The organism is Citrobacter sp. MGH106, from assembly GCF_001037495.1.
GTDB classification, from domain to species: Bacteria; Pseudomonadota; Gammaproteobacteria; order Enterobacterales; family Enterobacteriaceae; genus Citrobacter; species Citrobacter murliniae.
The window spans coordinates 519,043-576,713 of record NZ_KQ089822.1 but is presented as its reverse complement, the minus strand read 5'-3'; the positions used below and the strand labels follow the sequence as shown (position 1 = coordinate 576,713).

Below are 57,671 nucleotides of genomic sequence, written 5' to 3'. Positions count from 1 at the left end.
GATTAAAGCATCGGTATGTTCATCAGCAGAGAGCAGAAATGCCCCCTCACTGATCGTCTGCAAATGACCTCTCCCTTCATCAATAAAACGCAGCACGAATTTTTTCAGATCGATAGCCATAATCGTTCTTGTTACCCGCTTTGATGGGCGAATTGCGCCAGTTGATGTTCGCAAAGAAAACGAAACGTATTGCCAGGAAAGACCATAGGTAAACGCAGACGACAAACCGTAGAAGGATTCTTCATTTCATCGTTGAGCAATTGCATCACCACGCGATACGTGCGCTGTGCGGGTTGCCGCAGCTCGCTTTGTCGATACATTTCGGCCAGATAATAGTGGGCGGGCCAATATCCAGGCTCCTGATAGACGACCTGTTTGAACCATGCGATAGCCTGCTGTGTCTGGTGCTGCCACATCATTGCCAGGCCGAGCAGCATTTTGGCTTCCGCTGACCACTCATCCTGCGCGAGGATCTGTTGCGCATTACCAGCGGTCTGAGAAAACTCGCACTGTTCGAGGGCAATCACCCCCTGAATAATCAGCGCATCCTGATTACATGGATCATTACGCAATACGCAGGCAATACATTCCTCAGCCTCAGAAAAGCATTTTTCATCGAGGCAGACACGTGCCTTTTTCAGCCAGTCATCAGACTTAAGAGCCGTTGGCGCAGGTGGTTCGATAACAACAGGAGGTGCTGTAAGTGGCGTTCGTGCCGCAACCCTGGGCGTGGGTACGACCCGGAGAGATTCGCTATGGTGGCAAAAATAGAAGATACCGTCTTCTTGCTCCAACTTAAGGATGTCGAAATTGTTGGCCAGCGTTTCCGCATTACCAAAGAACAACGCTCCCCGTGGCTGCAGCATCTTCAGCAAATTACCGTGCAGTTCGCGGCGTGTTGGCGTGTCGAAGTAGATAGACACATTGCGCAGCAAAATGATGTCAATCTCTGGCAGGAATTGCTCTTTTATAATGTTAGCGCGGTGAAACGTGACTTTTTCACGGATCGCATCATGCAGACGATACTGATTGCCTGTACGGGTAAAGTAGCGCTGCTGGATAAGCGGTTCGACGCCACGAAACGAGTAGCTGGAATAATTGCCATTTCTGGCTTTGGTCAGGATCGCCGGGTCAATGTCACAACCGTAGATTTCGACCCGCCCCGCCATGTCATCGTGATATTTTTCATGCAACTTGATCGCCAGCGAGTAAGCTTCTTCCCCTGATGAACATCCTGCACTCAGGATGCGTACCGGTCCGCTACGTTGCTGCAGGAGACGAGGCACCCATTTGTCACAGATTAAATCCAGCGTATCGCTTTCGCGAAAAAAATAGGTTTCGTTAATCGTAATCAGCGTAATGAAACTATCGAACTCATCCTGAGAAAGGCGGAGTTGCTCATAGTATTCATAATAATTACTGATAGCCCGCTCAGCCATTCGTCGACTCAGCGCCGATTTCAGCAGTGCTTCCATCGCATTATCAAAGTGCAAACCAACCCGGTCCTTTATCAACCGGGCATAATCAGGGAGATTGGGTATCATGGCAATTGGCTCTCGAAATGCCCGTGAAAAGCCATCGACAGCAGGACCTTTGCGAGACCATCCAGCGGGATCGTGCGATGTATCAGTTGCTTGTCGATAGCGTTCTTGTTCATACCAAAAACAACAGAACTTTCTTCATCCTGCGCCAGCGTTCTGCCTCCACGCTGGAAAATGAGTTCAATGCCACGACAGCCGTCGCTCCCCATCCCGGTCATAATCAACCCGACAGCTTTTTCACCGAACACTTCTGCGACCGACTCCAGTAGCAGATTACAGCTCGGGTGATAAACATCACTGTCCTGTCGCGGGATCGCTGCCAGACGTTGATCGCTTTTAACAATCAAATGTTGCTCAGGCGGTAATACATACACATACCCCGCTTCCACCCGATCATCTTCCTGCGCCAGTCGCACCTTCAGATCGGTCACGCTGTCCAGCCAGTGCACCATATTTTTCGCAAAACCATCGGCAATATGTTGGGCAATGAGTACCGGACAGGGGAACGTACCGGGTAAATCCTGCAGTAGCTTGCTTAGCGCCTGCGGCCCTCCGGTCGAGCAGGCTATCGCCAGCACAAAGGGCCAGTCTGCTGTAGTCTTTATCGCATCCATCACCGGGTGAATGACCGGGATTATCGGCTCTGTAGGATGGCGTAATCCCTTGATATGACGGATCACTTTCACCCCCACCAGCAGTTCCACTTTGCGATGTAGCGCGTTTGTCGATAAAGGCGCATCGCTGCGTTGGTGCAATACCGCCAGCGCCCCGCGGGAAATGTAATCCTCATCCCCGTTATTTTCAGCCCCAAAGCGCATGACCAGTATGGGAATAGCTCTGGTCGCCATAATGGTCTCAACGACCTCGACGTTATCGGCGGTCGAGTTTTCCAGCGTCAGGATCAGCAGGTCAGGCATCAGTTGTTGCAACAGTCGAATCGCCTGTCGACGATGGGCGGATTGCCCCACGACCTTAATATGCAGGTGATCTTCCAGTTGCTTAACCAGGTCATTGCGCGAGACGCTGCCCAGGTCGAGGATCAGTACCCGAATGTTGTCGCTGTTCATGCATCCATATCCGTCAGGGTAAATGACGTCGAGGCCTCTTTCAGCGCCTTCGACAACTGCGTCATATCCTGACTTACGATCAGAATGTCTTTGATGGACTGCGAGGTATAGTTACTGGCGACGACAATTTCGCGTAGCGCCATCACCACTTGATTACTTGCCGTTTTCTGCTGCTGTGTTGACAGTGAAATTTGCAGCGCAGCCGTAGACGTTTGTTCTGCGGTAACAACGATATCGTTCAGATGTTCAGCGCTCACTTTACAGGCTCTGGCTCCTGCTTTGATGCTCTCACCGCCTTTTTCCGCATTCAGCACCAGGCGGTTGATCGCATTTTGTATTTCGCTGATCTTATTCTCGATCTCAACTGTCGACTCGGTTACCGAATCGGCCAGGCGACGGATCTCAGCTGCCACAACAGAAAAACGTTTTCCAGCTTCTCCGGCACTGGCCGCTTCCAGCGCCGCATTGAAGGCAATCAGTTTAGTTTGATCCGCGACGCTATTAATAATCACCATTACGCGACTGATTTCCGTCGACTTGTTGCCGAGCATCATGATTTCTCGCATGTTTTGCTGATTATCGTTGTCGATGTCCGTCATACGCATCAGCAATTGCGACATGGAATCTGAGCCTTTGTTGCAATCTTCCAGCGTCTGATTTGCAATATCGACGACCGCGCGCGAATGCTCGGCTATCTGGGTGGAGGAGGCTGACAGCTCCTCCATCGTAGAGGTGATTTCCGCTACCGAAGATGACGTCTCCACGCTGGTTGATGCCTGCCCATCTACAGCTTCAGTAATATGCAGCGATGCCTGATGTACCGAATTGGCGTGAGAGACCATATCCCCCACCAGCGAGTGCAGGCGCTGACGCATCATTTCTACCGCGCCAAGCAGTTCGCCAATCTCGTCGTGGTGGTCAACCTGGACATCAACTGTTAAATCACCTTCCGCGATGGTCTGGGCAATTCTCAGCACCCGATTTAAACGGCGTGAAATAAGGAAACGGCTGGCAACGGCAATAAGCAGTAAAATGACTGGCAACAGCAGAGCGGTAAACAGCAATAAACCATTGCGAACAAGGTTGCTGCTCCTGGCAACATCATCCACATAGCTGGTCGTGGCAATGATCCAATTGATCCCTTCAATATATTCATAGACAGCGACTTTGGTCTTGGGAGCAGCACCATAACCGCTCACCCAGTTGTAATAGGTGATCCCATTTTTATGTTCGAGGATATCGGCAAAGAGCTTATAACCATTGGCGTCAGTAATATTGATAGCCTGTTGGTTACTTAGCGAAGGATGCGCCAGCATAAGTCCCGGTTCGAATCCGGCATCCAGCACGTAAGCGTAACCATTTTTACCAATATGCACATCCAGCAGTTGCCTGATAATCGGTTGCAGGGTTTGTTTGACATCAAAACCCACCGCAACAGCGCCAACAACCTGACCGTACTTATCGGCAATCGGCTCATAGTGGCTAATAAACTGCTTTCCAAATAGCGTAACAACGCCAGAAAAAGGTTTGTTTTTCAGCAAGAGCGGTAATGCAGGGTTATCGTGTCCCAATGCTGTCGCCGTCGCCGTGTTACCAGAACTCGCCAGTAACGTACTGCTAACACGAACAAACTGTTCGCCTTGCAAAACAAAAGTACTGGCGAATACGCTGGTTAACTCGGTGAAATGCGCGTTGGTATTTGGGTTGCTCAGAACCGCTTTTAATTCAGCTGCATCCATATAGCGCAGCGGTTTTCCTGCGACGTTTTGGTAGTTGTTAATATAAACATTGCTGTAATGCTCAGCATCTCTGGTGACCCTCTGAAACTCATTAGAAATACTATTATGGAAAATGCGCGTATTGGTCTTAATCATTTCCAGCGCATTGACCTGCAATTCTTTGGACAGATAAGACGATAAAATAAAAGAGGCACCAATCAATAGCGTGGCGATGCACACAACCAGAATCATTCCGAGCTTCATCGCAACACCAGGATGAATATCGCGCAATGAGGATAATAAGCGTGTCCCCGGCCCACCTCGTGATACGGTAACCGAACGTTCTTTTACTTTAATAATGTCACTCATAATTTTTGTTCTCTACCTGAGAAGAAACTGCTCTTTTTTGAGTCATAATTGCGTTAGCGCTACGCTATTCCAGCGTGAGCAGCGGCGTCGGCTTGCCGATGTGATATCCCTGTAACCACCCCACATTCATTTTTTCCAGGCATGCCTGAATATTGGCGTTTTCAACAAACTCAGCCACCACCTGCATATTCTTCATTTCGGCGACGCGGCAGAATGACTCAACGATGTAGTAGCTGATTTCACTTTCAGTGATCCGTCGAATAAATGAGCCATCTATTTTCAAAATATCTGCTTCGATATTCATCAGACGTGCATGACTGGCGAACCCGGTACCGAAATCATCAATCGCTACGCGGCATCCCAGCTTGCGAATTAAACATAGCGTTTCAACGGTTTGTTCTTTATCTGACAGCGTATCGGCTTCGGTTATCTCAAAAATAACCCGCTGGGGATCCACCGCGTAATCCTGTAAGAGTTTTGTGATCTGCGAGACAATGTTTGAACGGCATACCGTCACCGGGGCCAGATTAATAGAGAAACAACGTTTGGGGTGGCTCGACATCGCTTTCAGAGTATTTTCTATTACCCATAAGTCGATTTCTGGTGCCAATCCAGCCTCATGCGCAACCGGCAGAAAACTATTTGGTGGAATAAATTCCCCCTTATCATTCAGCATGCGGATCAATATTTCATGATACGGATCTTCACCATTGGTACTGACTATTGGCTGAGCCATCAGTACAAATGCATTGTTATCCAGTGCATTTTGTAATGCCGTGCGAATATCCGTTTTATCGACAATGTGGTTACCGAGGATCCGACTATGCTGCGCTTCAAGATTTTCAGGTCGGCCATTGGTCAGCGATAAACCCGCAGCCATGCCCAGTTTGCCAACCAATTGATAGATGTCATCGCTAATATCATTAATCAGGCAATAACCCAGGCCACTACGAAACCCCAGCCGCTGGTTGTTATGAAAGAGGCGAAAACTGTTGGCGGCCTGATACAAATCGCATAATCGCTCGTACGTACAATTTTCAAGCCTGATCAGCAGATCATAACCGGCGTGATAATAAACTTTCTCACTTTCAACTAAATATCGCTGCAGATGTTCAGCCAGAATCTTCTGGTAGCGCGCGCGAAAATGAAAACCATAGCGGCGGGAAAAGAGTTCAAGCTCAGGCAACTGAATCAGGCAGACCGTTGCGTGATCGGTAGTAAATAACTCTGTCTTCAGCGCCCGTAAATTCGCCATCCCCGTCATCGGGTCAGTCAGCCCCAACAACAAGGCCTGGCTAAACCGCTGACGGGTAAATTTAGCCAATGCTCCCATGACAACAATAGTGAGAGAAAAGACAATGATAAGCGTTGAAACCAGCGCCTGATGCAGCATAAAACTTTCGTCGCTGGCGATATAAGTGTCGGTATGCTTACCTAAAATAATTAACACGATTGTCCACACCAGCATGGTAAACGAGTGGCCAATCTTTATGGCTCCCCACAGCATTAACGGGAACAGTAGAATCAGGCAATAGAACGAGAAAAAAATATTCGTAATATTCGGTGATGTTAAACATAACATCAGACAAACCAGCAGCGTCCACCATGTAATAACACCGTATGCGCTGACATCACTTTTACCCTGATAGCCAAGGGACTTCTTAAATGTAAACAGATACGACGGGCGACGCAGGATCCGAAAGACTTTGTAGAAAAAGGGAATTCCCGTCAGACAACCGCTGGTGATCCCCTGGATGCGCACCAGCATTTCCAGACTTAATACATGTAAATTAGCCACATCCGGGCGCAGGTTGTGAGGAAAAAATACGGCCAATATTTTACTTAAAACCAGGTACAGTAAAATATTGAAGCCACATAACCAGACTATGCGATTTAGGCTGATTTTGATGCGACCAAAGCTGGCGCGGCTACGCTTGCCCGTTATTTTGCGGTAAATTGCATAGCTCAATGTTGATGCCATCGTCAGGCATAGCGCATCCACCCGTCCATCTTGTGGACCAACCAGAAACATTACCGTCAAAAACAGAATAAATCCTGGTAGTCCCCGAAAACCAAAAAGTACCAACGCGGCGGAAAAAACGGCCAACTTGAGATCGTAAACTGTTAAAATATTATTATTGAAAATACAGTAACCGTTAAGATATTGTGCCAGCAGATAAAAAAGTCCAGGCAAGGCTAGTGGCAGGCACCATTCCTGAATACTTTTGACAGAATTTGTCTTTATTATTGCGTCCAAATCAATTTATCCGCTATACACCATGCTCTGGGTAATTCGAGTTGCAGGGCAAGAGTGGCTGCCGACGGGCTTACTGTAGTAAGTGATTCGGATGAATAAACGCAGCCAATGCTTATACAACTTAAAGTATGACGAGCATATACCAACAGGACTTTAATCTCGGCTTTAATGTTACAAACAAATCCATTTGAGTCATTCGATTAACTATCGTGAAGTTTTTAACATTGAACGCGCACTGAGAAAATAAAGTAAGGTTCTGTAATGAAGAAACTATCTTATTCAGTTCGAATCAGAAAATAAACCATCAGTTATAGATAAAAATGGACATTGCATGAGAGAAGAAATGCTCTTTAGCCTCATAAAAAGGCGCCTAATTCATTGACGCGCCTTAAGTTATAAGTTTCACGCACACTCATTCCCGGCACATCTTACCAGTGCGCGCAAATTTAATTCCCATACAGTATTAATGTCAACTTTAATATAATGAAGGAATGATGATAGAAAATGTATTTTAATGTACAGTTTTGCCTGTTGACGAAATGGACAGCGTTACCTATATTCGTAACCCGTTATTTTTTCATTACCCTATCTGATCACCTGTAAATCACTTGTGGTGACAGAGGGATTTCATACCTTTCATCTATTGTAAACGGTTGAATACGGTTAGCGCGTAACAACCGGAGCACACATGTAGCGCTGCGCAGTTTCAATATAGTAAGCGAAATAGCCTAATGAGACAGGCTCTGAGCAGTAAAAAGTCTATTCAGCATATATTAGTATTATCAGGAATTAACGAAATCCGTGGCAAAGTCTCTGTTTTCCCTTAAAGCAGTTAAGGGGTGGCAACATTCAATCACCGGCAAAATAACTCAGTTTTTGCTGGCGGGGATCATCATCGCTTTTAGCGCGGGGGCCTTTACCAGTTGGAGTTTGATAGACAACTTTTCCTATCAGCAGTGGGTGCAGAGAGCTGAGGCGAATGCCCAGATCATGACCTACATTATTCGCAGCGTATATACCAACGTTTCAGTTGAAACCAGCGACGCAGGGCAGATATCCCGTATCGTATCGGACAGGCAACTTGGTGATACTGACTCTATTCTCCAGACCGGTTATAACCCTGTAGATGTTCTGGCTCTGGCATCAGTACAAACACATAACCCTACCTGGCTGTTCCTCTATACGCCAGATAAGGGATTTGTAGGCATCAACAATAAATCAGAAGAGGGAGACGGGATAATCTCCTTCGCCGATCGTCGCCCCCATGACGTACTGGTCAATTACTATATCGGGTTCGCCCAAATTAACGGCGAAGAGTGCTTCATCAGTGCTGTGCCTATTCTGACGCCGTCAGGTGAAATCCTCGGTAGTCTGATCAGCAGCATCGGTAAGAAAAGCGATCTGTACGCTGCCTACGATGCGATGCTGAAAAAAAGCGGTGTCATTTTCGTATTAATTTTACTGGTGACGCTGGCGCTGGTAACAATGTTCATGCGTCGCTTATTCCGCCCGGTTCCGCTACTGATTAACTCCCTTACCCGCATTGCCAGGGAAGAAACCGACTGCGTAACCCCTTATCTCGATCAGGACGATGAGATTGGGCATCTGGCAGGCGCTATTGAAAAATTACGGGTTGCCATGAAAGAACGCGGCTATCTGCAGCGCATGCATGAAATGTCGCAAAAGATGGAACATATGGCCCATCATGACTCGCTGACTGGCTTACCAAACCGTGTCTCTTTTGGTCTGGCGCTGGATAAGCGTGTCAGTGAAATCCATCAGGAAGGAAAGCAGTTCAACCTGCTGTTGATTGACCTCGACAACTTCAAGCCAGTGAATGATACCTTCGGCCACAAAGCGGGCGATGAAGTGTTAGTCAGCGTTGCCCAGCGTCTGCAGTTACTGCTGGGACCGGATGATATGGCGGCCCGTCTGGGCGGCGATGAATTTGCTATTTTGCAACAGGTCAGCGATAACGCCGTCAAAGAAGCTAATCGCCTGTCAAAGCGCATCATCCGTGCGCTGAGCACACCATTTAGCTCAAGCTCCCACACCTTTTCTATTAGTTGCAGCATTGGCATCACCACCGCACCTTATCAGGGCAATAACACCTCGACATTGATGATCAACGCTGACCTTGCCATGTATGCGTCTAAACATCATGGCCGCGGTTGCTTCCATTTCTTCGAAGATGGCATGGTCATGAAGCAAACACACAGCCTGTTCATTAACCAGGAAATTATTGATGGAATTGATAACGAGGAGTTCGAACTGCACTATCAGCCCATCGTTAATCTGGAAGATGAAAGTATCTGCGGATATGAATCACTGATTCGCTGGAATCACCCGACCAAGGGACTGATTTATCCTGACTATTTTATCAATATTGCCGAAAGCTCTGGTCTGATTGTGCGTTTAGGCGAATGGATTATTCGCCAGTCCTGCGAAGCGGCCGCCAAATGGCCGGAACGAATCCGCATTGCTGTCAACGTATCAGCCTACCAGTTGCACAGCCCCGGGCTGGTCGACGTCATCAAAGATGCATTACGCACCAGCCATCTTTCGGCTGACCGCCTTGAAATAGAGATCACCGAATCCGAAAAACTGGATAAATCTATTGCGCTACCCGTTCTGCAAGAGATTCGCTCAATGGGGATCGACATCGCGATGGACGATCTGGGGACAGGATATGCGGCACTGGATTATTTGCTGATCTACCCTTTCACGCGGATCAAGATTGCCCGAACGCTTATCGATAAGCTCGAGCAGGATAATGCCAGTCAGTATTTGATTGTTATGCTGATCCAGTTTGCTCACAAATACAATATCTCAGTCACTGCGGAAGGCGTGGAAACACCGCTCCAGCGCGACATCCTGCGTGATATAAAGTGCAAAAATGTTCAGGGGTACTTCTTTAGCTATCCGCTTCGCGAACGCGAGGTACTGTCTGCTTTTGCCGATGTCCTTATCGAAGAAGAGCCAGCCCATGCCTGAGATATTACGTTTGACGAAGCAAATGCTGCTCGTCGTTTCTTTGTTAATCTCTCTCTCAGCGCACTGCGCAACGAGCCTTCCGCAGGGGGCGAACACACTTGAGCAGATTGCCAGTAAGAATACGATCAGCCTCGGTTACCAGGATGATGCGTTTCCGTTCTCTTATCTGGAGGGGAAATCTCCCACTGGCTATTCCATTGATATTTGCAAAAATATCGTCAGCGCACTCAAAACCAAGCTCCAGCTTAAAAATCTGAAAATTGAGTGGGTAAAAGCAAATTCGGCATCACAGTTTGTGCTGATTAAAAAACACATGGCAGATATCATGTGCATTCCTGCTTTTTATTCAAAAAGTCGACACAACCTCAGTGAGTTCTCACTGCCGTTTTACTTTTCCAGTACCCGCTATATGATGCGGAAAAATGAATACAACAACGCTCTGGAAGAACTGTCCGGACACAGCGTCCTGGTAAAAAGCGGAACGGTATACGTAGACCAATTACAAAAAATCAATGCGGCAAATGCCCTGAATATTAACATTGAACTTGATACCAACAACACTATCGCCTTCCATGAGATCCAGAGCGGTAAATATTCTGCGCTTATTTCCAGCACCGTATTACTTAAAGGTATGATTGCACAAGCTGAAAATCCTGAGGACTATAAGTTATCCAATATTGCGCTCAGCGATCCTCTTCCCGCAGGGCTACTAATCCCTTTACACGATAAAGAATTTAAAGAGTTTGTTGATAGCACACTATCCTCACTGATAACCAGCAATGAGTTCACCGTCCTCTACACTAAATGGTTTCAGTCTCCGATACCACCAAAAGCCATCAATTTAAACATCCCCATGTCAGACAATCTGAAAGCATTAACGGCGGCTAAAAAGAAGATCAGTTTTGATTATGAAAAGTATAATTAATAATGAGATGACAATGGTGAAACGCGCCATGCACTGGTTGATCTTACTGGTTGGCATTATCGTGTCCCCTGTACTGATGGCACAGCAGGATGCCTCGACGCTTGAGCATATTCAGAACAACAGCGTACTGAACGTCGGTTATCGTCAGCTCCCTCCCTTCTCCTTTACCGACCACAACGGTAAAGTTACAGGTTATACTATTGCGGTATGTAACATCATTGCGGATAAATTACGCCTGTATTTGAAGCTCGATACCTTGACCATTCATTATATTCCGGTGAATTTTTCTGAGCGATTTTCAGCGTTAAAAAATCGTAAAATAGATATGGACTGTAGTGTAAATGCTAATGCGCCAGAACGTATTTCCAGTGTTTCATTTTCTGTCGATTACTATATCGCAAAAATGCGCATCATCTCTTTACGTAGAAATAATATACATACGATTGAAGATCTAAAAGGAAGAACGGTAAGTCTGCCAGGCAGCTCGAAAGATTTACTGGAATTCAATAAGACCAACAGAGAGAGACATCTCAATATTTCAACGATGACTTCCACAACGATAAACGGTGCATTTAATAAAATGGCGCAGAATGAATCCGCGGCATTCTTTATTGATGATATCCTGGCCTATCCTTTGATTAATCATAGTGAACATCCTGAAATATTCAGTATATCCGCAGAAACAATCGGCACTGATATGCACTATGCGATTATGATGAGGAAAAACGACCCACGGTTTGTGGCGTTTGTAGACAGTACCCTGAAGACTATCTTTGCCTCACAGACAGACGTACAGTTGCGCAAAAAATGGCTGATGCCCTATTCCTGCCAAAATATGAAAAATCAGCCACCAATCGGTTGTCCACAGCGCAATTGAACATTATCAGCGTCTGTTCACTCCCTCGATTATTGCGCCTCTGGAAGCTTCCCGGGGCGCTATTACTGCTATTAGCGGTCAATTCGTTACGTGCTGCATGGGATTTCGCCACAATCATGCAGAAGACCGATGCACTCTATGGACCAGCCAATGCAGTCGCTCAACAGCGTATCAACGCCTGGCAACAGCTTTTAATTCAATTACGTAATGCAGACGAAAAAACGCAATTACGCGAGGTAAACCGGTTTTTTAATATTCAATTACGCTACGCCGAAGATAGCGACATCTGGCATAGCGTGGACTATTGGGCAACACCCGTGGAGTCCCTGCGCAAAGGTGAAGCGGACTGTGAAGACTACGCCATCGCGAAGTATTTCACTCTCCGACAGTTGGGCGTTGCTGACGATAAACTGCGCATCACCTACGTTAAAGCCCTGCGCTATAACAGGGCGCACATGGTGTTGACCTGGTATGCCACACCTGGCGCCATTCCTCTGGTACTCGATAGCCTGACAAACACCCTTTCACCTGCCACGCAGCGTATGGATTTATTACCTGTTTACTCCTTTAACGAGAGTGGTCTCTGGCTGCCTGGCAATCAGAACAATAAACGTATTGGGGACAGCAAGAGACTTTCTCGCTGGCAGCAAGTATTCACAAAAATGCGGGAAGAAGGCTTCCCAATGGATAAATAGGAATCGTCAGTGTCTCTTTTTAAACAGTTACTATTGGCAATCTCTCTCTTTATGATGATTGTGTTCAGCGGCAGCTTTATCGTGACGCTGGAGAGTTCTCGCAATCAGTACAGCAACCAGCTTCTTGCACATGCCCAGGACGCGGCAACGGCTCTGGGCGTTTCGCTCACACCAAACATCGACGATCCGGCAATGATTGAGCTGATGGTAAGCTCAATTTTTGATAGCGGCTATTACCAAAAAATCCGCATTGTTGATCTGACAAACGGAACAACGATGCTTGAGCGGCACGCTGCGGCGTCAATACCGAATGTTCCCGGCTGGTTTGTTGATCTGGTGGATGTGGCACCACAAACAGGCCACGCGACAATCATGCGGGGCTGGCAACAAGGCGCACGCGTAGACGTCACCAGCGATCCTATCTTTGCGGTTCAGCGTCTGTGGAGCAGCACATTAGGTAATCTTATCTGGATGCTTTCCTGCAGCCTCGCCTGCCTGCTCGCAGGCATTCTGCTGTTGCGTAAACTGCTGCGCCCGCTCAATTATCTGGCGAAACAATCGGAAGCCATTACACGTCGCGAATTTTTGACGTTGCAAGAACTGCCTAAAACACCGGAACTGAGGCGCGTCGTCGGAGCCATGAATTTGATGGCCACTAAACTCAAATCATTATTTGAAGAACAAGCCATCAACAGCGAGCGCCTGCACAATGAAGCTTATCTCGACAGCCAGACCGGTATTGCAAATCGTCGGGCGTTCGATATGCAGTTACAGGCGCGCCTGAGTGATACCGATACCGCACCAGGATATTTGATGTTGATCCGCGTTCAGGATTTAGGGGGGCTGAACCAGCGGTTTGGTGGGCCACATACCGATAAACTGTTGCTCAACATTGCCAACCTGCTGAATACGCATAAAGCAAAGTATGCTCCCCTCGACAGTACACTCGCCCGTATTCGTGGTGGCGAGTTCGCCCTGATCTGCCCAGGTGTCACACAGGGTGAAATGCTGGAACTGCGCCATTCACTCACGCAAAAGCTGACCTCATTTTATGCCACTGGAATGTCAGACCAGCAGCCGGTCGCCTACTCAAGCATGGTGCCATTCAGCGCTGGAGATAACGCGCAATCGCTGTTGATTCAGGCCGACCGCCAGTTGGTGGAAGCAGAAACGCACACCGACCATCAGGGCGTTACCGCCATCGGGGTGGCAACGGTGAACGAAGATCAGCATTTGTGGTTTGTTCGCCTGGAACAGGCGCTGGAGAACCAGCAATTTCAGTTGGTTTATCAGCCCGTTGTGGATTGTCATCAGCCGGATAAGATCCTGCATTACAAGGTACTGTCGCGCATTGTTGATGAACAGGGTAATACCATTAATGCGGGTCGATTCCTGCCGTGGATCCACCGCTTTGGCTGGAGTCATCGCCTTGACAAGGTAATGTTAAAACTGACCTTAAATCAGCTAAAAATCGCACCCGGAATGTTAGCATTGAGTATTTCTGGCAGCTCGCTAGCCAGTGCCAGCGCTATTTCCGAGCTCTTAAATCCACTGAGATACTCCCCTAAGCTTGCCAGTCAGTTGATCCTTGAACTGGATGAAAGCCAGTTGCCAGGGCCGGGCCAGATGGCGATGTTTGTTAAAGCAGTGAGTCAGCTTCGCTGCTCGCTGGGCCTGCAACACTTCGGTAGCCGCTTCGATATGATTGGGCATCTTTCGCAATGGGGACTTGCCTGGCTGAAAATCGACAGCAGTTACATCCGCAATATCGATAAAGAAAAAGATAAGCAGTTGTTTATTGAAGTGTTGTGCAACGCCACACGCAGTATTGATTTACCGCTGATTGCTGAGCGTGTTGAAACAGAAGGTGAACTAAAAGTACTACAGGCATTGGGGGTTGACGGTGCAATGGGGCAGCTTTTGGGTGAACCCGCTCCACGTTGAAAAAACAGGCAGGCTGCGTAGTAGTCTGCCTGTTGAGATTAAAAAATGCGATCATCGCCGCCAAGCAATTGCTCTAACCCGCCAAGTTCCTGACGGGCGTTCGCACGATTCATCAGTTTAACCTGCGCCTTCGGCGGGAGATCCGTAATGGCAATAACACCTTTACGGATCAACAGGTAAATCAGATCGTCCAGCACGCGTACCATTTCCAGGTCACTCTTTTGCAGCATGGCGAGGAACTGTTGGTTATCAATTTCAGCGCTTTTGCTGTCGTTTTCACTCGCGGACTGCATGTTTGTATCAGGTGGTAGCGAATTCATGTTATTGCCTTATATGTGATGTGACGCGGCTGCCCTGTCCCATAGAGAAGTAATTATTGTTTGGTGAATATGTTTTTTTGGCTATCGGTGAAAACGGCGTACCGTGAACAGCACTCGGCGTTAAGCACCTCGAGTAATTTCCTGACCATAACCTTACTCAACTCTCATCATTATTTTTATAACCCTATTAATAAACTCACAAACAAATATCACATTAAATTAATGTAAACATTAAACACTCAATATGGAAAAATACACATTTTTAAAAACGTATTTATATGAGACTTGACTGACAAATGAATATAATAAAAAATAACTAAAATTAAAACACGATATGACAGAACATGTTTCTGAATAGCCGCATGCAATATTCGATCTGGATAATTCATGTTTGTTAATTAATATCACGCATTTGTAAAAATAGATGATGGTGAAGACATATGGATGTCATAACCGTGAGATACAGGGCATTCATGTTATGAAGATATTTTTAGTTTTTCTGCTTTCGTTGTTTTCAATAAATTCAGCCTCTGCAGAAGACTTACGCAACACCGTTAAAGATGCATTAGCTAATCATCCAGAAGTTAATGCGGCGATAAATAGTCGTTACTCTTCAGAACAAGATCTTCGTGCCGCACAAGGTGGGTATTTACCGTCGCTGAATTTGAATGCGGAGGCTGGACGCAAAAATATTGATGATGCAACAACCCGCGCCGCTGGCAGCGCTAACGGTATGACCCAGTCTCCCAATGAGGCAACGCTTAGCCTGGAACAAAATGTGTTTAATGGTTTTGCAACCACCAGCGAAGTCGCCCGGCAAAAAGCCACCGTTGACTCACGCGCTTACAGCGTTATGAACACCAGCGAAAACACTGCATTCTCTGTGATTCAGGCCTACTTTGATGTGCTGCAACGTGAAGAATTTGTCCGCCTTGCCGAGGACGATCTGGCAAACCATGAACGCATTTACGATCAAATAAAACTTCGTACCGATCAGGGCGTTGGCCGTTCAGGCGACTTTATGCAAGCTGAAGCTCGCCTGGCGCAAGCGCGTAACAATTTGCTGACCGAGCAAACCAATCTTGAAGATGCGAAAACCACCTTTTTCAGCGTAACAGGTATGGATCCGGAAGGTTTAAGCCAGCCGGAAAGCATCGATACACAGCTCCCGACCTCGCTTGAAGACGCCAAAAGTAGGATGGAGAAAAACAGTCCATTACTGAAGTCTGCCAATGCGGATATTGAAGCCGCACACCAGCAGTACGAAGCGACAAAATCAACCTTCTATCCACGTGTTGACGTTGAACTGTCACGCGGGATCAGCAACAACACGGATACCACCAGTGCGCACGCGGAACAGTGGGAGGCGATGGTAAAACTGCATTACAACCTGTACCAGGGCGGCAGCGACAAAGCGACTATGGATTCTCGCGCCTACCTGCATAAGCAGGCTCAGGATGTGCGCAATAACACATTACGACAGATGAATCAGGAATTGCGTCTGGCCTGGACTGCATTACAAAACGCACGTGCCCAGCTACCATCGGCAGAAGAATATGCCGACCGTAGCGTAAAAGTACGTACCGCTTATCAGGATCAATTCAGTCTTGGCGAACGTACACTACTGGATTTACTTGATAGTGAAAATGAAGTTTTCTCATCAAAACGTCGGCTTGTTGAATTGCGATATCTGGCTGTAACCAGCGGATATCGTATTAGCGAAAGAACGGGTGAATTAATGAATGTTCTAAAAATCACCCCGCCTCCATCAGGGCAACCAGTGGATTCTGAAGAAGAAACCAACTTGCCCGAACTGCATTAATAATAAATTAAAATAAATCTCTGACTCCGCGCACTTATCATTAGCTTGCTATTATTTTAAGTGTGCGTTCAGAAATGGTTGCTAAAATGAGTGCACAAGCCGAATTATTAAATGATGTCCCCGAGAATACTTATCGCAGCTCGTCTCAACAGCACGATCCCCGTAGCCATAATGATGACCCGCTATTAGATAGTTTGCTTATTCTCTGCTCTCTGCACGGTAAGCAGGCCAGCCGTTCAACATTAAGCAGCGGCCTGCCATTAGAAAACAATCAACTCACGCTGAATATTTTTCCACGTGCTGCGGCACGAGCTGGTTTAAAAGCGCGAGTGGTAACACGCTCACTCGATAAGATCCCAGCGATGTCTTTGCCTGCCATCCTGATACTGCGTTCCGGCGGAACAGGTGTGTTGCTGGCATGGAACGACGATGGCAGCGCCCGTTTTATGCCCAGTGAAAGTGAAGGCGGGGAAATATGTGTCGATTTAACAACGCTTGAACACAACTATGGCGGAAAGGCTATTTTTGCTCACCCGCGCCACGAATTCGATTTGCAGACAGAAGCTTTTCTGCCTCGTACTAAATCCTGGTTTAAAGACACGCTCAGGCTATCACGCTTTCTGTATCTGGATGCTGTGCTGGCCAGCCTGCTGATCAACCTGATCGCTCTCGGCACGCCGCTTTTTACCATGAACGTCTATGACCGCGTTGTACCGAATCAGGCTACGGTCACGTTGTGGGTACTGGCAGTGGGAATCTGTCTGGCCTTTATATTTGATCTGATTTTGAAAATGCTGCGCGGCATCTGCCTTGATATTGCCGGCAAAAAGAGCGATCTCATTATTTCATCGACCTTGTTCGAACGCATTGTCGGCATGGAAATGAAAGAGCGCCCACCCCGGGTGGGTAGCTTCGCGCAAAACATCCATGAGTTTCAGTCTCTGCGTGACTTTCTCTCGTCACTCACATTGACGACGATTATTGACCTGCCTTTTACCCTGCTATTACTGATTGTCATTGGCATCATCGGCGGCGCACTGGCATGGATCCCCGTACTCACGCTACCCATTGCCCTGCTGTGCAGTTGGGCACTGCAAAACCCGGTCAATGCTGCGGTGGCAAAAACCATGAGCCTGGCCAGCGAACGCCAGGCGCTGCTCATTGAGACACTCAGCAGTCTGGACGCCATAAAAGTGAATAATGCGCAGAGCGAACGCCAGTTTCAATGGGAACAAACGTTGGGTAGCCTGAGCCGCCTGGAACTCCGGGTAAAAACTTTATCCAGCCTGGCGAGCAACCTGACTGGCTGGTTCCAGCAAATTTCAGGCGTCGTGATGATCGTCGTCGGCGTGTACATGATTATCGGCGGTAAACTGAGTATGGGGGGGTTGATCGCCTGCTATATGCTTAACGGCCGCGCATTAATGCCGATGGGTCAGCTTACCGGCCTCATTGCACGTTATCAGCAGGCAAAGCTGACCATCAAAAATACTGACAAGATGATGTCGCTGGCACAGGAACGTCGTGCAGATGAAAGCCCGCTCAATCGGGAACAGTTACAGGGCAGCATTGAATTTCGCGATGTAGATTTCAGTTACCCGGAACAAAAAAACCTGACACTGCACAAAATAAATCTGACCATTCAGCCAGGTGAACGTATCGGTATTATCGGGCGTAGCGGTTCAGGTAAAAGCTCTCTCAGCAAACTTCTCGTCAATCTTTATCAGCCCTGCGCCGGAAACATTCTGATAGACGGTATCGATGCCCGCCAGTTAGACGTTAACGATCTGCGTCACAGCATCGGCTACGTGCCACAGGATATCCAGTTATTCAACGGAACACTGCGGGACAACCTGCTGTGCGGAGCACGATATGTTGATGATGAAACCATGCTGCGTGCAGCGGAACTGGCAGGGGTCAACGATTTTGCGCGCCTGCATCCTGATGGCTATAACCTGCAGGTCGGCGAACGCGGCTCCCAACTGTCCGGCGGGCAGCGCCAGGCGGTCGCATTAGCCCGCGCGCTGTTACTTGCTCCCCCTATTCTACTGCTTGATGAACCCACCAGCTCAATGGATAACACCAGCGAGGAGAGGCTTAAACATGCTCTTGCACCTTGTATCGCGGGTAAAACATTATTACTGGTCACCCATCGCGCCTCTATGCTGTCGCTGGTTGAGCGCCTGATTATTGTTGATAAGGGACGTATCATCGCAGATGGTCCAAAAGCGGTGGTGATGGATGCGTTAAAAAAGGGGCAGATAAATGCTTCTCACTGAGATCCTGACTCGTGCTCGCCACTATATGCAGCGCTACTTTCGCGGCCGCGATGAAAATCAAACCGACAGTATCAATGAAGTCAGTTTGGCCATTATTGATGACGCCCCCAGGGTTATTCGGCTCACGCTGTGGGTGATCCTCACGTTGGTTGTCCTGTCTTTCGTGTGGGCTGGTTTTGCAAAAATTGATGAAGTGACGCGCGGTGAAGGCAAAGCCATCCCTTCGTCCAAACTACAAAAAATACAGAATCTGGAAGGCGGGATCGTGACCCGGCTTTATGTCCACGAAGGGCAAATCGTCAATGCGGGTACTCCGTTACTGCATCTTGATGACACGCGCTTTGCCTCAAACGTAGGTGAAACAGAGGCCGATAAACTCGGTTTACGGGCGAAGGTAGAACGGCTGACAGCGGAAGTGGAGAACCGGGATTTTATTATCTCGCAAGACATTGCGGCTCAAGCGCCTGACGTCGCCAGGGGGGAAACCGAGCTGTATAACAGCCGTCGGGAACAGTTTCGCAACGAAATATCCGGGCTTGAAGAACAACTGGTACAGAAAAAACAGGAGCTACGAGACGTTGAATCGAAGCAAGATCAGTTTAAGCACAGCCTGGACTTAATCCGCCAGGAGATCAAAATGTCGGAGCCTCTGCTCGCTTCAGGCGCAATTTCTAAAGTCGAGCTGCTGCGCCTGCGCCGCACTGAAGTGGAAACCGCCGGGCAGTTAAATTCGACGAACCTAACGCTTCCCAAAGCCTCGTCAGAGATTAAAGAGATTGAGAATAAAATCGGCGAAAACCGCGGTCGTTTTCAAAGCGATGCGCTCGCACAGTTGAACGAAGCCCGCACCAATCTGAGTAAAGCCCAGGCCAGCGTAAAAGCCCTCGAAGACAGAGTTAACCGAACCATGGTCACGTCACCGGTGCGTGGTATCGTCCAGCAGGTGATGGTGAATACAATCGGCGGAGTTATTCAACCGGGAAGCGACCTGGTTGAAATCGTCCCACTGGATGACAAGCTCCTCATCGAAGCCAAAATACAGCCTCGTGATATCGCCTTCCTTCATCCAGGACAGCATGCAATGGTGAAATTTACCGCCTACGACTACACCATCTATGGCGGTCTGAAAGGTGAAGTGGTCCAGATAAGTCCTGACACTGTTACAGATAAACAAGGCCGAAGCTTCTACGTTGTTCGCCTGCAAACGGACAAAAACTACCTGGGGACAAAAGAGCATCCAATGTTGATCATTCCAGGCATGGTCGCGACTGTCGATATTCTAACCGGCAAGAAAACGATTTTAAGCTATCTGCTGAAACCGATTCTTCGGGCGCGCGCAGAAGCGCTCAGAGAGCGTTAATCACTTACTGTGCCCCTTTCATTAAGTCAGGGGCGCGTATATTCAGGAAGGGGTATAGGAAGAGAGTTTCCCGCGATTCAGGATGATTTTTCCGTCACTCACCAGCTCCTGTAACACCTTATGGATCGCGCTTCGGGAAATATGGTTTCGCGTCAAAATGAAGGTATACACAGATGTTTTTTCGCGCACATCCGGAGCCATCGCCCAAATGAACTTTACATGTTCGATAATCAGTTCGCGGATAGTGCGGTGAGACTGCAACGTTTCGCGCTGGAAATAGCGTTGCAGATGGTGCGTTAAAATATCAAACGCCTGCTTCCACAGATTTTTAGCGGTGAACAGCAGATCGGCATTCTGCACGCTCATTGCCCACATTTCGCAATCTGTATCGCAGCGTAAATAGTGTCCAGCTACCTCCGTTCGCATTTGCGGTAGCCCCAGAATCGCTGGTGCGGAAATACTCACTGTCACTAGATCATTTTCTACACGATAAACAGAGACCGTCCCTTTCTCCAGAAACAAGATATTTCCATCGACTTTCAGATCAATACGCTGGCGTTTTTTCCGTAAGGATAACCAGGCACTGTCTGATTTTTTGATTTCTTCACCGATAAGCACTACAGACTTTTCTATTTCGTTCTGGAACATGGGGCTCTCTAACGCAGTTTTATGTTTTACAAAAAAACAGAAATAAAAATAAATGTCAGCCTGAAAATATGCTGACATTTATTTCCATTTACATTAATCGTGTTAATCCGTATACATCGCACTACAGATACTGCAACAACTTAACTATTATAGTTTAACCACCATGCTTTCCCTGGTGCAGTGGCGCGTTAACGGCGTAAGCCATATTCTCGCGTGGTGGTGCCAAACAGTATATTGCGCTGTCCATAGAGAATTAATGCTTATCACCTTTGTAGCCATTATTTCTTCTTTCTCCTCTTTACGCAATAGCCAAAAATATACAATTCATTGATTTTAATATGTTTTATTTTCATTAAAAAATTATCGTTGTTGTTATATTATGATACTAAAATGAAACACTTCATGGCTCTTGCTGCAAAACTGGCAGGCATTGGTGCCCTTTAGCCTCGAGTGTTTTCAATACTGACCAACCATTGGATGAATCATCAAGAGTAGAGACACCATGTCCGAGACTGGTACCGTCAGTTATCTGATTGAAAGAAAAATAATCTTTACACCAGCCACACAATACCTGGCGAGAGTGGACCAACCTGAGCAACAGATAAAGCTCAAGCAAACAGCATCTTTATGTCTTTTATTACTTATTGAAAATCAAGGAAAGGTTGTCTCACAGAACGAACTGCTGGAATTTGGCTGGGGTGAAAATCATCGTCAGGCGAGCTTCAATGCCTTCTACCAGAGCATTCTCTCGCTGCGTAAAAGTTTTCTTCAGTTAGAACTGGATCCGTCCTTTATCACAACAATAAAACGCAAGGGACTGATTATTAATGAAGAGATTAGGATTGAGGAGATAGAAACTCCGCAAATTCTCGCTTCAGTAGCAGAGGAATCATGCGTACTAAACGCTGACCTGACTGAATTCTCTGATGAGACACCGCATAAGCCGCTGATAACCAAAACAGAAACGATGCTCATCGCACTCACTATTATCATCTGTGGTTTGATACTGTACCCACGAACTGCCAGCGATGATTATTTTTCAGGCTATATCACCGCACAAAATAACCCTACTGATTGTCAGTATTATTTTAACCATGATGCCAGCAATTTCACCCGGCATACCTCTTTTATCGACAGAAACCCTGGGTTATGTCAGAGCAATAAATATATTTATATAACAACCTATCCTGAATCCAAAAAGTTGTCGGTGATCCTTTGCCGCTCCCCAATGCAGAGAGAGCAGAAAAATACTTGTCAGTCTATCTATTACCCACGGTACGATAGTTAATGAATATAAATATTCGCACTCCCCGACTCCGAATACAAACAGGTATTATCCTGCTACTTTGTGTCGTGGTTATTATTCTCACTGCGTTTTATCAGCACGGTAAAAATCATAATCATCTGCATAATCTTGCCTGCCGGGCAACTATTGAAATAGTACGCAATACCGCCTCATTTCGTGGGGTCATTGATATCAAAACCGGGGATAGTAAAGGCATTGTGAATATTGATGGCATTATCAAAGATGCAACGAATAATGATCAAACCGTGCAACGAATGGTGCTCTTTACACACTCCAGTTATGGTTCAAGTCCGGTCTGGGTATCGCAGGAAATCCATATCTCAAATCGTGAAACAGCTCCCACCAGTATTATTCAGGAGCTACTCCCCGATTTATTCCTGACCAACACAAGCATCTCCAATGTCGATCTATTCGCCATGAATAGTGAAACATATCTGATTACTAAAGAAGGGATCCCTTATCTTTACTGCCAGAATTACGCGTTGCCAGGAAATGAATAATGGCTCAGCTTTCTGACGCCAGCTCCCCGGATATCGGTTTTATCGTCCGGTTCACGATGACCGGTTGACTCATCCTCGCATTGCGCTAAATCCCACGGATGAATCTCTGGGGTGGTCGGTGATAAGATACCCCATTCAGGCTGAGCCTAAGCTCGCCGTTACTGCCTTCAGGCTGCTTTCGATATAAAAATTTATGGGTTTATGTGAGTTTACAGGGGTTCACATGAAACGACCCTGGTACCCAAAAAGATTAAAAAAACGAGCTGAATCAATATGAAAGAGTCACTTGATACGGACTTCACCAATCACACCCCCATGATGCAGCAGTATCTCAAGCTGAAGGCTCAGCACCCGGAGATACTGCTGTTTTACCGCATGGGCGACTTTTACGAGCTGTTCTACGACGATGCAAAACGTGCGTCGCAACTGCTTGATATCTCGCTAACAAAACGCGGTGCGTCTGCAGGCGAGCCGATCCCGATGGCGGGTATTCCTCATCACGCGGTGGAAAACTACCTCGCCAAGCTGGTCAATCAGGGCGAGTCAGTCGCCATTTGCGAACAGATTGGTGATCCGGCCACCAGTAAAGGGCCGGTTGAACGCAAAGTTGTACGCATCGTAACGCCTGGCACTATCAGCGATGAAGCGCTGTTGCAGGAACGTCAGGACAACCTGCTGGCCGCCATCTGGCAGGACAGTAAAGGCTACGGCTACGCCACGCTGGACATTAGTTCTGGCCGTTTTCGCGTCAGTGAACCCGCCGACCGCGAGACCATGGCAGCTGAACTGCAACGAACCAACCCGGCGGAACTGCTGTATGCCGAAGATTTTGCAGAAACATCACTGATCGAAGGTCGTCGCGGACTGCGTCGCCGTCCACTGTGGGAATTTGAGATAGACACCGCCCGCCAGCAGCTTAACTTGCAGTTTGGCACGCGGGATCTGATTGGCTTTGGCGTCGAGAACGCTCCGCGCGGGCTATGTGCCGCAGGCTGCCTGCTGCAATATGTAAAAGATACGCAGCGTACTTCTCTGCCGCATATTCGCTCCATCACCATGGAACGCCAGCAGGACAGCATCATTATGGATGCTGCTACTCGCCGTAATCTGGAGATTACCCAGAATCTGGCGGGAGGCGTAGAAAACACTCTGGCCTCAGTGCTCGACTGCACCGTCACCCCCATGGGCAGCCGTATGCTTAAACGCTGGCTGCATATGCCGGTACGCGACACTAACGTCCTGACTGAACGCCAGCAGACTATCGGTGCGCTCCAGGATGCCACAGCAGAGCTACAGCCAGTGCTGCGTCAGGTTGGTGACCTGGAACGTATTCTGGCCCGCCTGGCACTGCGCACCGCGCGTCCACGCGATCTCGCCCGTATGCGTCACGCCTTTCAACAATTACCGGAACTGCGCGCACAACTGGAGAGCGTTGATAGCGCTCCGGTACAGATGCTGCGCGAGAAAATGGGCGAATTCACCGAGCTGCGTGAACTGCTGGAACGCGCCGTGGTTGATGCACCGCCAGTGCTGGTCCGCGATGGCGGTGTCATCGCGCCAGGCTATAACGAAGAGCTGGACGAGTGGCGCGCACTGGCTGATGGGGCAACTGACTATCTGGACAGACTGGAGATCCGCGAGCGCGAACGAACCGGCCTGGACACGCTGAAGGTTGGATTTAATGCCGTACACGGTTACTACATTCAGATTAGCCGTGGGCAGAGCCATCTGGCCCCCATAAACTACGTGCGCCGCCAGACTCTGAAAAACGCCGAACGCTACATTATTCCTGAGCTCAAAGAGTATGAAGACAAAGTACTGACCTCAAAAGGCAAAGCACTGGCGCTGGAAAAACAGTTGTACGATGAACTGTTCGACATGCTGTTACCACATCTGGCTGATTTGCAGCAGAGCGCCAGCGCGCTGGCAGAGCTGGATGTTCTGGTCAACCTGGCCGAGCGTGCATATACGCTGAACTACACCTGCCCGACTTTCACCGATAAACCCGGAATTCGTATTACCGAAGGTCGTCATCCGGTGGTGGAACAGGTGCTGACAGAGCCGTTTATTGCCAACCCGTTAAGCCTTTCGCCTCAGCGTCGGATGTTGATCATCACCGGCCCGAATATGGGGGGTAAAAGTACCTATATGCGCCAGACTGCGCTGATTGCGTTGCTGGCCTATATCGGCAGCTATGTTCCGGCACAAAAGGTGGAGATCGGCCCAATCGACCGCATCTTTACCCGCGTGGGTGCTGCAGATGACCTGGCTTCCGGCCGTTCAACCTTTATGGTCGAGATGACTGAAACTGCCAACATCCTGCATAACGCCACCGAGAACAGCCTGGTTCTGATGGACGAGATTGGACGCGGTACGTCAACTTACGACGGCCTGTCGCTGGCATGGGCATGTGCAGAAAATCTCGCTAATAAAATCAAAGCATTAACGTTATTCGCAACGCACTACTTCGAGCTGACACAATTACCGGAGAAAATGGAAGGCGTTGCCAACGTGCATCTGGACGCGTTAGAACACGGTGATACCATCGCCTTTATGCATAGCGTACAGGATGGTGCAGCAAGTAAGAGCTACGGCCTGGCAGTGGCTGCATTGGCAGGTGTACCGAAAGACGTTATCAAACGTGCGCGACAAAAACTTCGCGAGCTGGAAAGTATTACACCAAATGCAGCCGCTACTCAGGTAGATGGTACGCAAATGTCGCTGCTTTCCGCTCCTGAAGAAACCTCTCCAGCCATCGAAGCTCTGGAAAATCTCGACCCGGATTCCCTGACGCCACGCCAGGCGCTGGAGTGGATCTATCGGTTGAAAAGCCTGGTTTAACAGGACGATGCCCTTATCAACCGGATGAGGCATTTACTCCTCCATCCGGTAATTGAGACTTCATACCTGCGCAGGTAAAAGAAAAAGGCCAGTCTCTCGACTGGCCTTTCTTGATAGAACTTTGCTTACTCGCGGAACAGCGCTTCGATATTCAGCCCCTGAGTCTGCAGGATTTCACGCAGACGACGCAGGCCTTCAACCTGAATCTGGCGAACACGTTCACGGGTGAGACCAATTTCACGGCCCACATCTTCCAGTGTCGCAGCTTCATATCCCAGCAAACCGAAACGACGTGCCAGCACTTCACGCTGTTTGGCGTTCAGCTCGAACAGCCATTTGACGATGCTCTGTTTCATATCATCGTCTTGCGTAGTGTCTTCCGGACCGTTTTCCTTTTCATCGGCCAGAATATCCAGCAACGCTTTTTCGGAATCGCCACCCAGCGGGGTGTCTACCGAGGTAATGCGCTCGTTGAGTCGGAGCATACGGCTAACGTCATCAACCGGTTTATCCAGTTGTTCTGCAATCTCTTCTGCGCTCGGTTCGTGGTCCAGTTTATGCGACAACTCACGCGCGGTACGCAGATAGACGTTCAGCTCTTTTACAATGTGGATCGGCAGTCGGATAGTACGGGTTTGGTTCATAATCGCCCGTTCTATCGTCTGGCGGATCCACCAGGTTGCGTATGTTGAGAAGCGGAACCCGCGTTCCGGGTCAAACTTCTCGACGGCACGGATAAGCCCCAGATTGCCCTCTTCAATCAGATCCAGCAATGCCAGACCACGATTGCCATAACGACGGGCAATTTTAACCACCAGACGCAGGTTACTTTCAATCATGCGACGGCGAGAGGCAACATCTCCACGCAGTGCGCGACGCGCAAAATAAACTTCTTCTTCGGCTGTTAACAGTGGTGAATACCCAATCTCACCAAGGTAAAGCTGAGTCGCGTCCAACACACGCTGTGTGGCCCCTTGCGATAACAGCTCCTCTTCAGCCAGGTCGTTATCACTGGGTTCCTCTTCACTCAAGGCTTTTTCATCAAAAGCCTCTACTCCGTTCTCATCAAATTCCGCATCTTCATTTAAATCATGAACTTTCAGCGTATTCTGACTCATAAGGTGGCTCCTACCCGTGATCCCTAACGGAACTAGCAAGTGAAAGCCTGGTTCCGCCGAATTATCGCTGCGGTAAATAACGCAGCGGGTTTACGGATTTCCCCTTGTAACGAATTTCAAAATGCAATCGTGTTGAACTGGTTCCGGTACTACCCATGGTAGCTATTTTCTGCCCCGCCTTGATTTCTTGTTGTTCCCGGACCAGCATCGTATCGTTATGGGCGTAGGCGCTCAGGTAATCATCGTTATGTTTGATGATAATAAGATTACCGTAACCACGCAGTGCGTTACCGGCATATACGACGCGCCCATCTGCGGTCGCGACAATAGCCTGTCCCTTACTGCCTGCAATGTCGATCCCTTTATTGCCACCCTCAGTAGCCGCGAAGTTTTCGATCACTTTGCCGTCAGTCGGCCAGCGCCAGGTAGAGATTGGCGCGCTGGTAGATGTTGAGCTTGCAGTCGATTCGGTTGTGCTAACTGCTGGAGCCGTTACTGGCGCTGTGACAACTGTCCCAGCAGGCTTGTTGTTCGGCAACATTTTGTTAGCACTTTGTTCACCTGAATCCTCAGAATACGTAATTGTTGGTTTCGAAGCAACAGCAACGGTGGAATTTTGTGCAGGGTTGGTCACAACTCCTTGCTGTGCTGCATCCGCCTGAGTGATTGCATTACCACCGGTAATCGGTGCACCCGACGCGTTGCCCACTTGCAGAGTCTGCCCCACATTCAGGCCATACGGGGCCGGAACGTTATTTCGTTGTGCGAGGTCACGGAAATCGTTCCCGGTAATCCAGGCAATATAGAAAAGCGTGTCACCTTTCTTAACCGTATAGGTACTGCCGCCGGTATAACTACCTTTCGGAATGTTCCCATACTTACGATTGTACACAATACGACCGTTTTCCATCTGGACCGGTTGTTCCGCAACGGGTTGGATCTGTCCGGACTGAGTGACCGGACGCTGCACCGGTTGGATCTGTGGCGTTTGCTGTGCTGTCGCCGTTGTGCCCATTTTTGGTGGAGGCGTAATTAGCATGCCGGAGCTGGTGTTCGTTGAGCCGCCACCGCCAACAGAACTGACCGGCGCTGGTGGATTCGAGGTGTTAGAACAACCTGCCAGCCATAACGAAACCAGTGACAATGCCGCAATGCGGCGAACGGTAAATTTGTGGCTTCCCGCGCTCATTTATCCCCCAGGAAAATTTGGTTAAAACCCGTGACGTAATCACCGTGCAAAGCATCGGGCTGGACACTGGAAAACGTGACCACGATACGCTTACTAATTCCAGAATATCCAGGAAAACTCCAGGTATTCAGAACCTGTATCTACGCTAATTCCCCTTTCACTAAGGGAACAAAACGTACGGCCTCCACGGTGTCGATAATAAATTCGCCCCCCCGACGACGCACCCTTTTCAAAAACTGGTGCTCATCACCCACGGGTAGGACGAGAATGCCGCCTTCATCCAACTGCGTCATTAATGCTGTTGGGATCTCCGGCGGAGCTGCCGTCACAATAATAGCGTCAAATGGGGCTCGCGCTTGCCAGCCTTGCCATCCATCACCATGACGAGTCGAAACATTGTGTAAATCGAGCTGCTTCAGACGACGTCGCGCCTGCCATTGCAAACCTTTGATCCGCTCAACGGAACAAACATGCTGCACCAGATGCGCCAGAATTGCCGTCTGGTAACCAGAACCGGTACCAATTTCCAGCACCCGCGATTGTGGCGTTAACTCGAGAAGCTCGGTCATGCGGGCAACCATATAGGGCTGCGAAATCGTCTGCCCCTGGCCAATCGGCAGGGCGATGTTTTCCCAGGCCTTATGCTCAAACGCCTCATCAATGAATTTTTCACGCGGCACGGCAGCGAGCGCATCAAGGACATGCTCGTCTCTGATGCCCTGCGCACGTAATTGTTCAAGAAGAGTGTGTACGCGTCTGCTTACCATTGCGTGTTAACTCCCACGCTGTCTAACCAGTCAGAAACGACCTCATGCGCACCGTAAGCGGTTAAATCGACATGCAGCGGAGTGACCGAGACATAGCCTTCATCTACGGCAGCAAAGTCCGTATCCGGCCCGGCATCGCATTTTTCTCCCGGCGGTCCAATCCAGTACAGCGTGTTACCACGCGGATCCTGCTGTGGAATCACTTGATCCGCCGGATGACGACTACCACAGCGAGTGACGCGAATGCCTTTAATCTGATCCAGCGGCAAATCCGGTACATTAATATTCAGAATGCGCCCGGTTCGCAGCGGTTCACGGCTCAGCGCCCGCAAAATACGACAAGTTACCGCCGCGGCAGTATCGTAATGTTTATGACCGTCAAGGGAGACGGCCAGCGCAGGGAATCCCAGGTGTCGCCCTTCCATTGCCGCAGCGACAGTCCCTGAATAGATAACATCATCGCCCAGATTAGGGCCTGCGTTAATCCCGGAAACCACAATATCCGGGCGCGGACGCATTAACGCGTTTACGCCCAGATATACGCAGTCAGTAGGTGTTCCCATTTGCACAGCGATATCGCCGTTATCAAAGGTAAAGGTGCGAAGCGAGGATTCCAGCGTCAGCGAGTTAGACGCGCCACTGCGGTTACGATCCGGGGCAACTACCTGTACATCAGCAAACTCACGCAGCGCTTTCGCCAGCGTTTGTATACCGGGTGCATGAACCCCATCATCGTTACTCAGCAATATACGCATAATCACCCATTGTGTTAATAAGTTCCCTTACAACACTGGTGGCGAAGCTACCTGCCGGTAGCCAGAAGCGCAACTCAACGGTTACATCATCCCACCAGTTCCAGCTTAATTGTTGTGGATACAGCAGCATAGCGCGACGCGATGCTTCAACTTTTTCACGTAATAACAAAGACTGCAGCGTGGTTTCATCAGCAATAGCAGCCTCTTCAAACGCCAGCGCATCGCGCTGAGTTCCCCACTCACCGCTGCCCGGTAATGCTGCTGTAATCATTAATTCTTTTTCATCGACACGACGCTGTAATTCAGCCTGTTCTTCCGCTGTCGCGACAAACCAACTTCCTCGTCCCGACAATTGTAGCGCATCGCCGTCAACAACTTGATTAAAGTCTGTTTTTTTCAACCGTTCGTTGACTATCTGATTAAACAACGCGCTGCGGGCTGCCGACAACCAAAAACTGCGTTTATTGCGATCGCGCACCGGAGCATCACTTTGTGCCCAGCGTAGCGCCCCTTGCAGGTTACTGCCGCCAATGCCAAAACGCTGCGCGCCAAAATAGTTCGGCACGCCGCGCTCGCTAATTGCCTGCAAACGCGCTTCAACGTCATCACGTGCGCTGACTTCGCGCAGAACCAACGTAAATGCGTTACCTTTCAAAGCGCCTAAACGCAGCTTACGCTTGTGGCGGGAGTACTCCAGCACTTTACAGCCTTCAAGCTCAAATTTGCTTAAATCAGGCATCGTATTGCCCGGCACGCGCGCGCACAGCCACTGTTCCGTGACTGCATGCTTATCTTTCTGCCCGGCAAAGCTCACTTCACGGGCATGGATTTTCAGGAATTTAGCCAGCGCGTCAGCCACAAAACGCGTGTTACAACCATTTTTCAGGATGCGAACCAGAACGTGCTCCCCTTCACCGTCCGGTTCGAAGCCTAAATCTTCGACAACCACAAAGTCTTCCGGATTTGCTTTCAGCACGCCACTGCCTTGTGGTTTACCGTGGAGATACGTCAGAGCGTCAAATTCAGTCATTTCGTTGCCTTTATGAGTAAGGCCACCGCTTCACAGGCAATCCCTTCCCCACGTCCGGTAAATCCGAGTTTTTCCGTGGTGGTCGCTTTCACGTTAACATCATCCATATGGCAGCCGAGATCTTCGGCAATAAATACACGCATTTGCGGAATGTGCGGCAGCATCTTCGGCGCCTGAGCAATAATAGTCACATCCACATTACCAAGGGTATATCCTTTGGCCTGAATACGGCGCCAGGCTTCACGCAATAATTCGCGGCTATCCGCCCCTTTAAAGGCCGGATCGGTATCCGGAAAGAGTTTACCAATATCACCTAACGCCGCTGCCCCTAAAAGGGCATCGGTCAGTGCATGGAGTGCAACATCCCCATCAGAATGCGCCAGCAACCCCTTTTCATACGGGATGCGCACACCACCAATGATAATTGGGCCGACGCCTCCAAAGGCGTGTACGTCAAAACCGTGTCCAATTCGCATTATGCATTCTCCAGATGGGTTGTTCGGGTCAGATAAAATTCGGCAAGCGCCAGATCTTCCGGGCGGGTGACTTTAATATTGTCAGCGCGCCCTTCGACCAGTTGCGGATGAAAACCACAATATTCCAGCGCCGAGGCCTCATCTGTAATGGTCGCGCCTTCATTTAGCGCCCGGATAAGGCAGTCGTGTAACAGCTCACGAGGAAAAAACTGCGGCGTCAACGCATGCCATAAATCAGTGCGATCTACCGTATGGGCGATGTCTGTTTTGCCCGGCTCCGCACGTTTCATCGTATCTCGCACCGGTGCGGCAAGGATACCGCCAGTACGGCTGGTTTCACTTATCGCCAGCAAACGGGATAAATCGTCCTGATGCAGACACGGCCTGGCAGCATCATGCACCAGTACCCATCGGGCTTCCCCGGCGGCTTGCAAACCGGCAAGAACCGAATCGGCGCGTTCATTACCGCCATCGACAACGGTGATTTGCGGATGTTGGGCCAGAAGAAGTTGGGCAAAGCGGCTGTCGCCAGGGTTGATGGCAATGACGACTCGCGTCACCCGGGGATGCGCGAGTAGCGCATGGACCGAGTGCTCAAGAATGGTTTTATTACCAATTGAAAGGTACTGCTTAGGACACTCTGTTTGCATTCGGCGGCCAAACCCGGCAGCCGGCACCACGGCGCAAACGTCCAATAAAGTGGCTGCCATGTTAGATCCCTGGATGGTTTATCGATTGTTTTGTCCTGCAGTCTGCGCGCGTTTAGACGCGTCAGGCACCAGACGATAAAACGTTTCGCCCGGCTTAGTCATACTGAGTTCGTTGCGTGCGCGCTCTTCAATCGCTTCCTGACCGCCATTGAGATCGTCAATTTCGGCAAAGAGCTGATCGTTACGCGCCTTAAGTTTCGCGTTTGTAGCTTGTTGCGCAGCCACATCATCGTTGACGCGGCTATAGTCATGTATGCCGTTCTTACCGAACCACAGCGAATACTGCAGCCAGACTAATAAAGCCAGCAACAGCAGCGTTAGTTTACCCATCCTGCCCCCTGAAAAACGGCATCAACATCCCATAATATCCGCAGACGACTTTACGTCCGCAGGTGGGAACGCCGCGACAACGCGGGCAAATGTACCACATTTGCCCGTTGTTACGTATACCCCGTGTAAGGAGAACATAATCTCATTGTTGGTTACGGTTTGAATTATGACCAGTCCGGCATATAGCCCCGGACGTCATTAAAAAGAAGGGAACCAGCCTAACCCAGTAGCCACATGAACAGCGCTCCGAACATCAGCCCAACCGCCAGCAGCGTAAAAGTGATGCTCAGCAGCAGTTTGCCCTTCACTAAAGAGTGTAGGGCAATACCCGCCACAATCGCGACGGGCAGTAGCGCCAGGAAAAAAGGCCAGGTATAAATAAAGAAAAACAGCGTGTTAGGACCATAAATTAGACAAGGGATCCCCAGAGCCATCATCCATGCCACAAAACCAACCACGGCCCCCGGTAATGACCAGGTGGTCTCGTCGTCGGTTTTGAAGGTATCTGACTCTGTAAAAGTAATGTTATGGCTATTACGCATATCTAATCCTGTGACCTTGACTGCCCGGGCAATACAAGTCCGGTGGTGTCTCAGGATCTGATAATATCTTGCTGCTTCAGCAGGTCTAATAATTGAGAGACCAAATTTGTTACCAATTGTTCACCATCCAGATGAATTTCAGGCGATTCAGGCGCTTCGTACACCGAGTCAATTCCGGTGAAATTGTGTAACTCCCCTGCACGCGCTTTTTTATACAGTCCTTTTGGATCGCGTAATTCACATATTTCCAGTGGCGTATCGACGAATACTTCAATAAAACGCCCATCGCCCACACGTTCACGCACCATGTGTCGCTCAGCACGGTGCGGGGAAATAAATGCGGTCAGCACCACCAGACCGGCGTCCACCATCAGATTAGCCACTTCCCCAACCCGGCGAATGTTTTCCTTACGATCGGCATCGCTAAAACCGAGATCGCTGCACAGACCGTGACGTACGTTATCGCCATCCAACAAATACGTGCTGACGCCTTGTTTATGCAAAGCCTCTTCCAGCGCCCCCGCCACCGTCGATTTACCGGAACCAGAAAGTCCGGTAAACCACAGCACAACACCACGATGTCCGTGGCGTTGCTCCCGCTGTTGCGGCGTAACAGGATGGGCATGCCAGACGACGTTTTCGTCATGCAGCGCCATTAGTTGCCTCCCAGCAAATCGCGCGCACCCCAGTGTGGGAAGTGACGGCGTACCAGTGCATTAAGTTCCAGTTCAAAGGCGCTAAACTGGGATGCAGTGACATGCTCCTGTTCGACAGGCTCACGTACCAGCCCGGCCCCAACGGTGACGTTGGTCAGACGGTCAATGATAATCAGGCCACCCGTAACCGGATTCTGCTGATAGGTATCCAGCACCAGCGGTTCATCAAAGGTCAGATCAACCAGACCAATACCGTTGAGCGGTAACGCATCAACTTCACGTTGAGTCAGATTGTTGATGTCGACCTGATACTGCACATTATCAACACGCGCACGCGTCTTTTTGCCCGCAACTTTGATGTCATAGCTCTGCCCAGGCGACAGCGGTTGTTCCGCCATCCACACGACATCCACAGCCGCACTTTGCACTGCCGGTAATGTTTCGCTGGCATCAAGCAGCAGATCGCCACGACTGATGTCGATCTCATCTTTCAGCACCAGAGTGATCGCTTCACCCGCATGAGCTTCCTGTAAGTCTCCATCGAACGTGACTATCCGCGCCACACTCGACTCAACGCCAGACGGCAGCACTTTAATCCGTTGTCCAACTTTTACGCTACCAGAGGCCAGCGTTCCGGCGTAGCCACGAAAATCGAGATTCGGTCGATTCACATACTGCACCGGGAAGCGCATCGGCTGGGTATCGACCACACGCTGGATTTCAACCGTTTCCAGAACTTCCAGCAACGTTGGGCCGCTGTACCATGGCATGCTGGCACTTTGCGAAGCCACGTTATCGCCTTCAAGCGCGGAAAGCGGCACGAAGCGGATATCCAGATTGCCCGGTAGCTGTTCAGCAAAAGTCAGATAGTCTTCGCGAATCCGGTTAAATGTCTCTTCGCGAAAGCCCACCAGATCCATTTTGTTGATTGCCACGACCAGATGCTTAATGCCAAGCAGCGTGGAGATAAAGCTGTGACGGCGAGTCTGATCCAGCACGCCTTTGCGCGCATCAATCAGCAAGATCGCCAGATCACAGGTAGACGCACCGGTCGCCATGTTGCGGGTGTACTGTTCGTGACCAGGGGTATCGGCAATGATAAATTTGCGCTTCTCGGTAGAAAAATAGCGGTAGGCCACATCGATAGTGATCCCCTGCTCACGCTCGGCTTGCAGGCCATCGACCAGCAGCGCCAGATCGAGCTTCTCGCCCTGAGTGCCATGACGTTTGCTGTCATTATGCAGCGACGAAAGCTGATCTTCGTAAATCTGACGCGTGTCATGTAGCAGACGCCCGATCAACGTACTTTTCCCATCATCCACGCTACCGCAGGTTAAAAAACGCAACAGACTTTTGTGTTGTTGGGCGACCATCCAGGCTTCAACGCCGCCTTCATTGGCAATTTGTTGTGCAAGTGTAGTGTTCATGGCGGCTCCTTAGAAATACCCCTGACGTTTCTTCAGCTCCATGGAGCCCGCCTGGTCGCGATCTATTACGCGCCCCTGACGTTCACTGGTGGTTGAGACCAGCATCTCTTCAATAATTTCCGGCAGCGTTTGCGCATTCGACTCCACGGCACCGGTTAGCGGCCAGCAGCCGAGCGTGCGAAAACGCACCATACGTTTTTTGATAACTTCGCCCGGCTGCAAATCGATCCTGTCGTCGTCAATCATCATCAGCATACCGTCACGTTCAAGGACCGGACGCTCCGCTGCCAGGTACAGCGGAACAATGTCGATATTCTCCAGCCAGATGTACTGCCAGATATCCTGCTCGGTCCAGTTAGAGAGCGGAAACACGCGAATACTCTCGCCTTTGTTTATCTGCCCGTTGTAGTTGTGCCACAGTTCCGGACGCTGGTTTTTTGGGTCCCAGCGATGAAAACGGTCACGAAAGGAGTAAATACGCTCTTTAGCGCGCGATTTCTCTTCATCACGACGAGCACCACCGAACGCGGCATCAAAACCGTATTTATTCAGAGCTTGCTTCAGCCCTTCGGTTTTCATGATGTCAGTATGCTTGGCGCTACCATGGACAAACGGGTTGATCCCCATTGCCACCCCTTCCGGGTTTTTATGCACCAGCAGTTCGCAACCATAAGCTTTCGCCGTACGGTCACGAAATTCATACATCTCGCTAAATTTCCAGCCGGTATCAACGTGAAGCAAAGGGAATGGCAGCGTGCCTGGATAAAACGCTTTGCGCGCCAGATGCAGCATTACGCTGGAGTCTTTGCCGATGGAATACATCATCACCGGATTAGAAAACTCGGCGGCCACCTCACGAATGATATGGATGCTTTCCGCTTCCAGTTGCCGCAGGTGGGTAAGTCGTTTTTGATCCATAACCGTTCCTATGTAATGCCGCTATTTTGCTAACGATACTCAGATAACTCGACTATAGGGAGCGCAGGGGAGCGAATGAAATTACGAATTGGAATGAGTAGTTCCTCAAAGGAATAACGATCTGGAAAAGCAAATATCAAAAAGTGCTTAAGCTACCGAATTTCGGGCATTTAGGAGCAAATGAAATTGTTTTACCGCGATCACGGTTTCATACTAGCGGTTAAAAATTTATGCTTGGTATTTAAGGACTCATTATGTTTTCCGCATTGCGCCACCTTCCTGCTGCCCTGGCGCTCGGCGTATGCTTTATCCTTCCCGCACAGGCAACATCCGAGAAACCCGGAGTTATCGCTAATACTCAGGCTCGATATATAGCAACGTTCTTTCCTGGGCGCATGACTGGTTCTCCCGCCGAAATGTTGTCCGCTGATTATTTGCGTCAGCAATTTGAACAGATGGGATACCGCAGTGATATTCGGACATTTAATAGCCGCTATGTTTATACCGCCAAAAATAATCGTAAAAACTGGCATAACATAACGGGAAGCACCGTAATAGCAGCGCATGAAGGCAAAGCGCCACAGCAGATTATTATTATGGCGCACCTCGATACCTATGCCCCACAAAGCGATGCCGATTCCGATGCCAATCTGGGTGGTTTAACCTTGCAGGGAATCGACGACAACGCCGCAGGTCTGGGCGTCATGCTGGAGCTGGCAGAAAAACTAAAAAATGTACCGACGCAATACGGCATTCGCTTTATCGCCACCAGCGGTGAGGAAGAAGGCAAGCTCGGTGCGGAGAACGTGCTCAAACGCATGAGCGCAGCAGAAAAGAAAAATACGCTGTTGGTCATTAACCTCGATAACCTTATCGTCGGCGATAAGCTCTATTTCAACAGTGGACAAAAAACCCCCGAAGCGGTACGAAAACTCACACGCGATCGGGCGCTGGCTATCGCCCACAGCCGGGGCATTACCGCCAGCACCAATCCGGGTATGAACAAGGACTATCCGAAGGGAACAGGATGTTGTAACGATGCGGAGGTTTTCGACAAAGCGGGAATTTCTGTGCTCTCCGTTGAAGCAACAAACTGGAATCTGGGCAAAAAAGACGGCTATCAGCAGCGGGCCAAAAGCGCCTCATTCCCCGCCGGCAACAGCTGGCATGATATACGGCTGGATAACCAACAGCATATCGATAAAGTGCTACCTGGCCGTATTGAACACCGTAGCCGCGACGTAGTACGCATTATGTTGCCGTTGGTGAAAGAGCTGGCGAAAGCGGGTTAATACACAAAATTAATGCCCGGTAGCGGATAGAGCTTACCGGGCCTTTTACCACTTCAACCTTCGTGCAGGCCACACTCGCGTTTAAGCCCGAAGAAACGCGTCTCTTCTTCTGCCATGCCCGGTTCCCATTTACGGGTAGTATGGGTATCGCCCACCGAGAGGTAGCCCTGATCCCACAATGGATGATATTTCAGCCCGTGTTGCTGCAGGTACTGGTACACCGTCCGGTTGTCCCAGTCGATAATCGGTAGCAGTTTAAATACCCCGCGCTGAATGGCCAGCACCGGTAAATGCGCGCGGCTTCCGGACTGTTCACGACGCAGACCTGCAAACCAGGTTTGCGCATTCAGCTCTTTCAGCGCACGGTTCATCGGTTCAACTTTGTTGATGTCATTGTATTTCTCAATGCCCTCAACGCCCTGCTCCCACAGTTTGCCGTAGCGCGCCTCCTGCCAGGCAGCGCTCTCCTTAGCCCGATAGACCTGCAAATTAAGCTTGAGCTTGTCTGTTAACTCGTCAATGAATTGATAGGTTTCCGGGAACAGATAACCGGTATCGGTGAGGATCACCGGAATATCCGGACGGATCTGATTCACCAGATGCAAGCTGACCGCCGCCTGAATACCAAAGCTTGATGAAAGCACATACTCGCCAGGCAGGTTTTCCAGCGCCCACGCCACTCGCTCTTGCGCGCTTAGTTTTTCCAGTTGGCTGTTGGTTTCCGCCAACGCCATGACACGCTCAACTTTTGGTAGCGCGTTCAATGCGTTTAGATCGAGTTCGGACATCGTTACCTCACTTATTGCCTGATGGTGCTGCGCATCTCAGGCCTACAATCGTGCAGTAGGCCGGATAAGACATTCATGCCGCCATCCGGCAATTTCACATTATTCCCAGAGATCCCGAGCGGGATCGAGCACCGGGCGAATAATGCCCGCACGCACCGTAAAGTCTCCGAATCCTTCACCCGCTTCGCGTTCTTTCACCCAGCGCCCAATCAGTTCATCCATCAATGCCAGAATTTCCGGCTCGGTGATATTCTCTTTGAACATGCGTGGAATGCGCGTACCGATACGGTTTCCGCCCAGATGCAGGTTGTAACGCCCTGGCGCTTTCCCCACCAGCCCAACTTCCGCCAGCATCGCGCGTCCGCAACCGTTCGGGCAGCCTGTTACACGCATTACAATATGTTCATCACTCACGCCATGCTTCGCCATCAGCGTGTCGATGTTATCAATAAACGTCGGCAGGAAGCGTTCAGCTTCAGCCATCGCCAGCGGGCAGGTCGGGAACGACACGCAAGCCATCGAGTTTTCACGTTGCGGGGTAACAGCATTCATCAGGCCGCTGTCACGCGCTATCTTTTCAATCTTCGCTTTCTGATTGTCCGGCACACCGGCAATGATCAGGTTCTGGTTCGCCGTAATACGGAACTCACCTTTGTGGATCTTCGAGATTTCCAGTAGTCCCGTTTTCAGCGGACGTCCAGGATAATCCAGAATACGACCATTCTCGATAAACAGCGTCAGGTGCCATTTATTATCGATACCCTTCACCCATCCAATACGATCGCCGCGCCCCGTAAATTCATACGGGCGAATCGGTTCGAATTTGATACCTGCACGACGCTCGACTTCCGCTTTGAAGGTCTCCACGCCCACGCGTTCCAGCGTGTATTTCGTTTTGGCATTTTTACGGTCGGTACGGTTGCCCCAGTCGCGCTGAGTCGTGACCACCGCTTCCGCCACCGCTAAAGTATGTTCCAGCGGCAGATAGCCAAATTCACTGGCTGTACGCGCATAGGTTTTCTTGTTGCCGTGCTCAATAGAAAGCCCGCCACCGACCAGAAGGTTAAAGCCCACCAGTTTGCCGTTTTCTGCGACCGCCACAAAGTTCATATCGTTAGCATGCAGATCGATATCGTTTTGCGGTGGGATCACCACCGTGGTTTTGAACTTACGCGGCAGATAGGTTTGCCCCAAAATCGGCTCTTCATCGGTCGTTGCGACTTTTTCCTGATCGAGCCAGATCTCCGCATAAGCGCGAGTGCGCGGTAGCAAATGTTCAGAGATCTTTTTCGCCCACTCGTAAGCTTCCGCGTGTAGCTCAGACTCATACGGGTTGGAGGTGCACAACACGTTACGGTTCATGTCGTTGGCGGTCGCCAGTGCGTCCAGCCCGACCGAATGCAGCATCTGATGCACCGGTTTGACATTCTTTTTCAGAATACCGTGGAACTGGAAGGTCTGGCGGTTAGTCAGACGAATGCTGCCGTAAATGGTGTTGTCGTGGGCAAACTTATCGATCGCCTGCCACTGTTTGGTGGTGATAACACCGCCCGGCAGGCGGCAGCGCAGCAGCATCGCGTGACGCGGCTCCAGCTTCTGCTCGGCGCGTTCGGCGCGAATATCGCGGTCATCCTGCTGGTACATCCCGTGAAAACGGATCAGCAGAAAGTTATCACCTTTGAAACCACCGGTGAGACCGTCATTTAAATCTTCGGCAATGGTGCCACGCAGATAGTTGCTTTCCAGCTTCATACGTTCAGCGTCGGACAGCTTACCTTCGACCACCAGTGGTCCTGGATGTTTTTCACTCATTAGTAGACATCTCGCTGATAACGGCGCTCAACGCGCAGCTCACTTAAAAATTCATCTGCCGCTTCGGTATCCATACCACCGAATTCGGCAATCACTTCCAGCAAAGCCTGCTCAACATCTTTCGCCATGCGATTGGCGTCGCCGCAGACATAAATGTGCGCACCGTCATTAATCCAGCGCCACAGTTCCGCACCTTGTTGGCGCAGTTTATCTTGTACGTAGACTTTTTCTTTTTGGTCACGAGACCAGGCGAGATCGATACGGCTCAGCACACCCTCTTTGACGTAGCGCTGCCATTCCACCTGATACAGGAAATCTTCAGTAAAGTGCGGGTTGCCAAAGAACAACCAGTTTTTGCCCGACGCTTCATCAGCAGCGCGTTGCTGCATAAAAGCGCGGAACGGCGCAATGCCAGTGCCAGGACCAATCATAATCACCGGCGTTTCAGGGTTAGCTGGCAGACGGAAGTTGTCGTTATGTTCAATGAACACACGCACTTCACCTTCTTCTTCAACGCGATCGGCGAGGAAGCTGGAAGCACCACCAGCACGCGCGCGGCCTTCAACTTCAAAACGCACAGCACCAACGGTGACATGCACTTCGCTTTCCACCTCTGCCTGTGAGGACGCAATGGAGTACAACCGAGGTGTCAGCGGACGCAACAGACCCGTTAACGCGTTAGCGTCCAGTTGTGCCGGAGAGAAGCGCAGCATATCGACAATCGGAGTCGTCGCCGCGTAATGTTGTAATTGCGCTTTATCGCCTACCAGCGGCAGTAATGTTTCACTGCGCGTTAAGCTGGCGTAATTCTCCACGATATTGGCTGTGTTAACCGTCAGTTCGAAATGCCACTGTAAGGCTTCAGTGAGCGGTATTAATTTCCCATCAACCGTGACAGGTTCATCACCTTTCAGCCATAACAGTTCTACGATCTCTTTCACTAAGGCTGGATCGTTTTGATACCAGACTCCTAAGGCATCGCCCGGCTGATAACGCAGACCCGAATCGCCAAGATCGATTTCAATATGGCGTACATCTTTTTCAGAGTCACGTCCGGTAATTTTCTGGTTCACAGAAAGGGAAGCACTGAGCGGCGCCTCTTTGGTATACGGACTGGTATGCACCTCGTTCACAGCACCACTTGCTGCGGTCTGGACAGAAGATGCAGCGGGGGCACGAGCCTTCAGCACATCAACCAGACGAGCACGCCATTCTGCCGCCGCGGTCTGGTATTCAACATCCGCATCCACACGATCGAGCAAACGTTCACCGCCAAGCTCCGCCAGTTTGCTATCGAAGTCTTTTCCAGACTGGCAGAAAAACTCGTAAGAGGTATCTCCGAGACCAAAAACAGCAAAGGCGGTGTTTTCAAGCTTCGGCGCTTTTTTAGAGAACAGGAACTTATGCAGCGCCACCGCTTCTTCCGCTGGTTCACCTTCCCCCTGAGTCGATGCCACCACAACCAGCAATTTTTCGTTAGCGATTTGTTTGAACTTATAGTCGCCGGCATTGATCAGGGTGACATTGAGTTTCGCGGCGAGCAGATCGTCGCGCAGAGCTTCCGCCACACGGCGGGCATTGCCGGTCTGTGAAGCGGAAATAAGCGTGATCCCCGGAACGTCAACGACAGGCGCAGGTGAAGCAACATTTGCGCCCGGCTGCTGATTCAGCACGCCCCAGAAATAGCCAGAAACCCACGCAAGCTGCGAGGGCGAGAGATCGTTCGTGGCCGCCTGAAGGCGTGCCAGTTGCTCCGGGTTTAGCGGAAGCAAAGCAGAAGGTGGGGCCTGTGTCGTCATGCGTTGTCATGTTCCAGTAAGCAAAGCGGATTTCAGCAATAAAACCCAAACTGAAGATAAGGTTAACGGTGGTGATAGTCACAACTAAAGAAGTGATGGAAATAACAAATAACCAAATGGACTAACTTGTTTTAGCTATAGTTATTAACAGCAAAAACGATTATCTAATCACATGAAATTAAAGAAAATAAAAAAGTTAACATCGATAAATAGCGCAATCAGGTGCTGAACGCCGTTTTAGTTAATGATAAAAAACGTACTTTCCGGTACCCTACGGCGGTTTTTCGTATCATTGAGAGCTAATCATGACCACCACCCTGTTTAAAGATTTCACCTTCGAAGCCGCCCACCGCCTGCCGCATGTACCGGAAGGACATAAATGTGGCCGCCTGCATGGTCACTCATTTATGGTGCGTCTTGAAATTACCGGTGAAGTCGATCCGCATACCGGTTGGATCATGGATTTTTCTGAGCTGAAAGCAGCGTTTAAGCCGACATACGATCGTCTGGATCACTACTACCTGAACGATATTCCGGGTCTGTCCAATCCTACCAGCGAAGTGCTGGCAAAATGGATTTGGGATGAGGTAAAACCTGTCGTCCCTCTGCTGAGCGCAGTGATGGTGAAAGAGACCTGCACGGCGGGTTGCGTCTATCGCGGCGAGTGATTTAATCGGATGTGTCAGCGGTCAACATTCCTTGTCTGACAGTCTGTTAGGGTTATGTGCTCTGGATATCTGGAGCACAACATGGCTGACGATTTCGATATTATTATCATCGGTGCAGGGATAGCAGGCACCGCTTGTGCTTTACGCTGTGCACGTGCAGGGCTGACAGTCCTGTTACTCGAACGCGGCGAAATTCCTGGCAGTAAAAACCTTTCCGGCGGACGTCTGTACTGTCATGCACTAAGCGAACTCCTGCCCAACTTCCAACAATCTGCGCCACTTGAGCGCCGCATTACCCAGGAAAACCTCACATTATTAACGCATAGTGGTGCAACGACATACTCCAGCCTGCAACCTGATGGAGACTCATGGACCCTGCTGCGCTCCCGTTTCGATCCGTGGTTTGTCGCTCAAGCACAGGCCGAAGGTGTGCAGTTTATCAGCGGTGTTACAGTTGAAGCACTCCATGTTGAAGATGGCAAAGTCTGCGGCATCATTGCCGATAATGAGAGTCTACGCGCCCGCTATGTGGTACTGGCTGAAGGGGCCAACAGCGTGCTGGCAGAACGGTATGGTTTTCTGCCGCGCCCTGCGACAAGTACGATGGCGCTCGGGATTAAAGAGACGCTGGCGCTGGATACACAGACGATCCAGGAACGCTTTCGACTGAACGGCAATGAAGGCGCAGCTATGCTGTTTAGCGGAGAGGTCTGCGGGGATCTGCCCGGCGGCGCGTTTCTTTATACCAATCAGCAAACGCTTTCATTCGGCGTCGTTTGTCCGCTATCTTCCATTGCACAGAGTGACATTCCAACAGCCGACATACTGACGCGGCTCAAAACGCACCCAGCGCTCCATCCCCTGCTAAGAGACAGCGAAACACTGGAGTATGGCGCACATCTGGTGCCGGAAGGTGGTCTGCACAGTATGCCGGAGCGATACGCTGGAGAAGGTTGGCTACTGGTGGGCGATGCGCTGCGCAGCTGCGTCAATACTGGTTTTTCCGTACGTGGTATGGATATGGCGCTCATCGGTGCTAAGGCGGCAGCACAAACGCTAATCAACGCCTGTCGGAAACCAGAGCAGCAAAACCTGTTCCCTGCCTATCATCAGGAAATTCAACACAGCCTGCTTTGGGATGTTCTGCAACGCTACCAGCATGTTCCCGCATTGCTGCAACGCCCCGGCTGGTATCACCAGTGGCCTGCGCTTATGCAGGCCATTTCTCATGAAATCTGGGAACAAGGGAATCATCCTGTTCCCCCTCTGCGTCAGATCGTCTGGCGTCAGTTTCGTCGTCACGGCCTGCGTCATCTGGCTGGCGATATTATCAGGAGTTTACGATGTCTGTAGCCCGTAATATCTGGCGTCCCACCGACGTTGCACATATCGTTCCAGCTCCCGCCGTCGACAGAGACATGGCGGAACTGCTGATCAAAACATGTCCCGCTGGACTGTTTTCCCTTACGCCAGAAGGTGAACTGCGTGTCGATTTTCGCGGCTGCCTGGAGTGTGGGACCTGTCGACTGTTATGCGATGAAAAAACGCTGCAACAGTGGCGCTACCCTGCATCTTCATTTGGCATCACTTACCGCTTTGGTTAATTTATAAGGATAATCTATGCCTCTGTTACATCTGCTCCGCCAGAATCCGGTGATCGCCGCCGTGAAAGATAACGCCAGTCTGCAATTAGCCATCGATTCCGATTGCCAGTTCATCTCCGTTCTCTACGGTAATATTTGCACCATTAGCAACATCGTAAAGAAGATAAAAAATGCCGGTAAATACGCCTTTATCCACGTAGATCTGCTGGAGGGAGCATCGAATAAGGAGGTCGTGATCCAGTTTCTGAAGCTGGTCACCGAAGCGGATGGCATCATTAGTACTAAAGCGCCAATGCTGAAAGCGGCGCGGGCGGAAGGTTTTTTCTGCATCCATCGCTTGTTTATTGTCGATTCCATCTCTTTTCACAACATTGATAAGCAGGTGGCACAGTCGAATCCGGACTGTATTGAGATCCTGCCTGGTTGTATGCCAAAAGTGCTGGGCTGGGTGACAGAAAAAATACGCCAGCCGCTGATTGCCGGAGGTCTGGTATGTGATGAAGAGGACGCTCGCAACGTGATGAAAGCCGGTGTGGCGGCGCTTTCGACCACCAACACCGACGTCTGGACGCTGGCAAAAAAACTGAATTAAGTTTCTGCGCAGGCTGCCAGCGCCTCAAGCACCGGTAGCCAGTCGTCAATAATCCCTACATCCGCCTGTGAGAAAACAGGCGCACTGGAGTCATTATTTATCGCCACAACAAAACGACTCTGCCTTACTCCAGCCATCAACGCCGCCGCGCCGGATGCGCCAGCCACAATACAGACATCCGGCGAAAGCAGATGCCCCGATATGCCAATCACGCGCTCTGCATCAAAACCGCCGTTCATCACCCGCGCACGGCTGTACCCCACCTCGGCACGAATTCCCTGCCCCAGAGCGGTAATTTTATCCGCACCAACCTCACTTCCACCCTGCCCGACCACCAGCACACGATCGGCCTGCAGCAGAGGATGCGTGCTGACGTCATTTACGCTCTCCACCTCATCCAGCCAGTCAGGCAGCACTGTAGGCATAATGTGATGTTCTACCATCAAAGGAAGGGAATGACCTGAATTGTTCATCTCTGCTTGTCGTGCCAACGACAGGCACAAGGGACGCTTGTTGATTTGCAATGTTGCCGTCAATGCATTCCCCCAGTGCGATTTGATCACTAGTCCTTGTTGTGCATCCAGAGTCTGTACCTGGCAAACGCAGCCGCCGTGCAGGCGCCAGGCCAGTCGTGTCGCCAGCTCGTCGCCCAATGGCCCTGCCGGAAAAACCAGGATCTCGACAGGCGTCAGCAGCCACTGTGCCGCCAGTGCGTCCAGCACCTGTTCCGCCACATCCGCAATTGGCTCGATAATCCAGCGTTCCAGCTCCTCCACACTGAGGTCATTCGCCGCCAGCCATCCAGCCAGAGCATCACTCTCAAGAGAGTTCGTAATAATCGCTATCTTCATGGCTGCATCCTCTGACACAAATAGTCCTGCCATAATATGCGGGCTTTTTCCTGCGTTGTTGCGCCGTCGATAATGGTGGCGTTACGCCGTTGTTCTGGGCGCGCCAGCTTCTGGCACTGAACTATTGGGGTTTTATCGGGGACGGCGGGCTGGCGAACAATCTCAGCTTTTGACGCCGCCAGACGCTGACGCATCCCCGGTACGGGTAGTGCCATTTCCCCACACTGCCTGACGGCAATCACCGCCGGAAGCCGCACCCGACAACGGCGAAGCCCGGTTACGGTTCGCTGGTCAATCACAATAAAAGGCTGTTCGAGCGTAAAACGTTCTACCTGAGTGAAGCAGGGCCACGCCAGCATTTCAGCCACCAGAAACGGCGTCTGCCCGTTTTGCCCTTCGCTACTCTGACAACCAGTAATAATCAAATCCGCACCGTGATCGCGCTGCCAGCCAGCGATCTGTCGGGCAATGAATTCCGCAGCAAAGCGCAGATCCCCAGAGGCCTCCAGCAGCACTGACGTATCAAAACCCAACGCAGCAAAATAACGTAGCCAGTGGATCACCCGTTCATCACCAATGCTTAACGCAGTCAACGCCATATTGCAGCCATCACGACGCTGCGCCAGCAGCAGCGAAGCTGCCGCCTGCTCATCTGCGCCGGGTGAACAGCGCAGCATGGCGGTATCGGGACCAGATACCCCTGCCGTCGCGGCCAACCAGTCTTTTTCCGCCAGCATCCCCTGATCCGGTTCCGCCTTAAATGCTAACAGTATGTTCATTCGCGCCTCCCTGTCTTTTGTCCACGTTCCCGGCAACCGCCAGCGACAAAGCCTTCGTTTCTGGGGCCCAGAGCCAGGTCACGCCAAACCCAATCAGTAATACGCCTGTCAACAGTAACAATGTTGTCTCCATTCCCCATTGTGCAAGCGTCCAGGGTAACAGGCCGGTACTGATAGCTGCGCCAAGTCGGCTCATCGCGGTGGCGAACCCAACCCCCAGCGAACGGATATCCGTCGGAAAACTTTCAGCAGGCAGAATTCCCACTAAATTACTGACAGCGGATATCATTGTGCTGAACAGCACAAATAACATCAGCGTAAAAGAGCTACCTGAGGGTAAAAAAGCCATCGTGAAAAGCGTTGCCGCCAGCAGCAAAAAGCTCCAGAGCAGGAACTTTCGGTGAGTCAGCAGATGCGTCAATAGCAGCCCTAACAAAGAACCAGCAATCAGCAACGTATTCAACAGCAGACTGGCAGTCAGCGCATCTTCAAGACCGATAGTCTGAGCAATCGTGGGCAGCCAGGTGTAGATAACAAACCACGGGATCACCAGACAGACAAAGAACACGCTGTTAAAAACAGTTCGCCGCCAGTAGCGGGCAGAAAACAGCGTTTTGATATGCTTACCAGACGGCGTCGCCACTTCATCACCCAGCAGCACGTGCGGGCCAAAGTAGCGACTCACGATAGCATGAGCTTCGGCGAAACGCCCCTGGCGCAGTAACCATCGTGGCGATTCCGGCGTTCCCCAACGTAACAGTGTAATCAGCAATGCAGGCAATGCCGCCGATGCCAACAACCAGCGCCAGGCCTCGGGGCTTTCCAGAATAAAGTGGTGACCAACCAGGCTTGCCAGCACGTAGCCAATGGTCCATACCACACTGAATGCACCCAGCAATACCCCACGATGTCGACGCGGCGAAAACTCAGCTAACAAGGTATGACCTACAGAGTAATCGCCCCCCAGCCCGATACCAACCAGGATCCGCAGGGTAATAAGCTGTTCCGGCGAGGTCACGAAAAATTGTAAAAAAGAAGCGATAGTGATCAGCACAAAGCTAAAAGTGAATATCTTCTGGCGGCCTAAGTGATCGGACACCCATCCCAACACCAGACTGCCAAGAAACAGCCCGAGCAGCGCCGAACCGCCAATCATCCCGGTCATAAACGGCGTCAGTTGCATCGCGGGTGTTAACTGAATAATGGCGTAACCGACGACGCCAAGCACATAGCCGTCGGTAAGGTGAGCACCAAAGGTCAACGCGGCAATACGACAGTGAAAACCGTTAAGCGGTAAATCGTCCATTCGCACCGGTGAAGTGTTCATTTCCACTCCTTCATCGTCCGGTATAAAAACGGCTTCCCGGTTGAGAAGCCGTTTGGTGCCTATTTTTCAATCGGATAGATCGTTCCCATGTTCATAATACCATTCGGATCAAACTGACGTTTGAGACCTTCCATCAGCGGCCACGCGCTACCATGTTCCAGTTTGCTCCAGTGAACGCGGTGCTTACCAATACCGTGATGATGCACCATTGAACCGCCCAGACGGATCGTCTCTTCGCAGATGATCTTATTGAGCGGGTTATGGTACTTATCAATCTCCTCTTCAGGCTTACAGTCCACTACGTTGTAGTCATAAACAAAGTACATGTTGGTACCGTTAATATAACTGTGAGAAGAGTGACCACCCAGCATGGTGATATCGTCCGCATGCGGAAACTCATTACGGATACGATTGAGTACATTTTCATAGATTTGATGGATGCAACTCCAGCAACCGGAGACTTCCGTGGTGAACCCCATGTTTCCGGTTTTCAGGATCTGCACACGTTCGGCGGCCACTTTCTCTGGCCCCCAGTTCAGATGATTAAACCAGTTTTCAATAAGCTTACTGTCCACACGCTTGCACTGCGGGTAACGCGCCACGATCTCTGCAATACCTTCGCCAGTCGCGCGCGCCAGCCGCGGATTACCCTCCGCCATAAAGATCAACACGCATTTTCCATCAGCAAAATGGGTAAAGTGCTGGGTACCATCCTCTGCATCGTACAGGCGCGCAATGGAGGGACGGTATCCTTCCACCATCACTTCACGCAGTATGTCGAAGCCGGTTTTCATATCATCCAGTACGTAGCCGTAGTACAGGTTGTTCTCTGGAGTAAATTTGAAGATTTTCACCGTCACTTCAGTGATGTAGCACAGCGCCCCTTCATTACCGATAATAATGTGACGAATATCAGGCCCCGCAGCACGACGCGGTACGTTCTTTATACGGGTTACTGTACCGTCCGCCAACACAGCTTCCAGCCCCACCACCATATCTTCAATCGCGCCGTACAGCGTGGAGAACTGCCCGATGCTACGAGTAGCAACCAACCCCCCCATTTGCGCCAACGGCTTAGACTGCGGAGAGTGCCCGGTGGTATACCCCTTTTCACGCAGCGCATTTTCCAGAATCTCAAGAGGTACGCCGCATTGTGCAGTAGCCTGCATGTTCTCAATATCAATATTCAGGATCTGGTTCATCCCGGCACCATCCAGCACCACGGAATCTTTAACAACAGTTTCCAGGCCCCCCTCAGTTGCGGATGCGCCGGTGCGCGGCACCCCATTGATTTTATGCTGATTCATAAACTGCAGAACGCGAGAAACTTGCTCCGTCGAACCGAGTTTTACAACTGCTGCCGGAATAGGTAGTGTGTAAACGCCGTGGATATCCGCATATTTACGAAAACGGTCAATACTGTTTTTCTTTAATACGGTTTCATCGGTAATTACACTATCAGCCCCAACAATTTCCTTTAACTGGTCAACAATCGCATCGCGAGATAAAGACATAGCCATTCCTTCCTGATAATTAATACGGAATAATTAATAAAGACAGAAACCACCTGCCAGGTATCAGCGAACTAAATAACCACCATCAACGACCAGTAAATGACCGTTAACATAATTAGAAGCCTGGCTGGCCAAAAATATTGCCGCCCCCATTAAATCCTGGGTGTCACCCCAACGATTGGCCGGGATGTGATCCAGTACACGCTGATTCGTTTCCGGATTACTGCGTGTAGCCAATGTAATATCTGTTGCATAATAACCTGGAGCAATACCGTTCACCTGAATATTATACTGACCTAATTCATCGCAATACGCTTTGGTAAAACCAGCAAGCGCATGTTTAGTAGCCGAATAAGCCGGAGACCATTGTCCACCAAGGTAAGAAAACAAGGAGCAAATATTGATAATTTTACCGCTATTTTGTGGAATCATAATTTTTGCGGCTTCGTAGCTCAATTCAAATGCTGCTGTCAGGTTGACATCAATCATCGGGTCCCAGTCCGCACGCCCAAAGTCCAGAACCTTATTCAACTTACAAATCCCGGCATTATTCACCAGAATATCGACAGTCCCAAAACGCTCGCAGCAGGCGGCGATTATCTTCTGTGGCGCACCTTTTTCGGTGATATCCACCTGCATAAATTCAACTTCAACCCCCTGTTTTTCAATAATTTCTTTTGTCTCACCATTATCTTTTACAAAGCTTGGAATAAACAGGTTAGCCCCGGCTTTTGCCAGTGCCATCGCAAAGGCCTGGCCCAGCCCGCTGTTCCCCCCTGTCACAATTGCCGTTTTCCCTTTCAGGGAGAAAAAATTCATTGAGAATGCGTTGAGAGATTCGATCGACATAGTTAGCTCCAAATTCTTTTAGGCAAAAAAAAAGAAAGGCAACTTCCCCTGCAAGAGGGAAGTCACCTTTCTCATTATCTCTGGTAACATGGATAAGGTTTTATCACAGGGATAAAATATCAAACGTGATCAATATCACAGATGTTTAGTTCATTTTTCCATTATAGCAAAAAACAAGAATCGTGATTATTCTCACACTATAATAACTTCTTCCATGTTATTTCTAAACGCAATTACTAGAGACCTGAGAAAAGTAATCCTCCTGAAAAGGCGGCTTACTTTTCTCTTTTTTTTGTCTATTGAAGATAGGGATTCGATATGCAACAAAATTCATATCGCCGTTGGATAACTCTCGCTATTATTAGTTTTAGCGGAGGTGTCAGTTTTGATTTAGCTTATTTACGTTATATATATCAAATCCCAATGGCAAAATTTATGGGATTTAGTAATACCGAAATTGGGCTAATAATGAGTACCTTCGGCATTGCCGCTATTATTCTATATGCTCCCAGCGGCATTATTGCTGATAAGTTCTCTCATCGCAAAATGATTACCTCAGCAATGGTCATTACCGGATTACTTGGACTGGTAATGGCAACTTTTCCTCCGCTATGGGTCATGCTCTGTATTCAGGTAGCGTTCGCAATAACAACCATTTTAATGCTGTGGTCAGTCTCGATTAAAGCCGCTTCTCTGCTGGGTGACCACAGTGAACAAGGGAAAATAATGGGCTGGATGGAAGGACTGCGCGGCGTCGGCGTGATGTCACTGGCAGTCTTTACCATGTGGATCTTTTCTCGATTTGCGCCGAACGACAGCGACAGTCTGAAAGCCGTGATCCTGATTTACAGCGTTGTTTATATCCTGCTGGGCATTTTGTGCTGGTTCTTCGTTAGCGACGGTAACAATCACATCAACACCGCTAAAGAAGAAAAACAAGCATTCCAGCTCAGCGATATTCTGGCGGTGTTACGAATTAGTACCACCTGGTATTGCAGCATGGTGATTTTTGGCGTGTTTACCATCTACGCCATCCTCAGTTATTCCACCAACTATCTGACCGAAATGTATGGCATGTCTCTGGTCGCTGCGAGTTACATGGGGATTGTGATCAACAAAATTTTTCGTGCTATCTGTGGTCCTTTGGGCGGCATCATTACTACTTACAGCAGAATTAAATCTCCCATACGCGTGATTCGACTGCTCTCTATTGTCGGGGCAGTGACGCTGATTGCATTGCTGGCAACCAACTCAAATCCACAGTCCGTCGTCATGGGGATTGGTCTGATCCTGCTGTTAGGTTTCACCTGTTATGCCTCACGAGGACTTTACTGGGCCTGTCCTGGCGAAGCCAGAACGCCGACTTACATTATGGGTACCACCGTGGGTATCTGCTCGGTTATCGGTTTCCTGCCAGACGTTTTTGTTTATCCGATCGTGGGTCACTGGCAGGACACTCTCCCTGCAGCAGAAGCCTATCGCAACATGTGGCTGATGGGACTGACGGCGCTTTGCATCGTCATATTCTTTACCTTTTTACTGTCTCGCAAAATCCGTATTACCAACAGCACACCGGAAAAGATGACATCACTGGCCGCAGAAACCTCCGGCGAGTGAGGATGGAAAATTAAAGGAGAATGACAATGTCGAAGAAATACATCATTGGAATTGATGGTGGAAGTCAGAGTACGAAGGTTGTGATGTACGATCTGCAAGGGAATGTCATTTGCGAGGGCAAAGGGCTGTTGCAGCCTATGTATACTCCGGATGCTGATACGGCAGAGCATCCCGATGACGATCTGTGGACCTCTTTATGCTTCGCTGGGCGAGAGTTGATGAGTCAGTTTTCGGGAGATAAAAATGACATTATCGGGATTGGACTGGGATCTATTCGCTGCTGTCGTGCTCTACTGAAAGCAGACGGAACACCTGCCGCACCGCTGATTAGCTGGCAAGATGCGCGTGTAACCCGTCCCTATGAGCACATCAATCCCGATGTGGCGTATGTCACCTCATTTTCAGGTTATCTCTCACATCGTTTAACAGGCGAATTTAAAGATAATATCGCTAACTATTTTGGTCAGTGGCCGGTGGATTACAAAACATGGGCATGGAGCGACGATCATGAGGTGCTGAAGAAGTTTAATATCCCGCGCAAGATGCTGTTTGATGTTCAAATGCCGGGAACAATACTTGGGCATCTTACTGAAGAAGCCGCACAGGCAACAAACTTCCCTGCCGGGTTGCCCGTGGTTTGCACTACCAGCGATAAGCCGGTAGAGGCTCTCGGTGCCGGACTGCAGGACGACGATACTGCAGTTATCTCATTAGGAACCTATATTGCTCTGATGATGAATGGCAAAACGCTGCCAAAAGATCCTGTTGCGTACTGGCCTATTATGTCTTCAATTCCAGAAATCCTGATTTATGAAGGCTATGGCATCCGCAAAGGCATGTGGACGGTCAGTTGGCTGCGCGATATGTTGGGTGAATCACTGATTCAGGATGCCAAAGCGCAGGATCTTTCACCAGAAGATTTGCTGAACAAAAAGGCCGCCTGTGTACCGCCAGGCTGTAATGGCCTGATGACCGTTCTGGACTGGCTTACCAACCCCTGGGAACCGTTTAAACGTGGAATTATGATCGGCTTTGATTCCAGCATGGATTACGCATGGATATACCGTTCTATTCTGGAGAGCGTTGCGCTGACGCTGAAAAACAATTACGACAACATGTGCAATGAAAGGGAGCACTTTGCAAAACATATCATCGTCACTGGCGGAGGTTCAAACAGCGATCTGTTTATGCAGATCTTTGCCGATGTTTTCAACCTCCCCACAAAACGTAATGCCATTAACGGCTGTGCGAGTCTGGGAGCAGCGATTAACACAGCGGTAGGATTGGGGTTGTACCCAAACTATGAGACGGCGATTGAAAAAATGGTACGGGTTAAAGATGTATTCATGCCGATAGAGAACAATGCCAGGCGCTATGAAGCACTGAACAAAGGGATCTTCCGCGATTTAACACAACACACTGATGTGATTTTGAAAAAATCGTATGAAGTACTGCATGGTAATCTGGGTAATGTCGACTCAATTCAAAGTTGGTCAAACGCGTAATTTGCCCTTTCATGCCTGATGACGGCATAAACGCCTTATCCGACCTACAGGAGTCTGTTCGTTGTAGGCCGGATAAACGCAGTCCCATCAGGCAATATTCAAATACTTGTGCGTTTGCATCGACAAACGCCAGTTGCGTGCAATACAGGTATCAATACACAGGCGCGTGGCATCTTCCTTCTGACTGATTGGCTGTAAGGCAATGATTCGCGGTTTATCATCAGTCAACGTTGCCAACAGTTCATCCAACGCTTCAATATCGCGAACACGGCCAACCGGGTGCTTGATTTCATTGGCACGTTCCAGCGCCTGTGACAGCACGTCGTAGCCACCGCGCATATTCACCTTCGGCGATACTGTCACCCAGGTATTCGGCGTGCAGCGCACTTCATGTGTGCCACTGGTCTCAATCTGGCAACTGAAACCGTTCTTTTCCAGCAAATCAGTAAGTGGCATCAGGTCATGGATACAAGGTTCACCGCCGGTGATCACCACATGACGGGCGGTATAGCCCTGACGCTGAATCACCGTCAGCAGATCTTCGCTGCTTGCCGCCCCCCACTTGTCACTTTCTTTAGTTTTCGCAAGGATGCTGTATAAGGAGACTTCCCGATCCTCAAGCTTATCCCAGGTGTGTTTGGTATCGCACCAGGCACAGCCAACCGGGCATCCCTGTAAACGAATGAAAATGGCGGGGACGCCGGTAAAGTAACCCTCACCTTGCAGGGTCTGGAACATCTCGTTAATCGGGTACTGCATAGTCTTCTCAATATGGGGATAAACGATAATTATCGCAGATCCCCACCAAAGTATCATGCCCGATCGTTGCTTTACGACGCGATTGCCGTGACAAAGCGTGCCGTTATTTGCTGTGGACGGGTGATAGCGCCCCCCACCACCACGGTGTATGCGCCCAATGCCAGGCATTGTGCGGCCCGTTCAGGGGTATCGACATTCCCCTCCGCCACCACCGGCAGAGTAACCGCAGCCAGCACCTCACGTAAAAAACCACAGTCATTATCCGCAAACACATGCCCGACAGACTCTGCCGTATAGCCATAAAGAGTTGTACCCACGCAGTCAAAACCCAGTCGTTCGGCAGTGACGGCTTCGTCGACGTTGGAGATATCCGCCATCAACAACACGGATGGGTAGCGTGCGCGGATCTGCACAACCAGCTCTTCCAGCGTTTGCCCACCGGGACGTGGGCGCGCAGTTGCATCAAGGGCGATAATCTCTGGCTCAACGGTCATCAACTCATCCACCTCCTGCATGGTAGCGGTGATAAACACTTCGCTCCCCGGGTAATCGCGTTTGATGATCCCAATGATCGGCAGTGCGACGCTCTCTTTAATGGCGCGTATGTCCGCTACACTGTTTGCACGAATACCAGCCGCCCCACCCTGCGCTGCCGCCAGCGCCATACGTGACATGATAAACGGGCTGTGCAGAGGTTCATTTTCCAGCGCCTGGCAGGAGACAATTAACTTACCTTTCAGCGAATCTAATACAGTTTTCATTACGATAAGATCTCTTCAACTTCATTTTTGATAATGGTGACGTGCGGGCCATAGATCACCTGAACACCATTGCCACGAATAATCACACCACGCGCCCCGGTTGCTTTCAGCGCCGCTTCATTAACTTTGCTGCCATCTTTCACCGTCACGCGTAAACGCGTAGCACAACAATCCACCTCTTCCAGATTCTCTTTGCCCCCAAGTCCGGCGACCACGGCTGCTGCTCGTTCACTTTGAGGCAGTGTGTTTTCTACGGATGTTGCGTTCTCGCGGCCCGGCGTCAGCCAGCCAAAGCGATTTATCAAATAGCGGAAGGTGAAGTAATACAGGAAGAACCACGGCACACCCACCATAGGCACGTACATCCAGTTGGTTTTCGCTTCGCCCTGCAACACACCAAAGAGGATGAAATCGATAAGTCCACCCGAGAAGGTTTGACCGATGGTGATATGTAAAATATGAGCAATCATAAACGCCAGTCCATCGAAGAAGGCGTGAATGACATATAAGACAGGAGCCACAAACAGGAAGGAGAACTCAATCGGCTCAGTGATGCCGGTCAGGAAAGAGGTCAAGGCGGCTGACAGCAGCAGACCGGCGACAACTTTTTTGTTCTCTGACTTAGCGGTGTGATACATCGCCAGACATGCTCCAAGCAGGCCGAACATCATGGTGATGAAGCGCCCGGACATAAAGCGTGAGGTACCCACATAGAACTGCTGGGTGTTCGGATCGGCAAGCTGAGCAAAGAAAATACGCTGCGTGCCTTCGACCAGTTGGCCGTTAACGATTTCACTGCCACCGAGCGCCGTCGTCCAGAACGGCAGATAAAAGATATGATGCAAGCCCAATGGGCCAAGCATACGCAGAATAAAGCCGTACAGCAGCGTACCCAGGTAACCTGTTGCATCCACAAGGCCACCCAGTCCAAAAATAAGTTTCTGGAAATGAGGCCAGACGACCGTCATAGCGGCACCCACGGCAATCGCCGCGAGCGAGCTAATAATCGGCACAAAGCGCGAGCCGCTAAAGAAACCCAGAAACTGTGGTAGCGAGACTTTATTAAAGCGACTGTGCAGCGCGCAAGTGACCAGACCAATCACCACACCACCAAATACGCCCGTTTCCAGCGTCTGGATACCAAGCGTCATCCCCTGACCAACAGCCCCCGGGTTTTCATGCGCCAGCGTCCCGTTCAGGATCAGCAAGGCGTTGATGGTGGCATTCATCACCAGAAACGCCAGCAGCGCTGCAAGCCCCGCCGTGCCTTTATCCGTTTTCGCCAGGCCTACCGCCACCCCAACGGCAAAGAGCACCGACAGGTTGGCAAACACAATGGAACCCGCGCTGGTCATGATAGTGAAGATAGCCTGCAACCAGTCGACATCTAAAAACGGATAGGCCGTCAGCGTATTAGGGTTCGATAATGCACCACCAATGCCCAACAGCAGTCCCGCAGCGGGCAAGATCGCAATCGGCAGCATGAACGATTTACCGAACCGCTGCGCCTTTTCAAACCACGCCCCAGAGGAAGCGCCGCTAAACATTTTCATCATTTTTCATTTCTCCTGATTGTTGATGAAAATTTTTACCATAATTAATTTAATAAATGAAAATTACCATCAAAAACCAGGAAGTCGATCATACTTTTTTAAAATGTCTGGCATCTCTCCCCAGCTTTCCGCCACACTATCGACAGAGAAACGTATTAAGGATTTTGCATGTCAGAAAATGAAAACCTGCTGCTGAGATTGCGCCAGGGTGTAGACGGATATAGCCGGACACAACAGAAGCTGGGTGAGTTTGTGCTGAGCGATCCGGCGAAAGTTGTCTATCTGACGATTACCGAGCTGGCTCGCGAAAGCGACACCAGCGAGGCAAGCGTCACGCGCCTGTGCCGCACGCTGGGATGTAAGGGATATAACGAATTTAAGATGGCGCTGGCACTTGATCTCCAGCACGGACAGCCCGTAGAACACAGCGGCGATGAGATTGACAACGTGGTCAATGAATCCGTTCAGGCGTTGCAGGACACAGCAAAATTACTCGACAGAACATTACTGGAAGCAGCAGCCCTCGCACTGCACCAGGCGCAGTCGGTACAGATTTATGGCGTGGCGGCCAGTGCGATTCTGGGGGAATATCTACATTATAAACTTTTGCGCCTTGGCAAGCCCGCACAACTGTTCAGCGACATGCATCGTGCCGCCATGAATGCCACAACGCTTTCCAAAAACTCGCTGGTGGTGGCAATTTCCAGTTCAGGTTCCACTCGCGATCTGCTGCATGTGGTTAAACTTGCGCGTACACACGGCGTCCCTGTACTGTCGCTGAGCAATACGCCGCGCAGTCCGCTGGCTTCTCTGAGTGATATCCAACTGGTTGCAGCCAAACCCGAAGGACCGCTGAGCGCCGGGGCGCTGAATGCAAAAGTGGGCGTAATGCTATTAATTGAATTGCTCACCACATCACTTATTGCTTTGGATGAACAGTACAGCGATGTCAGTCAGCAAACCGCCAGTGCGACTCTGCCACTGCTACTTTAAAGACATAAAAAAACCCGCCGAAGCGGGTTTTACGTTAAGAGCTAAAGAACAGGATTAAGCCTGGCCTTTGATCTCTTTACGACCGTTGTACGGCGCTTGCTCACCCAGAGCTTCTTCGATACGAATCAGCTGGTTGTATTTAGCAACGCGGTCAGAACGGCTCATAGAACCGGTTTTGATCTGGCCTGCAGCGGTACCAACAGCCAGGTCAGCGATGGTAGCGTCTTCAGTTTCGCCAGAACGGTGGGAGATGACAGCAGTGTAGCCAGCGTCTTTCGCCATTTTGATCGCAGCCAGAGTTTCGGTCAGAGAACCGATCTGGTTGAATTTGATCAGGATGGAGTTAACGATGCCTTTTTCGATGCCTTCTTTCAGGATCTTGGTGTTAGTTACGAACAGATCGTCACCAACCAGCTGGATTTTGTCGCCCAGAACTTTGGTCTGGTATGCGAAACCGTCCCAGTCAGACTCGTCCAGACCATCTTCGATGGACACGATCGGGTACTGTTTGGTCAGTTCTTCCAGGAAGTGAGTGAATTCTTCGGAGGTGAATGCTTTGTTGCCTTCGCCAGCCAGAACGTATTTACCGTCTTTGTAGAATTCAGATGCTGCGCAGTCCATCGCCAGGGTGATGTCTTTACCCAGCTCGTAACCAGCGGCTTTAACAGCTTCAGCGATTACAGCCAGAGCTTCAGCGTTGGAACCCAGGTTCGGCGCGTAGCCGCCTTCGTCGCCAACTGCAGTGTTCATGCCTTTCGCTTTCAGAACTTTAGCCAGGTTGTGGAACACTTCAGAACCCATACGTACGGCTTCTTTCAGAGTTTTTGCGCCAACCGGCTGAATCATGAATTCCTGGATGTCGACGTTGTTGTCAGCGTGCTCACCACCGTTGATGATGTTCATCATCGGAACCGGCATGGAGTATTTGCCCGGAGTACCGTTCAGTTCAGCGATATGTGCATACAGCGGCAGGCCTTTAGCAGCAGCTGCTGCTTTGGCGTTAGCCAGGGACACAGCCAGGATGGCGTTTGCACCGAAGTTAGATTTGTTTTCAGTACCGTCCAGATCGATCATGATCTTGTCGATGCCAGCCTGATCTTTAGCATCTTTACCCAGCAGAGCCTGAGCAATCGGGCCGTTAACCGCTGCAACAGCTTTGGTTACGCCTTTACCCATGAAACGGGATTTGTCGCCATCGCGCAGTTCCAGTGCTTCGCGGGAACCAGT

Annotated in this window: 49 protein-coding genes and 1 pseudogene (2 of these 50 only partly in view); 19 read left to right on the top strand and 31 right to left on the bottom strand. The window is 50.0% G+C overall.

Annotation, left to right across the window (positions count from 1 at the left end):
• The 5 genes from SK36_RS02575 to SK36_RS02555 all read right to left on the bottom strand — a co-directional run.
• On the bottom strand, window positions 1–120 hold the beginning of the coding sequence (locus SK36_RS02575) for a hybrid sensor histidine kinase/response regulator (RefSeq protein ID WP_048220680.1). The gene continues 2,007 nt to the left of window position 1, outside the view; only the first 120 of its 2,127 coding nucleotides appear in the window; its start codon is at window positions 118–120; its stop codon lies beyond the left edge, outside the window.
• A gap of 11 nt (window positions 121–131) precedes the next feature.
• Window positions 132–1,544, bottom strand: coding sequence for a CheR family methyltransferase (locus SK36_RS02570; protein WP_048220679.1), 1,413 nt, complete (start codon window positions 1,542–1,544; stop codon window positions 132–134).
• Window positions 1,541–2,608, bottom strand: a complete 1,068-nt coding sequence (locus tag SK36_RS02565; protein ID WP_048220678.1) for a chemotaxis protein CheB — start codon at window positions 2,606–2,608, stop codon at window positions 1,541–1,543. Before SK36_RS02565 ends, SK36_RS02570 begins: the two co-directional genes overlap by 4 nt.
• Window positions 2,605–4,695 (bottom strand): methyl-accepting chemotaxis protein, encoded by a 2,091-nt coding sequence (locus tag SK36_RS02560; RefSeq protein WP_048220677.1) that lies wholly within the window; start codon window positions 4,693–4,695, stop codon window positions 2,605–2,607. The genes SK36_RS02565 and SK36_RS02560 overlap by 4 nt, the downstream gene beginning before the upstream one ends.
• A gap of 64 nt (window positions 4,696–4,759) precedes the next feature.
• The gene (locus tag SK36_RS02555) at window positions 4,760–6,727 is read right to left on the bottom strand and encodes a sensor domain-containing phosphodiesterase (RefSeq protein WP_331456586.1); all 1,968 of its coding nucleotides are present in this window, start codon (window positions 6,725–6,727) and stop codon (window positions 4,760–4,762) included.
• Window positions 6,728–7,753: 1,026 nt separating this feature from the next.
• On the opposite strand from SK36_RS02555, the gene SK36_RS02550 reads away from it, so the two are divergent.
• The 5 genes from SK36_RS02550 to lapD are packed head-to-tail and all read left to right on the top strand — an operon-like array spanning window position 7,754 to window position 14,387.
• Window positions 7,754–9,946: a putative bifunctional diguanylate cyclase/phosphodiesterase gene (locus SK36_RS02550; protein WP_048220675.1), complete on the top strand. Its 2,193-nt coding sequence runs from the start codon at window positions 7,754–7,756 to the stop codon at window positions 9,944–9,946.
• A complete protein-coding gene (locus tag SK36_RS02545) occupies window positions 9,912–10,871 on the top strand; it encodes an amino acid ABC transporter substrate-binding protein (RefSeq protein ID WP_231593087.1) in 960 nt (319 codons plus the stop codon). The genes SK36_RS02550 and SK36_RS02545 overlap by 35 nt, the downstream gene beginning before the upstream one ends.
• Window positions 10,872–10,884: 13 nt before the next feature.
• Window positions 10,885–11,748, top strand: coding sequence for a transporter substrate-binding domain-containing protein (locus tag SK36_RS02540; RefSeq protein WP_231593066.1), 864 nt, complete (start codon window positions 10,885–10,887; stop codon window positions 11,746–11,748).
• Window positions 11,745–12,443, top strand: a complete 699-nt coding sequence (lapG, locus tag SK36_RS02535; protein ID WP_225761611.1) for a cysteine protease LapG — start codon at window positions 11,745–11,747, stop codon at window positions 12,441–12,443. The genes SK36_RS02540 and lapG overlap by 4 nt, the downstream gene beginning before the upstream one ends.
• Before the next feature lie 9 nt (window positions 12,444–12,452).
• On the top strand, window positions 12,453–14,387 hold the full coding sequence (gene lapD / locus SK36_RS02530) for a cyclic di-GMP receptor LapD (RefSeq protein WP_048220671.1): 1,935 nt from the start codon (window positions 12,453–12,455) through the stop codon (window positions 14,385–14,387).
• A gap of 38 nt (window positions 14,388–14,425) precedes the next feature.
• Here the strand turns inward: lapD and SK36_RS02525 are convergent, their stop codons facing one another.
• A complete protein-coding gene (locus tag SK36_RS02525) occupies window positions 14,426–14,707 on the bottom strand; it encodes a hypothetical protein (RefSeq protein WP_045446764.1) in 282 nt (93 codons plus the stop codon).
• A 478-nt stretch (window positions 14,708–15,185) separates the two neighbouring features.
• Between SK36_RS02525 and SK36_RS02520 the strand changes: the two genes are divergently transcribed.
• From SK36_RS02520 to SK36_RS02510, 3 genes are all read left to right on the top strand, one after another.
• Complete coding sequence (locus tag SK36_RS02520) at window positions 15,186–16,529, top strand: TolC family outer membrane protein (RefSeq protein ID WP_045446766.1); 1,344 nt, start codon at window positions 15,186–15,188, stop codon at window positions 16,527–16,529.
• Window positions 16,530–16,615: 86 nt separating this feature from the next.
• Window positions 16,616–18,808 (top strand): type I secretion system permease/ATPase, encoded by a 2,193-nt coding sequence (locus tag SK36_RS02515; protein WP_223307008.1) that lies wholly within the window; start codon window positions 16,616–16,618, stop codon window positions 18,806–18,808.
• Window positions 18,795–20,168: an HlyD family type I secretion periplasmic adaptor subunit gene (locus tag SK36_RS02510; protein WP_048220669.1), complete on the top strand. Its 1,374-nt coding sequence runs from the start codon at window positions 18,795–18,797 to the stop codon at window positions 20,166–20,168. Before SK36_RS02515 ends, SK36_RS02510 begins: the two co-directional genes overlap by 14 nt.
• A 42-nt stretch (window positions 20,169–20,210) precedes the next feature.
• On the opposite strand, the gene SK36_RS02505 is transcribed toward SK36_RS02510, so the two are convergent.
• On the bottom strand, window positions 20,211–20,816 hold the full coding sequence (locus SK36_RS02505; RefSeq protein ID WP_045449769.1) for a helix-turn-helix domain-containing protein: 606 nt from the start codon (window positions 20,814–20,816) through the stop codon (window positions 20,211–20,213).
• A gap of 502 nt (window positions 20,817–21,318) precedes the next feature.
• On the opposite strand from SK36_RS02505, the gene SK36_RS02500 reads away from it, so the two are divergent.
• The 3 genes from SK36_RS02500 to mutS all read left to right on the top strand — a co-directional run bounded on the left by SK36_RS02500 (window position 21,319) and on the right by mutS (window position 25,463).
• Window positions 21,319–22,104 (top strand): winged helix-turn-helix domain-containing protein, encoded by a 786-nt coding sequence (locus SK36_RS02500; protein ID WP_048220668.1) that lies wholly within the window; start codon window positions 21,319–21,321, stop codon window positions 22,102–22,104.
• Entirely contained in the window at window positions 22,104–22,622 is a 519-nt protein-coding gene (locus SK36_RS02495; protein WP_045446774.1) for a hypothetical protein, read from the top strand. The genes SK36_RS02500 and SK36_RS02495 overlap by 1 nt, the downstream gene beginning before the upstream one ends.
• A 273-nt stretch (window positions 22,623–22,895) precedes the next feature.
• Window positions 22,896–25,463: a DNA mismatch repair protein MutS gene (mutS, locus tag SK36_RS02490; protein WP_045446776.1), complete on the top strand. Its 2,568-nt coding sequence runs from the start codon at window positions 22,896–22,898 to the stop codon at window positions 25,461–25,463.
• Between the two features lie 125 nt (window positions 25,464–25,588).
• Here mutS and rpoS read toward each other — a convergent pair whose 3' ends face one another.
• The 12 genes from rpoS to cysD form a co-directional block, all read right to left on the bottom strand.
• Window positions 25,589–26,581 carry an RNA polymerase sigma factor RpoS gene (rpoS, locus tag SK36_RS02485; RefSeq protein ID WP_000081498.1) on the bottom strand — a complete coding sequence of 331 codons (993 nt, stop codon included), beginning with the start codon at window positions 26,579–26,581 and terminating at the stop codon, window positions 25,589–25,591.
• Window positions 26,582–26,642: 61 nt separating this feature from the next.
• Window positions 26,643–27,725 (bottom strand): murein hydrolase activator NlpD, encoded by a 1,083-nt coding sequence (nlpD, locus tag SK36_RS02480; RefSeq protein ID WP_223307009.1) that lies wholly within the window; start codon window positions 27,723–27,725, stop codon window positions 26,643–26,645.
• Window positions 27,726–27,910: 185 nt separating this feature from the next.
• Window positions 27,911–28,537, bottom strand: coding sequence for a protein-L-isoaspartate O-methyltransferase (pcm, locus tag SK36_RS02475; RefSeq protein WP_045446783.1), 627 nt, complete (start codon window positions 28,535–28,537; stop codon window positions 27,911–27,913).
• Window positions 28,531–29,292, bottom strand: a complete 762-nt coding sequence (gene surE, locus SK36_RS02470) for a 5'/3'-nucleotidase SurE (RefSeq protein ID WP_045446786.1) — start codon at window positions 29,290–29,292, stop codon at window positions 28,531–28,533. The genes pcm and surE overlap by 7 nt, the downstream gene beginning before the upstream one ends.
• Window positions 29,273–30,322, bottom strand: coding sequence for a tRNA pseudouridine(13) synthase TruD (gene truD, locus SK36_RS02465; RefSeq protein WP_045446790.1), 1,050 nt, complete (start codon window positions 30,320–30,322; stop codon window positions 29,273–29,275). The genes surE and truD overlap by 20 nt, the downstream gene beginning before the upstream one ends.
• Entirely contained in the window at window positions 30,319–30,798 is a 480-nt protein-coding gene (gene ispF, locus SK36_RS02460) for a 2-C-methyl-D-erythritol 2,4-cyclodiphosphate synthase (RefSeq protein WP_003034167.1), read from the bottom strand. Before ispF ends, truD begins: the two co-directional genes overlap by 4 nt.
• Window positions 30,798–31,508 (bottom strand): 2-C-methyl-D-erythritol 4-phosphate cytidylyltransferase, encoded by a 711-nt coding sequence (gene ispD, locus SK36_RS02455; protein WP_048220667.1) that lies wholly within the window; start codon window positions 31,506–31,508, stop codon window positions 30,798–30,800. The genes ispF and ispD overlap by 1 nt, the downstream gene beginning before the upstream one ends.
• An 18-nt stretch (window positions 31,509–31,526) precedes the next feature.
• Complete coding sequence (gene ftsB, locus SK36_RS02450; RefSeq protein WP_003034163.1) at window positions 31,527–31,838, bottom strand: cell division protein FtsB; 312 nt, start codon at window positions 31,836–31,838, stop codon at window positions 31,527–31,529.
• 218 nt (window positions 31,839–32,056) lie between these two features.
• The gene (locus SK36_RS02445; RefSeq protein ID WP_045446796.1) at window positions 32,057–32,380 is read right to left on the bottom strand and encodes a DUF3561 family protein; all 324 of its coding nucleotides are present in this window, start codon (window positions 32,378–32,380) and stop codon (window positions 32,057–32,059) included.
• 50 nt (window positions 32,381–32,430) lie between these two features.
• Window positions 32,431–33,036 carry an adenylyl-sulfate kinase gene (gene cysC / locus SK36_RS02440; RefSeq protein ID WP_045446799.1) on the bottom strand — a complete coding sequence of 202 codons (606 nt, stop codon included), beginning with the start codon at window positions 33,034–33,036 and terminating at the stop codon, window positions 32,431–32,433.
• Entirely contained in the window at window positions 33,036–34,463 is a 1,428-nt protein-coding gene (gene cysN / locus SK36_RS02435; protein ID WP_045446802.1) for a sulfate adenylyltransferase subunit CysN, read from the bottom strand. Before cysN ends, cysC begins: the two co-directional genes overlap by 1 nt.
• Before the next feature lie 9 nt (window positions 34,464–34,472).
• Window positions 34,473–35,381 (bottom strand): sulfate adenylyltransferase subunit CysD, encoded by a 909-nt coding sequence (gene cysD / locus SK36_RS02430; RefSeq protein WP_003034152.1) that lies wholly within the window; start codon window positions 35,379–35,381, stop codon window positions 34,473–34,475.
• A gap of 254 nt (window positions 35,382–35,635) precedes the next feature.
• Here cysD and SK36_RS02425 point away from each other — a divergent pair, with 254 nt between their 5' ends.
• Window positions 35,636–36,673 carry an aminopeptidase gene (locus SK36_RS02425; RefSeq protein WP_045446805.1) on the top strand — a complete coding sequence of 346 codons (1,038 nt, stop codon included), beginning with the start codon at window positions 35,636–35,638 and terminating at the stop codon, window positions 36,671–36,673.
• Window positions 36,674–36,726: 53 nt separating this feature from the next.
• On the opposite strand, the gene cysH is transcribed toward SK36_RS02425, so the two are convergent.
• From cysH to cysJ, 3 genes are all read right to left on the bottom strand, one after another.
• Window positions 36,727–37,461, bottom strand: a complete 735-nt coding sequence (cysH, locus tag SK36_RS02420; RefSeq protein ID WP_048220666.1) for a phosphoadenosine phosphosulfate reductase — start codon at window positions 37,459–37,461, stop codon at window positions 36,727–36,729.
• Window positions 37,462–37,560: 99 nt separating this feature from the next.
• Window positions 37,561–39,273 carry an assimilatory sulfite reductase (NADPH) hemoprotein subunit gene (gene cysI, locus SK36_RS02415; protein WP_048220665.1) on the bottom strand — a complete coding sequence of 571 codons (1,713 nt, stop codon included), beginning with the start codon at window positions 39,271–39,273 and terminating at the stop codon, window positions 37,561–37,563.
• Window positions 39,273–41,072, bottom strand: a complete 1,800-nt coding sequence (cysJ, locus tag SK36_RS02410; RefSeq protein WP_048220663.1) for an NADPH-dependent assimilatory sulfite reductase flavoprotein subunit — start codon at window positions 41,070–41,072, stop codon at window positions 39,273–39,275. Before cysJ ends, cysI begins: the two co-directional genes overlap by 1 nt.
• 305 nt (window positions 41,073–41,377) lie before the next feature.
• On the opposite strand from cysJ, the gene queD reads away from it, so the two are divergent.
• The 4 genes from queD to SK36_RS02390 all read left to right on the top strand — a co-directional run bounded on the left by queD (window position 41,378) and on the right by SK36_RS02390 (window position 43,936).
• Window positions 41,378–41,740, top strand: coding sequence for a 6-carboxytetrahydropterin synthase QueD (gene queD, locus SK36_RS02405; RefSeq protein ID WP_045446818.1), 363 nt, complete (start codon window positions 41,378–41,380; stop codon window positions 41,738–41,740).
• A gap of 81 nt (window positions 41,741–41,821) precedes the next feature.
• Entirely contained in the window at window positions 41,822–43,093 is a 1,272-nt protein-coding gene (locus SK36_RS02400) for an FAD-dependent oxidoreductase (RefSeq protein WP_048220662.1), read from the top strand.
• Window positions 43,084–43,344: a ferredoxin family protein gene (locus tag SK36_RS02395; protein ID WP_045446823.1), complete on the top strand. Its 261-nt coding sequence runs from the start codon at window positions 43,084–43,086 to the stop codon at window positions 43,342–43,344. Before SK36_RS02400 ends, SK36_RS02395 begins: the two co-directional genes overlap by 10 nt.
• Window positions 43,345–43,360: 16 nt before the next feature.
• Entirely contained in the window at window positions 43,361–43,936 is a 576-nt protein-coding gene (locus SK36_RS02390; RefSeq protein ID WP_045446827.1) for a glycerol-3-phosphate responsive antiterminator, read from the top strand.
• Here SK36_RS02390 and SK36_RS02385 read toward each other — a convergent pair.
• From SK36_RS02385 to SK36_RS02365, 5 genes and pseudogenes are all read right to left on the bottom strand, one after another.
• Window positions 43,933–44,787, bottom strand: a complete 855-nt coding sequence (locus tag SK36_RS02385) for an electron transfer flavoprotein subunit alpha/FixB family protein (protein ID WP_045446830.1) — start codon at window positions 44,785–44,787, stop codon at window positions 43,933–43,935. The two genes, SK36_RS02390 and SK36_RS02385, sit on opposite strands and share 4 nt — an antisense overlap.
• Complete coding sequence (locus tag SK36_RS02380; protein ID WP_045446833.1) at window positions 44,784–45,566, bottom strand: adenine nucleotide alpha hydrolase family protein; 783 nt, start codon at window positions 45,564–45,566, stop codon at window positions 44,784–44,786. The genes SK36_RS02385 and SK36_RS02380 overlap by 4 nt, the downstream gene beginning before the upstream one ends.
• Window positions 45,544–46,943: pseudogene (locus SK36_RS02375) on the bottom strand (MFS transporter); the annotation flags it as partial. The gene SK36_RS02380 and the pseudogene SK36_RS02375, both read right to left, overlap by 23 nt.
• Before the next feature lie 9 nt (window positions 46,944–46,952).
• Window positions 46,953–48,407 (bottom strand): FAD-binding oxidoreductase, encoded by a 1,455-nt coding sequence (locus tag SK36_RS02370; RefSeq protein ID WP_045446839.1) that lies wholly within the window; start codon window positions 48,405–48,407, stop codon window positions 46,953–46,955.
• Window positions 48,408–48,470: 63 nt separating this feature from the next.
• The gene (locus tag SK36_RS02365; RefSeq protein ID WP_016154226.1) at window positions 48,471–49,256 is read right to left on the bottom strand and encodes an SDR family oxidoreductase; all 786 of its coding nucleotides are present in this window, start codon (window positions 49,254–49,256) and stop codon (window positions 48,471–48,473) included.
• 318 nt (window positions 49,257–49,574) lie between these two features.
• Here SK36_RS02365 and SK36_RS02360 point away from each other — a divergent pair, with 318 nt between their 5' ends.
• Entirely contained in the window at window positions 49,575–50,873 is a 1,299-nt protein-coding gene (locus SK36_RS02360; RefSeq protein WP_048220660.1) for an MFS transporter, read from the top strand.
• 26 nt (window positions 50,874–50,899) lie between these two features.
• Window positions 50,900–52,378, top strand: coding sequence for an FGGY-family carbohydrate kinase (locus SK36_RS02355; protein ID WP_048220659.1), 1,479 nt, complete (start codon window positions 50,900–50,902; stop codon window positions 52,376–52,378).
• Window positions 52,379–52,465: 87 nt separating this feature from the next.
• Here SK36_RS02355 and queE read toward each other — a convergent pair whose 3' ends face one another.
• The 3 genes from queE to SK36_RS02340 form a co-directional block, all read right to left on the bottom strand.
• Complete coding sequence (queE, locus tag SK36_RS02350) at window positions 52,466–53,137, bottom strand: 7-carboxy-7-deazaguanine synthase QueE (RefSeq protein WP_045446849.1); 672 nt, start codon at window positions 53,135–53,137, stop codon at window positions 52,466–52,468.
• 71 nt (window positions 53,138–53,208) lie between these two features.
• Window positions 53,209–53,898 carry an N-acetylmannosamine-6-phosphate 2-epimerase gene (locus tag SK36_RS02345; protein ID WP_048220658.1) on the bottom strand — a complete coding sequence of 230 codons (690 nt, stop codon included), beginning with the start codon at window positions 53,896–53,898 and terminating at the stop codon, window positions 53,209–53,211.
• Complete coding sequence (locus SK36_RS02340; RefSeq protein ID WP_045446856.1) at window positions 53,898–55,454, bottom strand: PTS transporter subunit EIIC; 1,557 nt, start codon at window positions 55,452–55,454, stop codon at window positions 53,898–53,900. The genes SK36_RS02345 and SK36_RS02340 overlap by 1 nt, the downstream gene beginning before the upstream one ends.
• Before the next feature lie 165 nt (window positions 55,455–55,619).
• Between SK36_RS02340 and SK36_RS02335 the strand changes: the two genes are divergently transcribed.
• Complete coding sequence (locus tag SK36_RS02335; RefSeq protein ID WP_045446859.1) at window positions 55,620–56,444, top strand: MurR/RpiR family transcriptional regulator; 825 nt, start codon at window positions 55,620–55,622, stop codon at window positions 56,442–56,444.
• Between the two features lie 54 nt (window positions 56,445–56,498).
• Here SK36_RS02335 and eno read toward each other — a convergent pair whose 3' ends face one another.
• On the bottom strand, window positions 56,499–57,671 hold the 3' portion of the coding sequence (eno, locus tag SK36_RS02330) for a phosphopyruvate hydratase (protein WP_045446862.1). The gene runs 126 nt beyond the window's last position; 1,173 of the gene's 1,299 nt are visible here — the last part of the coding sequence; the start codon falls outside the window, past its right edge; it ends in the stop codon at window positions 56,499–56,501.

Bases quoted from the DNA above. Each gene is read 5' to 3' on its own strand.
- SK36_RS02570 (WP_048220679.1), bottom strand. From the start codon at position 1,544: ATGATACCCAATCTCCCTGATTATGCCCGGTTGATAAAGGACCGGGTT.
- SK36_RS02565 (WP_048220678.1), bottom strand. From the start codon at position 2,608: ATGAACAGCGACAACATTCGGGTACTGATCCTCGACCTGGGCAGCGTC.
- SK36_RS02560 (WP_048220677.1), bottom strand. From the start codon at position 4,695: ATGAGTGACATTATTAAAGTAAAAGAACGTTCGGTTACCGTATCACGA.
- SK36_RS02555 (WP_331456586.1), bottom strand. From the start codon at position 6,727: ATGTTTCTGGTTGGTCCACAAGATGGACGGGTGGATGCGCTATGCCTG.
- SK36_RS02545 (WP_231593087.1), top strand. From the start codon at position 9,912: ATGTCCTTATCGAAGAAGAGCCAGCCCATGCCTGAGATATTACGTTTG.
- SK36_RS02540 (WP_231593066.1), top strand. From the start codon at position 10,885: ATGGTGAAACGCGCCATGCACTGGTTGATCTTACTGGTTGGCATTATC.
- SK36_RS02525 (WP_045446764.1), bottom strand. From the start codon at position 14,707: ATGAATTCGCTACCACCTGATACAAACATGCAGTCCGCGAGTGAAAAC.
- SK36_RS02520 (WP_045446766.1), top strand. From the start codon at position 15,186: ATGAAGATATTTTTAGTTTTTCTGCTTTCGTTGTTTTCAATAAATTCA.
- SK36_RS02515 (WP_223307008.1), top strand. From the start codon at position 16,616: ATGAGTGCACAAGCCGAATTATTAAATGATGTCCCCGAGAATACTTAT.
- SK36_RS02510 (WP_048220669.1), top strand. From the start codon at position 18,795: ATGCTTCTCACTGAGATCCTGACTCGTGCTCGCCACTATATGCAGCGC.
- SK36_RS02505 (WP_045449769.1), bottom strand. From the start codon at position 20,816: ATGTTCCAGAACGAAATAGAAAAGTCTGTAGTGCTTATCGGTGAAGAA.
- SK36_RS02500 (WP_048220668.1), top strand. From the start codon at position 21,319: ATGTCCGAGACTGGTACCGTCAGTTATCTGATTGAAAGAAAAATAATC.
- SK36_RS02495 (WP_045446774.1), top strand. From the start codon at position 22,104: ATGAATATAAATATTCGCACTCCCCGACTCCGAATACAAACAGGTATT.
- mutS (WP_045446776.1), top strand. From the start codon at position 22,896: ATGAAAGAGTCACTTGATACGGACTTCACCAATCACACCCCCATGATG.
- rpoS (WP_000081498.1), bottom strand. From the start codon at position 26,581: ATGAGTCAGAATACGCTGAAAGTTCATGATTTAAATGAAGATGCGGAA.
- pcm (WP_045446783.1), bottom strand. From the start codon at position 28,537: ATGGTAAGCAGACGCGTACACACTCTTCTTGAACAATTACGTGCGCAG.
- surE (WP_045446786.1), bottom strand. From the start codon at position 29,292: ATGCGTATATTGCTGAGTAACGATGATGGGGTTCATGCACCCGGTATA.
- truD (WP_045446790.1), bottom strand. From the start codon at position 30,322: ATGACTGAATTTGACGCTCTGACGTATCTCCACGGTAAACCACAAGGC.
- ispF (WP_003034167.1), bottom strand. From the start codon at position 30,798: ATGCGAATTGGACACGGTTTTGACGTACACGCCTTTGGAGGCGTCGGC.
- ispD (WP_048220667.1), bottom strand. From the start codon at position 31,508: ATGGCAGCCACTTTATTGGACGTTTGCGCCGTGGTGCCGGCTGCCGGG.
- ftsB (WP_003034163.1), bottom strand. From the start codon at position 31,838: ATGGGTAAACTAACGCTGCTGTTGCTGGCTTTATTAGTCTGGCTGCAG.
- SK36_RS02445 (WP_045446796.1), bottom strand. From the start codon at position 32,380: ATGCGTAATAGCCATAACATTACTTTTACAGAGTCAGATACCTTCAAA.
- cysC (WP_045446799.1), bottom strand. From the start codon at position 33,036: ATGGCGCTGCATGACGAAAACGTCGTCTGGCATGCCCATCCTGTTACG.
- cysN (WP_045446802.1), bottom strand. From the start codon at position 34,463: ATGAACACTACACTTGCACAACAAATTGCCAATGAAGGCGGCGTTGAA.
- cysD (WP_003034152.1), bottom strand. From the start codon at position 35,381: ATGGATCAAAAACGACTTACCCACCTGCGGCAACTGGAAGCGGAAAGC.
- SK36_RS02425 (WP_045446805.1), top strand. From the start codon at position 35,636: ATGTTTTCCGCATTGCGCCACCTTCCTGCTGCCCTGGCGCTCGGCGTA.
- cysH (WP_048220666.1), bottom strand. From the start codon at position 37,461: ATGTCCGAACTCGATCTAAACGCATTGAACGCGCTACCAAAAGTTGAG.
- cysI (WP_048220665.1), bottom strand. From the start codon at position 39,273: ATGAGTGAAAAACATCCAGGACCACTGGTGGTCGAAGGTAAGCTGTCC.
- cysJ (WP_048220663.1), bottom strand. From the start codon at position 41,072: ATGACGACACAGGCCCCACCTTCTGCTTTGCTTCCGCTAAACCCGGAG.
- queD (WP_045446818.1), top strand. From the start codon at position 41,378: ATGACCACCACCCTGTTTAAAGATTTCACCTTCGAAGCCGCCCACCGC.
- SK36_RS02400 (WP_048220662.1), top strand. From the start codon at position 41,822: ATGGCTGACGATTTCGATATTATTATCATCGGTGCAGGGATAGCAGGC.
- SK36_RS02395 (WP_045446823.1), top strand. From the start codon at position 43,084: ATGTCTGTAGCCCGTAATATCTGGCGTCCCACCGACGTTGCACATATC.
- SK36_RS02390 (WP_045446827.1), top strand. From the start codon at position 43,361: ATGCCTCTGTTACATCTGCTCCGCCAGAATCCGGTGATCGCCGCCGTG.
- SK36_RS02385 (WP_045446830.1), bottom strand. From the start codon at position 44,787: ATGAAGATAGCGATTATTACGAACTCTCTTGAGAGTGATGCTCTGGCT.
- SK36_RS02380 (WP_045446833.1), bottom strand. From the start codon at position 45,566: ATGAACATACTGTTAGCATTTAAGGCGGAACCGGATCAGGGGATGCTG.
- SK36_RS02370 (WP_045446839.1), bottom strand. From the start codon at position 48,407: ATGTCTTTATCTCGCGATGCGATTGTTGACCAGTTAAAGGAAATTGTT.
- SK36_RS02365 (WP_016154226.1), bottom strand. From the start codon at position 49,256: ATGTCGATCGAATCTCTCAACGCATTCTCAATGAATTTTTTCTCCCTG.
- SK36_RS02360 (WP_048220660.1), top strand. From the start codon at position 49,575: ATGCAACAAAATTCATATCGCCGTTGGATAACTCTCGCTATTATTAGT.
- SK36_RS02355 (WP_048220659.1), top strand. From the start codon at position 50,900: ATGTCGAAGAAATACATCATTGGAATTGATGGTGGAAGTCAGAGTACG.
- queE (WP_045446849.1), bottom strand. From the start codon at position 53,137: ATGCAGTACCCGATTAACGAGATGTTCCAGACCCTGCAAGGTGAGGGT.
- SK36_RS02345 (WP_048220658.1), bottom strand. From the start codon at position 53,898: ATGAAAACTGTATTAGATTCGCTGAAAGGTAAGTTAATTGTCTCCTGC.
- SK36_RS02340 (WP_045446856.1), bottom strand. From the start codon at position 55,454: ATGATGAAAATGTTTAGCGGCGCTTCCTCTGGGGCGTGGTTTGAAAAG.
- SK36_RS02335 (WP_045446859.1), top strand. From the start codon at position 55,620: ATGTCAGAAAATGAAAACCTGCTGCTGAGATTGCGCCAGGGTGTAGAC.